Raw genomic sequence first — 56,079 nt, 5'->3', positions numbered from 1 at the left:
GTCGTGACCTTCCAGACCGGCATCGTCGATGAAGCGATGCATATCACCTCGGACGGCTACCTCGGATCGCTGCAGGCGACCCTCGGCGTGCGCGTCGAAGAGTTCGCTCCGCTCGCGCCGCCGGACCTCCGGAGAGAGGGTACGGGCACACCGCCGACGGTCGCACTTGAGGGTGAGCTCGCGGGCACGGGAACGCTGTGGAGCGAGCACGTGCGGGTGTCGGATGCCGACGTGCTCTCGGTGTTCGGCTCCGGCGACCTCGCCGGCGGTGCCGCCATCACGCGGCGGCTGAACGCCTGGTACGTCGCGACGCTGCCCGACCGCACCCTCACGGGCGAGCTGCTCGACGATGTGCTCGCATCCGCCGACGTCGCGACCGATCCCGCTGGCACCGTCGAACGCGTGCAACGCGGCCGGTACCGCTTCGCGATCGATCACGGCTCGCAGACCGTCTCAATTGACGACCGGGCCAATTGACTTGGGTACCCCTGATGCCTCTCTTCGCGCCCGCGAGCAGGCCGCACTAGCTACCCAAGGACCGGTCGGCGGTGACTGTGGTTGAGGTTCACCGCCGACCGCATCCTCTGGCAGCACCACCGACGAGGGGCGAGATATGAAGATCACCGGCTACCGCTGTCTGCGGACGTTCCGTGACTGGGGCCGGCCCGTCGGAGACGTGAACGGGTTCACCGATCCGGGTATCAGCGCGGTCCCGATCGTCGTGCTCGAGACCGACCAGGGCATCGAAGGCATCGGCATGGGGTCTCACCACGACATCGACCGGCTCTTCCCGGCGATCGAGGGGGAAGACCCCCGCGCCGTGACCGCGCTCTACGACCGCATGCTCGCCCGCGTGTTCAAGGCGGGTCACTCGGGTGCGACGTTCGGGGGAATCGGCACACTCGACGCGGCGCTCTGGGATCTGAAGGCCAAGCTCGCCGGCGAACCGTTGTGGCGGCTGCTCGGTGCCCGCGACCGCTTCGTCAGCGGCTACGCCTCCGGTCTCGACATCGCCCTCGACGATGACCAGCTCGCGACCTGGTACCGCACGATGGGTGAACGCGGCTTCACCAGCGGAAAACTCAAGGGCGGCCGCGATCTGGATGCCGACATCCGACGCCTGGGGATCGTCGCCGACGCGCTGAGCGGCAACGGGGTCACTCCGGCGGTGATGCTCGACGCGAACGAATCGTGGAACCTCAAGCAGGCCGTGCGATACGTCACCGCGATCGAGGAGCACCGCGACCTGACCTGGATCGAGGAGCCCCTGCGACGCTGGGACGCTGCCGGTCACGCGCGCCTCAGCACCGCGATCCGTGCAGCCGTGGCTACGGGCGAGAACCTCACCGGTCTCGAGCAGTTCACCCCGCTCTTCGATCGCGGCGCGGTCGACATCGTGCAGGTCGGGTGCGTGTGGGGCGTGACGCACTTCTTGCGGGTTGCCTACGCCGCGCACGCCCGCGACCTCCCGATCAGCCCGGTCGGCCTGACGGCGAACCCGGCGGTCGCGCACGCCGCGGTCGCTGTACCCAATCACCTCTCCTCTGAAGTGCAGGATCTCGGGTCGCCATTCGGCGTGTCGGTCGACCAGCAGTTCATCGACGGCGGGGTCGTCCTCGGCGACCAGCCCGGCAGTGGAATCACGATCGACGAGGATGCCATCGCCGTCAACCAGCGCTCGGACAGTTGGGCCGTGTCCGAGGCGCCGCAGGTGCGGTCGCACCGTGCGGGTCTCCGCCTCGTCGCCGATGCGCCAGCGGGTACGGTCGACCGATGAACTACACCGCACGTCTCATCGACAGCCACGTGCACATCTGGGATCCCACGGTTCTGGAGTACTCCTGGCTGGAGGGTGAGCTGGATCGCCCCTACCTTCCGGCCGAGTACCAGGCCGGAGCGCCGGCTACCACGGGTGTCATATTCGTCGAGGCGGGTCCGGCGAGCAAGACGGGCGAGGTGGCTTGGGCCGAGTCTCTCGGCTGGCCGGAGCTGCTGGGCGTCGTGGCCCACGCGCCGCTCGAGCAGGGCAGTGGGGTCGTGACCGAGCTAGCGGCGCTGCGCGAGGCCGGCCGCACCGTCGGCATCCGCCGGTTGCTGCAGGATGAGCCGCTGTCGTTCTTCGAGCATCCCGGCCTACTTGAGGGCCTGCGCGCCCTCGCGGCGACGGGGCTACCGTTCGATGCGTGCATCCGGCATCCCCAGCTCAGCGCCCTGACCGCGCTGCTGAAGAAGGTTCCCGAGCTGCCCGTCGTGCTCGATCACCTCGCCAAGCCGCCGGTCGCAACCGGCGATGACGGAAGCTGGGAGCGCAACCTGCGCGCGCTGGCCGCCCTGCCGCAGGTCAGCGTGAAACTGTCGGGAATGCCGCCGGAGTTGGGCGACGACCAGGAGTGGGTTTCCGCAACTCGCCCGTGGCTCGAGGTGGCGCTCGATGCGTTCGGCGCGGACCGGGCGATGGTGGGCAGCGACTGGCCGGTTTCGGCGCTGGCGCCCCGCCGGCTGGCCCCGGGCCGATGGCTGTCGATGGTGCTGGATGATCTGGCCGCCAGCCCCGCGGAGCGCGAACAGCTGTCTTGGCGCACGGCGTCGCGCTTCTACGGCGTCTGAACAGACTGGGCGCTCACGCGTGGGCGTTCCCTCCCGACGATGTGCATCGCGCCGCGAATGAGTCGGCATCCCGCACCGGACTCCATCTGCTCGGCCGCCGCACCTTACACCGAGACCGAGTTCCAGCGCGCGTGGGCGCCGGCGCAGAAAGTCGTCTACTCCCGCACGATCGACGAGGTCGGTCCGAACGCGCGCATCGAGCGGGAGTTCGACCCGGCATCCGCGCGGGCGCTGGCCGACGCATCCGGTGCCGACGTCGCGATCGGGGGCGCCGACCTCGGCGGGCAGGCGTTGCGGGCCGGCATCGTGGATGTGCTCACGCTCGTGCTGTTCCCCGTGATCATCGGCGCGGGCAGCGGGTGATCCCCGACGACGTGCGGGTCGATCTCGACCTCATCGAGCGCCGCGACTTCAGCGGGGGCATCGTGCGGCTCAGCTACCGGGTGGCGTGAGCGCGCAAGGTCTGACCATGGCGGCTCCCCCCGCTTCGCCTCTCGCGGCAGCGCAATGCACAAAGTGACTTCTCGTCACTGCGTCGTCTCCAGGTGCCGCTATCGTGCTGCCGTGCGAGTTGGTGTCTACGTTGACGGCTACAACCTCTACTACGGAGGTCGAGCTCATTGTGGTCGCGGCACGGCGGGATGGCGCTGGCTCGACGTGCGTGCCCTGGTTCTTCCTTTCGCCGGATGGAGTGGCGCATCGCTCCAGAGGATCGTCTACTGCACGGCCAGGGTTGACCCCAATGACAGCCCGAGCGCCTCGACCGATCAGTCGATCTACCTGAGCGCCTTGCTGCACGCCGGGTCTGTGGATGCTATCGAAGAGGGCCGCTACGACTCGTGGTCAAAGGAAGCGCCGCTTGTCAGCTCGCCTGCTGGTTCTAAGTCCCCGACGCTCATCGCGTCGACGGGCAACGAGCGTTGGGATTCGTCCCTTCCGCTCAGGCGCGCTTCGGGCGGGGCGATCCTTGCGACGGTGAGGAAGCGCGAGGAGAAGGGTTCCGATGTGAATGTCGCGACCCATCTCCTCCATGACGTGCTCAGCGGCGAGGTTGATGCAGCGATCGTGGTGTCCAACGATTCGGATCTCGCACTACCTCTCAAGTACGCACGCGCGGTTGTCCCGGTGGGGACAGTCAACCCGCAGATGAATTACTTGGCGGGGGCGCTTCGGGGTTCGGCGACTGAGGGTCCTGGTCGGCACTGGTGGAAGCAGTTGTCACCGGCCGACTTCAGGCGCAGTCAGTTGTCAGATCCTGTCGGCAAGTATCGGCGCCCGTCGGGTTGGTAGAACCAAGACCTTGTCTATCCGCGACTAGGCAGTCGGTGACGCTCCTGGCCGACTTGTGGCAGACTAGTCATACCAACCCGTCCCTCCACGTGAGGGCGGGTTTTTTCTTGCCCGAGCGTTCGGCCGGGCCGCGGCATCCCTAGGCGCCTGGGGTCGCACGTAGGTGCGACGATCCGGCCATCGAGCGGCGAGAGGCGGCATGCGGGGCGAGGCGACCGTGCTGCACGCCGACCTCGACGCGTTCTACGCCTCCGTCGAGCAACGTGATGCGCCGAGGCTGCGCGGACGGCCCGTGATCGTTGGCCCGAGCACGAGTGAGGGTGTCCTGGAGTCGACCTCCATCCTCGTGTTCTCCTACTCCCACTGTTCGCTGGATGGACTCATCGCGGATGAGGCGGGCGACTTCTCGTGGGCCTTCCCGCCCGAGGACGTGCATCGCGCCGCCAACGAGGCGACTGCCGGCACTGGCATCCATCTGCTCGGCCGGCGCACCTACGAGGTGATGCGCTACTGGGACGAGCCGCAGGAGGGCGCGTCTGAGGTCGAGGCGGACTTCCAACACGCGTGGGCGCCGGCGCAGAAGGTGGTCTACTCGCGGTCGATCGACGAGGTGGGTCCGAATGCGCGGATCGAGCGGGAGTTCGACCCCGCATCCGCGCGGGCGCTGGCCGCCGCATCCGATTCTGATGTCGCGATCGGCGGTGCCGATCTGGGTGGGCAGGCGCTGCGGGCCGGCATCGTGGATGTGCTCACGCTCGTCACGCCCCGCGGCGTGACTCAGCGTGTCGGAACTTCTGTCGCAGGTCTATCCGACGGCGAGGGCCGAACGATCGGGAAGCCCACGAGCTGGCCGTAGAGACAAGCGGGCCCCCGACGAGTCGGGGGCCGCGCCCGGTAGTCGAAACATCCGGGTGGTTATAGGTCGATCATATCGACACGCCCCCGACGAGACGGTGATGGCTGCGTAGACATGAGTAGACATTTCGCGAGTATGATCACAACATGAAGACCATCACCGTGGGACAGCTTCGGCAGAACCCGACCGTCATGCTCGACGAGGTCGAGGCGGGCGAGGTCTACCGGATCACCCGGCATGATCGCGAGATCGCCCGGGTCGTCCCGCGCGACCCGTCGAGCGTCCTGTTGCCGCGGAAGCGGGCCGGCGGGTCGCATCTGGCCGGAATCGATCGACACGAGCTGCAGTCCGCAGGCTCCATCGACCAGCTACTTGCTGACGAGCGCGATCGGTGACCACGTACTATCTGGATACCTCGGTCGCACTCCGGGCGTTGCTCGGGCACTCGCCTTCATCTGCAGCCTGGATCGATCAGGCGACAGCAGACGGCCGGCACCAACTCGTATCCTCCCGGGTTCTTCGCACCGAACTGACGCGGGTGCTGCGCCGCGAAGGGCTTCCGGTCAGCCGTCGCGATGAACTCCTCGACGTGCTCAGCTTCGTGCCGGTCACCGACGGCGTGCTTGCTGCTGCCGAAGCCATCGGACCGCACGTGAAGACACTCGACGCGATCCACCTCGGGTCAGTGATCGCCGCGGGCCTGGATGCGACCATCGTCACGCACGACGCGGGCATGATCGCCGCTGCGGTCGCCATGGGCTACCCGACCCTCGACCCGGTCACCGAGAGCTGAGCTCCGTCGCTCCGTACCGGGATCGAAGTCGATCCCGGTAGCGGAACCTGGCATTCTCGACTGCATGGCGCGCACGTGGCTGTCGGTAACTGTTCACTTGCTGGGTGGGCGGGGTGACCACTTGTGGCCGCCGCCAGGGCGAGTGTTCGCTGTGGGGCCGTCGCACACGTTTCACGACCTGGCGGAGGCGATCGATACCGCTTTCGCGCGCTGGGACCGTGCTCATCTTTCGATGTTCACGCTGGCCGATGGTCGGGTGGTCACGGATGGTGAGACGGGGGCGGAGATGGCCAGTGGCGCCGGCGGGCCGATCCTGGCTCCGGTCGACATGACTGAAGCGAAGGTCGCCAGGACGGTGGCGCTCGGTGCCGAGTTTCAGTACACCTTCGATCTCGGCGACGAGTGGGTGCACCGGTGCGTCGTGGGTGAGAAGAAGCTCGACCCGATGGACGAGCTGGGGATTGTGCCCCCGGTTCCACTCCCGTACTGGGGGTGGGGTGCGATACCGGATCAGTACGGCCGGCGGTGGGAGGACGACGACTCGACCGGCGCAGTGCCGAAGCGGCCCAGCCGCCCGCATCCGATGCTTCTGCGAACGTGGCCCGACGCGGCCGCGGTTCCGGAGCTCGACCTGCGCGTCGTCCGGGCCGCGACAGTGGCGGGTGATGCCGACGCGTTCCTCGACGCTATCGCGGGACGCGACGTCGATGATGCATTGCAGCAGCTCGGCGCGGGAATCGTGATGGCGCTGGAACGCCGACGGCAGCGGGCGGAGCCCATCGCGTTGTCGATCATCAATCGTCTGACCTCGCGCGGGGCTGCCGGAGACCGGGTGCTCGCCGACGACCTGTTGGGGCGGCTCAGGAGAGAGTCGCCGCCCGCACGGCAGGTTGCCGTGGACCTCGACATGCTCAGTTCGCACCTGGAAGACGAACAGGCAGGCGAGGTCTACGTCGATCTCCAAAACGGGGAGGTGTACCACGAGGATGACACCGACCCGATGACCGTCGGTATGGATGCCGCGATCGATGTGGACGCCGACCCGCAGCGCTGGCTTCGGCTCGAGCGCACTGCGTCACGGGATGCATGGAACGACATGGCGGCGTTCGCTCAACGCCAGCAGGATCACGACCTTCGCCATCGCTTGGCCCGCGCGACCGAGGGCAGGGGTGCGTTCCGGAGATTCCGCGACACCGTGCATGACGAAGGAATCGCGGAGGCGTGGCGGGTGTTCTCAGACGACCGAAGGTGGGGTCGCGCGCGAGAATTGCTTGCCGACGCGGGCGTGCGAGTGACCTGAGCGGCAGAGTTCAGCGCGCAATCACTCTGGGCGTTCCCACCCGACGACGTGAGCATCCGACACCGAGGCCGAGTTCCAACGCGTGGGCGTCAGCCATGGAAGTAGCCGGTGAAGTTATAAGCTAATTCGCATCCGTCTTATAACTACCGACCCATTTCCCAAGGTTTGAGGAGCAGTCGATGCGTGCGGAGTTGTTCACGAGCACCCGGTTCGGATCGCTCACCACTCGTCCGCTGAGCGCGTGGCCGCACAGCTACTTCTTGCCCGAGCCAATGCCGCGCGAACTCGAGCTCAGGCCGGAGACGGTGGCCTCGGTATCTCGCGCCGACCTCGCCCTCGGGCGCCTGTCCGGCCTCGCGCTGCTCGTCGATGACCCCGACCTTCTCCTCGGACCGGCGATGGCTCAGGAGGCACTTTCTAGCTCCCGGATCGAAGGAACTCAGGCATCCCTCAGCGAGGTGCTCTCGGTCGCGAACGAGGACGCGCCGATCCTCGACGACAACCTGAGGGAAGTCAGCAACTACCTGGGTGCGCTGCGGCAGGGCTCCGAGCTGCTTCCATCCCTGCCGTTGACCCAACGCTTCTTATGCGCCCTGCACGCGACCCTTCTTACGGATGTGCGCGGCGAGGAGAAATCCCCGGGCAGCCTCCGCACCTCGCCGGTGTGGATCGGTTCACCGAATGCCCGCCCTGAGACTGCGAAGTTCATTCCCCCGCATCAGGACCACCTCGGCGATCTCCTCGCCGATTGGGAACGCTTCGTCAACCAGCCGTCGAGCATGCCACCGGTGCTCCGGTGTGCCCTTTCGCACTACCAGTTCGAGACGATCCACCCGTTTCTCGATGGCAACGGTCGGATCGGGCGGCTCCTCATCGGATTCCAGCTCATCGCCGATGGCATTCTCACGGCGCCGATCCTGCACATCTCCGGGTACTTCGAACGCCACCGCGATGCCTACTACGACCGGCTTCAGGCGGTGCGGGAACGCGGCGAGATCGAGGAATGGGTTCAGTTCTTCTGCGCTGCGGTCGAAGAGCAGGCGAACCTGAGTGCTTCGCGGATTCGTGCACTGGTCGAGACTCGGGAGCGGTACCGCCGTGAGTCGGCGGGCGATAGGTCAGCGCTCCCCGCGGTGATCGACATCATCTTCCGAAACCCGGTTGTCACGGTGAGCTCGGTGATGCGGGCGCTCTCAGTCAGTCAGCCGACCGCTTCAGCCGCTCTCCGAAAGGCCGAGCGGCGCGGATGGTTGCGTTCGGCCGGGCGGTGGGGACGAGGAGCCAAAGAACGCTGGATCGCCACAGAAGTCTGGGCGGCGGTCACCGGCAACACCGACCTCAATGAAGACCCAGGCGCATCGCGATAGGGCTTCAAGTAGGCAATGGGTGGAGGGCGGGTTTTTCCTGCCCGCGCATTCGGGGCAGGTTGAAGCATTGCCCGGCCGGGCCGCGGCATCCCGGGACTCTCGTGTCGCACGTGCGTGCGACGATCCGGCCATCGAGCGGCGGGAGGCGGCATGCGGGGCGAGGCGACCGTGCTGCACGCCGACCTCGACGCCTTCTACGCCTCGGTCGAGCAGCGGGATGCGCCGAGGCTGCGCGGTCGCCCCGTGATCGTCGGCGGCGGAGTGGTACTCGCCGCGAGCTACGAGGCGAAGGCCCGCGGGGTGCGCACCGCGATGGGCGGCCGGCAGGCGCTCGAGCTGTGTCCGGATGCCGTGGTCGTTCCGCCGCGGATGGATGCCTACTCTCAGGCGAGCAAAGACGTGTTCGCGATCTTCCGCGACACGACCCCGCTCGTGGAGGGCATCTCGATCGACGAGGCGTTCCTCGAGGTCGGCGGGCTGCGGCACATCGTCGGCACGCCCGAGCAGGTCGCCGTGCGGCTGCGGGAACGGGTGCGGGTGGAGGTCGGGCTGCCCATCTCGGTCGGCATCGCGCGCACCAAGTTCCTCGCGAAGGTCGCCAGCGCGGTGAGCAAACCCGACGGGCTGCTCGTGGTCGAGCCCGACAGGGAGCGCGAGTTTCTGCACCCCCTGCCGGTCGAGCGGCTGTGGGGCGTCGGAAGGGTGACCGCCGCGAAGTTGCACCGGCTCGGCATCCGCACTGTCGGTCAACTCGCCGAACTCGAAGAGGCGACGGCCGAGCGGCTGCTGGGAAAGGCATCCGGAGCCCACCTGCACGCGCTGGCCCGCCTGCGCGACCCACGACCGGTCGACACCACGCGGCGTCGCGGCTCGATCGGATCGCAGCGCGCTCTCGGCCGACGCCCGCGTTCCCCCGAAGAGCTTGACCTCATGCTCACCCAGATCATCGACCGCCTCGCACGCCGTCTGCGCGACGGGGATCGCGCGTGCCGCACGGTCGTGCTGCGGCTGCGCTTCGGCGACTTCGCGAAGGCGACCCGGTCGCATACCATCGGCGCCCCGACCGATCGCACCGCCGTGCTGCTCGCCGTCGCCCAGGGTCTGCTCGCTGGCGCCCTGCCCGAGATCGCCGACCGGGGCATCACCCTCATCGGCGTCTCGCTGTCGCAGCTGCGTCGGGCCGGCGACCTGCAGCCGGAGCTGCCGATCGATTGGGGCGAGGGGGTGCGCCTCGACACGGTGCTGGATGCCGTGCGCGAGAAGTTCGGCGCGGCGTCGGTCGCGAGGGCGGCACAGCTCGGTCGCGATCCGGGGTGGTCGACTCCGCTGTTGCCCGAGCATGAGTGACGCTATCCACCAATCCCGTTGGGGATCCTGTACGGTTCGTCGCGCGGGTTAGCATCCGTCCATGCGAGCACGGCGGACCGTTGCGGTGTACGTCGATGGGTTCGCGCTCTACAAGGCTCTGCTGCAGTATCGGCACCCGCAGCACAAGTGGCTCGATCTCATTGCGCTGTGTGCACGGCTGTTTCCTCACCGAGACGTCGTGCAGGTCAAGTACTTCTCTGCGCGACTCAAGCCGCTGACCAAGGATCCGGGAGTCGGCCAGCGCCAACAGATCTATTGGAGAGCACTGCGCACCACCGATGTCGAAATCGTCGAAGGCAACTTTTCCTTCGTGAAGCAGTACTTGCCGATCCACCCAGAGGAGGTCGGAGACAACGGCAAGGTCGTGACCGCGCGGGTCAAGCGACCGGAAGAGAAGGGCTCGGACGTCGCCTTGGCGTCCCACCTCATCCTCGACGCGCTGGATGGTGTGGCTGACTCGTATGCGATCATCACCAACGACTCCGATCTCGCCCCACCAGTCGGCATGCTCTGCGCACGCGGGTACCGGGTGGCCCTTGTGTCAGTCGCCGGCCCGCACTACAACAAGGCGTTCGAGGGAACGGGAATCGAGACGGTCCGACAGATCCGGGAAGGCACATTGCGCGCGTCTCAGTTCGCTCGTCGCTTGATTGACGCCGAAGGACGAACGATCACGAAGCCGCCGAGCTGGCCGTAGAAAGAAGCAGGCCCCCGACGAGTCGGGGGCCGCGCCCGGTAGTCGAAACATCCGGGTGGTTATGCATCGATCGTACCAGCCGCCCCGACCCGAAGGCAGCCCACGACGAGATCAGAGTGCGATAGTTGCACGCATGACCACCTCACCCGCGTCGGTCGCCGTCATCACGGGCGCTGGCAGCCCCACCGGAATCGGGATGGCGGCCGCCCGCCGCCTCGGGGCCGACGGCTGCCGCATCGTCATCACCTCAACAACCGACCGCATCTTCGAGCGGGTCGCCGAGTTGCGCGCTGACGACATCGAGGCCGAGGGGGTTGTGGCCGACCTCACCGACCAGGCCGGTGTCGACGCCGTCGTCGGAGCTGCGCAGGAACGGTTCGGCGACATCACGGTGCTCGTCAACAATGCCGGGATGACCTCGCAGGCCACGCCTGCGGGTCCGGGGTCGATCGACGCGATCACCACCGCCCAGTGGCACGCGGCCATCGAGCGCAACCTCACGACGGCGTTCCTCATGATCCGCGCCGTGGTGCCCGGCATGACCGCCCGCGGGTTTGGGCGCATCGTCACCGTGTCCTCCCTATCGGGCCCGGTGCAGGCGTACCGCGGCGACGTCGCCTATCACGCTGCCAAGGCCGGGCTGCTGGGCCTCACACGCGCCGCGGCGGTCGACACCGCCGCATCCGGCGTCACCGTCAACGCGGTCGCACCGGGCTGGATCGACACCGGGTCGGCCACCGAGCGCGAGCGCGCCATGGGCGCCGCGACGCCGGTTGGACGCCCGGGCACGCCCGACGAGGTCGCGTACGTCGTCGCCATGCTCGCTGCCGACGAGGCGTCGTACATCACCGGTCAGCTCATCGTGGTCGACGGTGCCAACTCGATCAACGAAGAGCGCGCCGTCTGACCTCGGTCACGAGCTGGCGAGCACCGCGGCGAGTTCGGTGAGCAGCCGGTCGGCGTCGGCGTCGTCGAACACCAGGGGCGGGCGGATCTTGAGGGTCGTGTTGTCGGGGCCACTCGCCGCGAGCAGCACGCGCCGGTCGCGGAGCGCGTTGACCACGTCGAGGGTGAACGCCTCGTCGACCAGATCGACGCCGAGGAACAGCCCCGCCCCGCGCACCGCGAGAATGCGCTCGTCACGCAAGCCCCGGATCCCCTCGGCCAGTCGCCCGCCGACGATCCGCGCGTGTTCGATGAGCTGCTCGTCTTCGATCACGTCGAGCGTCGCCGAGGCGGCGGCGATCGAGACGCTGTTGCCGCCGAAGGTATTGAAGTAGCGCATGGTGCGCCCGAACGGCTCCAGCACGTCGGGGCGGGCGACCATCGCGGCGACCGGATGCCCGTTGGCCATGGGCTTGCCCATGGTGACGATGTCGGGCTCGATCCCGTAGCGGGTGAACCCCCACATCCCGTGCCCGAGACGCCCGAAGCCGGGCTGCACCTCGTCGGCGATGAACAGGCCACCCGCGGCGCGCACCACGGCGACCGCCTCGGCGAGTCCCTCGAGATCGGGGTGCCCGCCGTCGCTCGCGAACACGGTGTCGACGATCAGCGCCGCCGGCCGGATGCCCGCCGCGTCCAACTCGCGAAGCGACGCGGCGACCGCCTCGGCGAAGGGCACATCGGTGACGGGACCCCGGGCGGCGCGGGCCCAGGGCGCCATGCCATCCAAGCCCGTTAGCGACGGGGAGATACCGGCGATCTCGGTGGTGATGCCGTGGTACGCGTTCCAGCTGACGATGACGCCCTCGCCGCCGGTCGCCGCCTTCGCGACCCGCAGCGCCAGATCGTTCGCTTCGGAGCCCGTGCAGGTGAACATCACCTCGCCCGGCATCGGCATCGTCGCGAGAAGCCGCTCGGCATAGGCGACGGTCGGCTCCGACAGGTACCGGGTGTGGGTGTTCAGCCGCGCGGCCTGCTCGGCGATCGCCGCCACGACCCGTGGATGCGCGTGCCCGACCGAGGGCACGTTGTTGTACGCGTCGAGGTAGTCGACACCGTCGACGTCGAACAGGTGGGCCCGCTCGCCGCGCACGAACTCGAGCGGTTCGCGGTAGAACAGCCGGTACGACGGACCGAGCGCGGCGGCACGTCGCCGCACCAGGCTCGCGGTTCGCGGGTCGAGGCGGTCGACGGTGCTCTCGTCGAAGTAGGTGGTCGGGCCGACCATCACGCCTCCTTCAGGATCAGGTGCAGTTTGCGGTCGTTCGCGGCGTAGAAGCCGGACGGGTCGGAGTGCGCGTGGCGCTGCAGCGCCTGGTTGATCACGCTGCGCATGATCGTGCGAGCCACCATCAGCATCGGCAGCTGCGCGAGCTCAGGCCCGCTGAGTGGCACCTCGTCGAGGAATCCGGCCGTGAACGCGTCGACCTCGGGCCACGGCCGCGGCCCGTCGGGCACGAGGTAGGCGAGGGCGACGGCCAGCTCGCACACTCGGGGCGAGTAGACCGCGTCACCGAAATCGAGGATGCCCTCGAGGGAACCTGCGCGCACGAGCAGGTTGCCGGGGTGGCTGTCGTTGTGGATCACCTGGTGGGGCAGCGTCGTGAGGGCGGGCAGCGTCTCGGCGATGAAGCGGTCGATGACCTCGAGGTGCAGCGGGGTGGTGGTGTGGGGTCGCAGGTCGGGCAGCTGCGGCAGGTCCCAGGCCAGGTCGCGGTGCGCGCCCGGATGCCGGAAGCTGGCGAGCGCGCGGTTGAGGCGGCCCACCATCCGGCCCGCCGTCTCGAAAAAGCTGACGGGCAGTTCTCGGCCGACGACGATGTCGCCGTCGAGCCAGGTCAGAGCGCGCGCGTGACGACCGGCGACCGTAGCCGACAACGACCCGTCGAGGGTCGCGACGACGCGCTGCACGGGGATGCCGGGGTCGGTCGCCGCGACGTGTGCCAACGCGGCGGATTGCATCTCGATCACGGCGGGGTCGTCACGGGGGTGCGCGACCTTCAGCAGCACGTCGCCCGCGCGGAACGTGTCATCCCGCTCGGTGTCGAGCCGCACCGGATCGGGTGCCTCGATGTCCCAGTGCTGCCGTAGCGCCGCGTGTGCTCCCGCGGAGTCGAGGTGGTCGAACGGCTCTGCGAGTCCGTCGAGGAGCGAGATCATGAGTCGATCCCCTTCAGTCGACCGTGCGCGGGCGGCTGCTGAGCCTCGCCTGCATCCCGCCGAGGATGAACTCGAGGCCGGTCTCGAAGGCTTCATCGAGCAGGGCCTGTGGGCTGTTCCAACTTCCCATCGCTCGCGCCAGCGCACCTTCATCGTCGGGGTCCACCCAGATCTGCTGCGGTGCCCGTTGCTCAAGGGCGTTGCCGATCGCGAAACTGTCGATCACCTCAAGGAGTACGCCGACCTCGGCGTCATCGAAGCCCGCGGAGGCAAGGGTTCGAGCGAGGTCGCGGTAGATCTCCAACACATCGGGCTGCGCGAGGGGCACCCCGATGAGCAGCGGCACGACGTTCGGATGCGCTGAGTAGGCGGCGCGTTGAGCTCGCGCGATCACAGTGACCCGGTCGACCCACGTTCCGCCGTCCTCCATCGGCACCGGATGCTCGGCCACCATCACGCCACGAATGAGCTCGACCAGCGCGTCCTTGCCGTCGACGTGGTTGTACAGCGCGGGCGCCGACACCCCCAGGCGCTTGGCCAGGCGTCGCATGCTGAACGGTTCTCCGCTGTCGATGATCTCGAGGGCGGTCTCGGCAATCAATTCGACCGAGAGGAGAGGAGTAAGGGGTCGTCCCACCGCTACCTCGAACTCTCGTCAGAATGCGCTCGACCGCGGTCACGATCGATTGCCTATTGCACCACGAACCTCGTATCTCCCATACTAAGTGAACACTGTTAGTTTTGGTGATCGACAACGCAGTCCACCCGGAGGTACAGATGTCAGTCAGCGAGAAGAGCGCCGAAGCGCAACCTTCCGAGGCGCAGCCCGGACAACTCAAGAAGGGTGCCCTCGGCACCGGCGGAATCGTCTTCCTCGTGGTCTCCGCCGCCGCGCCCCTCACGGCCATCGCGGGAGTCGCCCCCCTGGCGATCCTCATCGCGGGGCCCGCGGCCCCGACGGCCTACCTGATCGCCGGTGCGGCGCTCGTGGTCTTCGCCATCGGATTCATGGCGATGACCCGCCACGTGCGCCAGACCGGCGGTTTCTACACCTACATCTCCCACGCGCTCGGCAAGACCGTGGGCCTCGGCGCTGGCATCCTGGCGCTCGTCTCGTATAACGCCATGCAGATCGGCATCTACGGCCTCTTCGCGATCACCTCGAGCGCCATGCTCGAGACCTTCTTCGGCATCACGGTGCCGTGGGGTGTGCTGGCCTTCCTCGCCATCGCCGGAGTATGGGCACTCGGCTTCTTCGGCATCGACGTCGGAGCCAAGGTGCTCGGCGTGCTGCTCGTCGCCGAGACGCTCATCCTTCTGATCCTGGGAATCGCGATCGCGATTCAGGGCGGTCCTGAGGGCTTCCAGTTCGGCCTGTTCAACCCGACGTTCGTGTTCACGCCGGAGCTCAGCGTCGTGCTGGGGCTGGCGCTCGGCGCCTTCCTCGGCTTCGAGGCGACGGCGCTCTACCGGTCCGAGGCGCGCAACCCGAACACGTCCATCCCCCGCGCGACCTACATCGCCATCGGGTTCCTGACCGTCTTCTACGCGGTGATCGTCTGGCTGCTCGTGCAGGCGTGGGGCGAAAGCGGTGTGCAGGGCTTCATCGGTGAGAACGGCGTCACCCCGTTCGCGTTCATCACGGCCGAAACCTTCCTCGGGCAGTGGGCGAACCTCGCGATGCTGGCACTCATCGTCACGAGTGTCTACGCCGGGCTCCTTGCGTTCCACAACACGATCAACCGCTACACCTACGCCTTGGCGCGGGACGGCATCCTGCCGGCAGCCCTCGCCAGCACGCGGCGCAACGGTTCACCACACATCGCGGGGCTCGTGCAGACCATCCTGTCGGTGCTGATCGTCGGCGGTTTCGTGATCGCCGGCGCCGACCCGTTCCTCAACCTGCTGATCTGGGTCAACACCCCGGGTGTCGTGGGAATCCTCGTGCTGCAGCTGCTGGCATCCATTGCGGTCATCGTGTTCTTCGTGCGCAACCGCACCCTGGAACGCAGGTGGTACGTGCTGCCGGCGGCCATCTTGGCCACCGTCGCGCTGGCCTGGTTCGCCGTTCTCATCGTGATCAACATCGACGTCCTCACGGGAGCGGGAGCTGCAGCCAACGTGGTCATCCTGTTGGTCGTGCCGGTCGCCTTCCTCGTCGGAGTCGTTCTGGCTGTCATCTACAAGCGGACCCGGCCGGCCACCTACGAGCGCATCGGCGGCGGCGACCGGGATGACTGATTCCCCCGCCGACCTCGTCCTCACCGCCGACCGCATCCACACGATGTCGGCGGTGGTGGGGGCGACCTCGGTGGCGATCTGCGACGGGGTGGTCGTCGCGGTGGGAGGAGAGAGCGAGATGGCCGGGTTCATCGGACCCGGCACTCGCTCTCTCCGGTACCCGGGGGCGACCATCGTTCCGGGCCTCAGCGATGGCCACGCGCATCCGGTCTCGGGGGCGGGCTTCGCGGTCGGCATGGACCTTCGCGGGGTCACGTCGATGCCCGAACTCCGGCGGGAGCTGACCACGGCGCTCGCGAGCCTCAAGCCGGGTGACTGGCTGCGAGGGTGGGGGCTCGACCCCAACGTGTGGGGATCTCAGCGCGTGACGTCTGCGCCCCTCGACGAGGTCGTCGGCACCGTGCCGATGTTCCTTCGCTTCTTCGACGCCCACTCGGCTCTCGCGAACCCGGCGGCGTTGCAGGCGGCCGGCATCTCGGGGCCGCGCACCTTCCCGACCGGATCGCGCGTGGATGCCGACAGCCACGGCATCCCGACGGGGCTCCTGCTGGAGGCCGAGGCCATGCAGCCCGTGTTCGAGGTGCTGCCGCGCGAGCCGATCGAAAACCATGCGAACCGCGTGAAGCAGCTGTTGGCCGACATGGCTGCGAGCGGGCTGACGTCGTCGCAGGTGATGGACTTCCTCGAGGAGCCGTTTGATCTTCTGCGGCTCATCGAAGCCGAGGGTGAACTGCCGCTGCGCCTGCGATTCTCGCCGTGGATCGAGCCCAAGCACAGTCCCGACGACTGGGCGCGCTTTCTCGAGTGGCAGGGAACAGGCGGGCGCCGCTGGAAGGTGCACGGGGTGAAGTTCTTCCTCGATGGAACGATCGACGGCGGCACGGCCTGGCTCGACGCCCCCGACACGCACGGTCAGTCCACCAACTCGGTGTGGAGCAATCCGGCCGACTATGTGGCGGCCATGCGCTTCTTCGCGGAGAACGGGATCGGCACCGCGACCCACGCGATCGGGGATGCCGCCATCCGGTTCGCCCTCACCACCATCGCGCAGCTACAGGTGCCGGGCGGTCCCGTGCATCGCATCGAGCACGCAGAGACTCTTCCCGACGACCTCGTGGATGTCTTCCCTGCATCCGGAGCGGTCGCGAGCATGCAACCCACCCACTGCACCCATTTCGTGCGGGCGGACCTGACCGACAATTGGTCCGAACGGCTCGGGCCCGATCGCGCCCGGCGTGCCTGGCGAACCCGGGCTCTCGCGCAAGCCGGCGTCACTCTTGCGCTCGGATCGGACTGGCCGGTTGCTCCCTTCGAACCGCTCGCCATCATGGCCGATGCCCAACTGCGTCGGGATGTCGCCCAACCTGACGACGACCCGGTTCTGCCGGAGGAGAGTCTGACCGCTCTGCAGGCGCTCGAGGGATACACGATCGGCGCGGCCATTGCGGCGGGGGTCGCGCACACGGAAGGCTCGATTACCGTGGGTAAGGTCGCCGACCTGACGATCCTGGCCGCCGATCCCCTGGCCATCCCACCGGAAGAACTCGCAGGTACCGCAATTCTCGCAACGGTCGTCGGTGGCGAGATCCAGTTCGCGGCGACAGGCTGAAAGCGAAGGCATCGTGAGCACCACCACACTGCTGGTGATCGACCTGCAGAACGACTACTTTCCGGGCGGCGCGTACCCGTTGGTCGGTGCCGACGATGCGGTCGCGGTGGCTCGCGCGGTGCTCGATCGCTTCCGGGCCGACGGGGCGCCGGTGGTGCACATGCAGCACGTCTGGGATGCCCCGGATGCCGCCTTCATGCGACCGGGCACGCCGGGGATCGAGATCCATCCGCTTGTGCAGCCCGCCGGGGGTGAGACGCTCATCCAGAAGGAGCATCCGAACTCGTTCCTCGAAACCGACCTCGCCGCGAAGCTGGCCGAACTGAATGCCGAGCGGCTCGTCGTGATGGGGATGATGACGAGCATGTGTGTTGACGCGTCGGTGCGCGCCGCCCTCGACCTCGGTTTCGAGGCCGTCGTCGTCGCCGACGCGTGTGCGGCCCCCGACCTGAGTTACGGCGAACGTGTCGTGGACGGGTTGTCGGTGCACACCGCCTTCCTCGCCGCGCTGCGGGATGCCGGTGCCGACGTCGTCACTGCGGCCGACCTCGTCGCGCCCTCACCCATGCCGGCGACGATACGCCTCGACGCTGATGCTGCGGGAAGAGATCCCGACGGCCGCGTGTTGCCAGTGACATGACCCATCGGAACGTGCGCATCGGCGTGCAGATCGCCCCGCAGCACGCTCCCTACGAGCAGATCCGAGACACCGCCGCCCAACTGGAAGAGATGGGCGTCGACATCCTGTTCAACTGGGACCACTTCTTTCCGCTCAGCGGCGAGCGCGACGGGTTGCACTTCGAGTCGTGGACGATGCTCGCCGCGCTCGCCGAGCAGACCCGTCGGGTCGAGATCGGCGCCCTGGTCAACTGCAACAGCTACCGCAACGCCCACCTGCAGGCCGACATGGCCCGCACGATCGACCACATCAGCGCGCACGGCACCGGCACCGGTCGGTTCATCTTCGGCACCGGCTCGGGCTGGTTCGAGCGCGACTACGACGAGTACGGCTACGAGTTCGGCACCGTCGGCAGCCGACTGGATGCCCTCGCCCGCGACCTGCCCGTCATCGAGGAGCGCTGGGGCAAGCTCAACCCTGCGCCGACCCGCGACATCCCGATCCTCATCGGCGGTGGCGGCGAGAAGAAGACCCTCCGCATCGTCGCGCAGCACGCCGACATCTGGCACAGCTTCAGCGACGCCCCGACCCTGGAACGCAAGCTCGGCATCCTCGCAGAGCACGGCGCGGCCGTTGGGCGCGACACCGGCGAGATCGAGGTCTCGGTCGAGATCGGCAGGAAGCGACTCGAGGATGCCGACGAGCTGCACGCCCTCGGCGCGCGGCTCTTCACTGTCGCCGTCACCGGCCCGAATCACAATCTCGAGCGCGTCGCGGACTGGCTCGCCTGGCGCGACGCGAAGAACGCCACCGGCTGAGTGCGCGATCGCGCACTTCCCAACCTGTGCGCGATCGGGCACACTGAGGAGTGTGCGCGAACGCGCACGTGCGGGAGGGTCGGCATGCGGGTGAGAACGGTGCTCGAACTCGGCGCGGCCGTGCGTGAGCGACGCGAGCATCTCGGCTGGTCGCAACAGTCGCTCGCGGACGCCGCCGGGGTCACGCGCGAGTGGGTCGTGCGATTCGAGGGCGGCAAGGCAACGGTACGGCTCGACCGGGTGTTCGACGTGCTCACCGTCCTGGGACTCGGAGTCGAACTCGCCACCCGTACCGGCGGTGGCGAGCCATGAGTCCCGCGCCCGCCGCGCTCGACGTGCACCTCGACGGCACCTTCGTCGGCGTGCTCGAACAGACTCCGAGCGGCACCACCACGTTTCGATACGACGACGAGTACCGCACCCGGCCGGATGCCACACCGCTTTCGCTCTCGATGCCTGTCTCGCGCGCGCTCCACGCGCAGCGTGCGGTCGTTCCCTATCTTCAGGGGCTGCTTCCCGACAGCCCCGGTCGCCTCGATGAGCTGTCGCGCGAGTTCCACACCTCAGCCCTGAACCCGTTCCGCCTTCTCGCCCACGTCGGGCGTGACGCAGCGGGTGCCGTGCGAATTCTCCCGTCGGGGGAACCGGCCTCGGATGCCGGCGGGCGTGCCGACATCGACGTGCTCTCCGAGTCCGACGTTGCCGGAATCATCGACGACCTCATCGCGAACGCCGACACCTGGGGAACCCGCGGCTCGTCGGGGCGGTGGAGCCTGCCCGGAGCCCAGCCGAAAGTGGCGCTCTACCGCGACGCCGAAGGCGTCTGGGGCGTGCCCCACGGTGCCACGCCGACGACTCACATCCTGAAGCCTGCAGTGCGCCCCTACCTCGAGCACCACATCAACGAATATGTGACCATGACCGCGGCACGGCGGCTGGGACTCCACGTCGCCGACGCGTCGCTTCTCACCACAACTCGGGGCGATCATGTCTTCGTCGCCGCGCGCTACGACCGGGTTGAGCGTGACGGGCGATGGCGGCGTCTGCATCAGGAGGACTTCTGCCAAGCGCTGTCAGTGGCCCCGGCGCGCAAGTACCAGGCCGATGGCGGGCCGAGTGTCGCCCAGATGGCGCGACTCATCGACACCTTCGAACGTCTCGAGAATCGCCGACTCACCCAGCGGCGCCTGTTCGACGCGCTCGTGTTCAACGTCAGCGCCGCGAACACTGATGCGCACGCCAAGAACTACTCGGTCGTGTTGAACGCCGAGACCGCCGAGCTGGCCCCGCTCTACGACTTGGGTACCCACCTCGCTTACCCCGCTACGCAACCACTCGCGTCGGCGATGAAGGTCGGCGATGAGTACCGCATCGACAAGATCGGCGTGTCCGACTTCCTCGGCGTGGCTCGACGGCTGCGGCTACCCCGTGACGAGGCGGAGTCTCGTGTACAGGAGATCCGCTCTGGGCTGGCGGCGGCGTACGCGGCTGCAGCGGACGGCATCCCGGGAGACTCCGAACGCGCAATCGGCACTCGCATCGCCGAAGCGGTGGCTGATCACGTCCGATCGCACGGTTGGTGACGGCTGAGCTACCTCACGCGGGAGGTTCGGTCTCTTCCTCTTCGCCGCGGGCGGCATCCGCGGGCGCGTTCTGCGCCCGGCTCAGCGCCATGAACGGCACCGCGACGGCGCTGATGACGCCGCCGATGACGAGCGAGAACGCGTAGCCGCTGAGGTCGGCGACGCGGCCGAGGGCGGGTTGGATGCCGATTCCGCCGACGTTGCCCATGAGCGACTCGAACGACAGCACCGTCGCCCGCTGCTTCGACGGGATGAGGTCGTTGAGGTAGGCCCGGCGGATGGGGTCGTCGATCGACGCCGAGATTCCCCACGCGGTGAGCAGCGCGAGGGCGACCCAGAAGTTGGGCACGATGCCGAGCACGAGCAGCAGCACCACCCCGATGGCGCCGGCGAGGATCAGCACCGTCGTGCGCTTCTTGAACAGTCGCCGCACGCGGGGCGCGAGGATGCCGCCGACGATCTGCGACCCGGCGACGATCGCCGCGGCGAGGCCGGCGATCGAGTACGCCTTCGGGTCGCCCCAGAGTTCGAGCAGGTAGGGCTGTAGGGCGTAGAAGACGTAGATGCCGACTCCGGCAGTGAACGGCGCGGCGAGCATGAGGTAGCGCACCGGGGCGTTGCCGAGCCCGTGCTTCACCGAGCCGCGGAACACGGTGCGCACAGCCTTGAGCGGCCCCTCCGAGCGGTCGGGCGTGAACCCGATGTCGCGCATCGCGAGGAACGCGACGACGAACATGAGCACGAGGATGCCGGCGCGCAGCAAGAAGGGAACGCCCAAGTCGGTGAGCTGCGCGACGACACCACCGAGAACGGATCCGGCCAGCATCGCGATACCGCCGACGATCATGCCCTTCGAGAACACCGGCTCCAGTTCCCCCGTGTACTCGCTCGCGCGCAGGGCGTCGACCAGCCACGCTTCGACCGCACCCGAGAAGAAGGTGAACCCCAGTCCGAGCAGCACCGAGACGAGCGCCCACGCCCAGAACGGTGAACTCCACAGCCACATCAGCCAGTAGAGGGCGGTCGCTCCGGCGAGCACGATCGTGCCGAGCAGGTACGACGCCCGGCGCCCGACGGTGTCGGCGACCACCCCGGTGGGGATCTCGAAGATCACCATGCCGAGCGTGAAGAACGCATTCGCCGCGAACGCCTCGAGGTTGCTCAGGCCGGCGTCGAGCAGAAAGAGGGTGTTCACGCCCCAGATGAACGACGCCGCGAGGGTGTTGCCGAGCAGCAGCGTCAGGTAGATGCGCTGGATGCGGCGCGCGGCCGGAATCTGGGCGATGGATGCCGCCATCAGGCGTGCGCCAATCCACCCGACACGTAGAGCGTCTGCCCGGTGACGAAACTCGCATCGTCGCGCACGAAGAAGGCGACCGCCGCGGCGATGTCGTCGGGCTGCCCCATCCGCCGCACCGGAACTTCGGCGGCGAGCGCCGCGATGAACTCGTCGAGCGGCTTCCCGATGCGTTCGGCGGTCTGCCTCACCATCTCGGTGTTGATGTAGCCGGGGGCGATCGCATTGGCGGTGATGCCGAACGGGCCGAGCTCGATCGCGACGGTGCGGGTGAACCCTTCGATGCCGGCCTTCGCGGCGGAGTAGTTCGCCTGCCCCCGGTTGCCGAGCCCCGAGATGCTCGACATCGACACGATGCGGCCCCACTTCGCCTCGGTCATGAACCGCTGGCAGGCCCGCGTCATCAGGAACGCACCGCGCAGGTGCACGTTGATCACGGCATCCCAGGTGTCGGCGGTCATCCGGAACAGCAGATCGTCACGCAGGATGCCGGCGTTGTTGACGAGCACGACGGGCGGGCCGAGGTTTGCCGCGCACTGGTCGACGGCCGCTGACACGCTCGCCTCATCGGCGACGTCGGCGCCGAGGGCGAGCGCCCGGCCCCCGGCGGCGGTGACCTTCTCGACCGTCTCGGCGCAGTGCGCGACGTCGAGGTCGAGCACGCCGATCTGGAATCCGTCGGCGGCCAGTCGTCGGGCGACCGCGGCGCCGATGCCGCGGGCTGCTCCTGTGACGATCGCGGTGCGAGCATCCATGGGGCCACGGTACCCCCGCTCGGCCCCCGCCGTAGGATCGGCGTCATGAAGGTCGCCGTCGTCGGAACCGGAGGGTGGGGCGAGCAGCACGCGCGCATTTTCTCGCGTCGCCCCGACACCGAACTCGTCGGCATCCTGGGGCGCGACGCCGGGCGCACCGCGGCCCGCGCCGCCGCCTACGGCACGACAGGGTTCACGGATCTCGACCGGATGCTCGAGCAGACGACGCCCGATCTGGTCACAGTGTGCCTGCCCAACGAGCAGCACTTCGAGACGACCCTGCGGCTGGTGACAGCAGGCGTGCCGCTGCTCGTCGAAAAGCCGCTCGTCTTCGACCTGGGTGAGGCCGACATCCTGCTCGCCGAGGCGGCGGCGCGCGATCTGTTCTTCGCGATCAACTTCAACCACCGCTACGCCGAGCCGGTCGCCCGGGCGCACGCGGCGATCCGGGCCGGGGTCATCGGCACGCCCGTCTTCGCCACCTGGCGGTTCGGCGGCGAAGCGAATCACGGCACCTCGCGGCACGCCAACCTCATCGAGACGCAGTGCCACGGGTTCGACATGCTCGAGCACCTGGTCGGCCCGATCGCGTCGGTCGCCGCGCAGATGACGGATGCCACCTACGGCGACTTCAGCACCGTCGCCCTCGCGCTCGAGTTTCAGAACCGCGCGGTCGGCACGATGCTCGGCAGTTACGACTCCTCGTACGCCTACCCCGACTCGCAGCTCGTCGAGATCAACGGCACGGAAGGTCGTCTGATGATTCACGACACCGTGCGCGAGCTGAGCATCCAGCGCGTCGGCGACGAAACGGCTCAGGTCTGGCGCGCCGGCTACTTCAACGACGAGGCGCGCGACTTTCACGGCACTTTCGACCGGCACGTGGATGCCGTGCTCGCCGCCCTGCGCGCTGGCGGGCCGCCCCCGGTACACGCCTCAGCCGGACGTCGCGCGCTCGAACTCGCCCACGCCGCGATCAGCTCCCACGAGACCGGTCGCCGCATTTCCGTCGTCAGCGGATGACGGGGTCGCCCGAGTCGAAGGCGTCGAGATCGGCGCGGCGCGGCAGGCTCTCCCAATCGCCAGGGCCGAGGCAGGCGAACGCGCCACAGCGGGTGCCCTGCTGGAGGCGGTCGGCCGGGGCGAGGCCGTCGAGCAGAGCGACGAGGTAGCCGGCGACGAAGGCATCCCCGGCTCCGACGGTGTCGAGGGGGGTGATCTTCTCGGCCGGGATCGAGAATGCTTCGCCGTCGATCGAGGCGACGCAGCCGTCTTCGCCGAGCTTCACGATCGCCTGCGCCGGGCCGAGGTCGGCGATCCCGGCAGCCAACTCTTCTGGCGAACCCGCGCCGACCAGTAGCTCGGCTTCGTCGGCTCCGGCGAAGACGACCGTGGCACGTTCGGCCACGCGCCGGTAGAGGTCACGCGGATCCCGGTCGGCCCACAGCGCTGCCCGGTGGTTGACGTCGAACGAGACCGGAACGCCCGCGGCGGCGGCGGCATCCACCGCGGCGAACACCGCCGCTTCGGCCGACGCCGACAGCGCGAGCGTGATGCCGGTGACGTGCAGCACGCCGGCGGGGGCGATCGCCACGAGGTCGACATCGGCGACGTCGAGGCGACTGCCCGCACTCGCCGCGCGGTAGTACAGCACCCGCGTCGACCCGCTCCTGGGGGTCTCTTTGAGCATCAGCCCGGTGCGCGCCGATGGGTCGACCACGGCATCCACCGTGACTCCCTCCGCGCGCAACTCACGCAGCACCCGGCGGCCGATTCCGTCGTCACCGACGCGACCGATCCACACCGCGGGTCGCCCCAGCCGGGCCACCCCGATCGCGACGTTGCTCTCGGCGCCGCCGATGTGCAGGGCGAAGTCGGAGACGTGCTCGAGGGAACCGATGGATGTCGCGCGCAGCAGCCCCATCGTTTCGCCGAGGGTGACGACCGCGCCGGTCACGCGGCACCCGCCGCCGAGGTGGCTTCTCGGCTCAGCCTCTCGATCGACGCGACATCGCGGGATGCCAGTAGCTGTCGGCTCGCCATCCAGCTTCCGCTGACCGCCGGCACGTTGGGGTGACCCAGGTAGGCGCCGAGGTTGAGCGGCGACACCCCACCGCTCGGCACGAACGCGACGCCGGGGAACGGCCCGGCCAGCGCCGCGACCATGTCGACCCCGCCCAGCAGGTCGGCCGGGAAGAGTTTCACCGCGCGCAACCCGGTGCGCATCACCGTCATCACGTCGGTCGCTGTCGCCGCGCCGGGCAGCACGTCGAGGCCGCGCTCGAGGCACGCCTCGATGACGTCGCGGTCGACCCCAGGGGTGATGACGAAGCGGGCACCGGCGTCAGCCGCACGGGCGACGTCGTCGGGCGTCGTGACGGTGCCGACGCCCACGAGGGTCGTTCCCGCGTCGGCGACCGCGGTGATCGCGACGAGCGCCGCCGGGGTGCGCAGGGTGATCTCGACGCAGCCGATGCCGCCCGCTGCCAGCGCGGCCGCGGCATCCACGGCGAAGCCGGCGTCGTCGATCACGAGCACCGGCACGATCCGATGCCCGGCGAGTGTCGGGGGCAGGGCGATCATCTGCCCAGCCAACCACCGTCGACGGGAAGCACAACCCCCGACACGTAGTCGGATGCCGGCGCGGCGAGAAAGACCGTCGCGCCCGCGAGGTCGGAGCCCGATCCCCATCGCCCGGCCGGAATGCGACCGAGGATCGCGGCGGAGCGGTCGGGATCGGCGCGCAGAGCCTGGGTGTTGTCGGTGGCGATGTAGCCGGGCGCGATGGCGTTGACGGTGACCCCGTGCGGGGCCCACTCGTTCGACAGGGCCCGGGTGAGTCCGGCGATGCCCGACTTCGCGGCGGCGTAGCCGGGCACGTTGATGCCGCCCTGGAAGCTCAGCAGCGAGGCGGTGAAGATCACCTTTCCGCGCCCACGCTCGAGCATCCCGCGGCCGACGGCTTGCGTCAGCACGAATGGGCTCGACAGGTCGATGGCGAGCACCCGGTCCCACCACTCGAGCGGGTGCTCGGCAGCGGGCGCGCGTTCGATCGCGCCGGCATTGTTGACGAGGATGTCGATCTGCCGACCCTCGAGTTTCTGCGTGAGAGCGAGCACGGCGTCGCGGTCGGCGAAGTCGCACGAGACGCCTTCGAATTCGCGGCCGTGCGCGCGTACGGCGACCTCGATCGCGCTGCCCGACGCCTCCTGCTGGGCGCTCACCCCGATGATGTCGGCGCCCGCGGCGGCGAGGGCTTCGGCCATGGCGAACCCGATTCCCCGGCGGCTGCCGGTGACGAGGGCCGTAGTGCCGTGCAGTTCGAACGCGCTCACGAGTGGTCCCGTACGTCGACGAGGATCTTCATCGCCCGACCCGCTTCGAGATCGGCGAACGCCCCGGCGGTACCGCTCAGCGGCACGATCTTCGTGATCAGCAGCTCGGCCGGGATGACGCCCCGCGCCAGCAGGTCGACGGCCGCCTCGAAGTCGGTCGCCTCGTAGACCCGCGCGCCGAGCAGTCGCAGCTCGCGCCAGAACATCCGTTGCAGGTCGATGGGTCGCGGCGTGGGGTGGATGGCGACGACGACGATCGTGCCGCGCACTTTGGCGAGCGCCGTGGCACCCAGCACCGCGGCGGCGGCGCCCGAGACCTCGAAGACGACATCCGCGCCGGCCCCGCCGGTCCACTCCTCGACCCAGGCGACCTGGTCGGCGGCGGCCGGGTCGAGGGTCGTGAAGCCGAGATCGGCGATCTGGCCGCGCCTGCCTGCGTCGAGTTCGATGACGACGACATCGGCGCCGGCATCCCGGGCGACCGTGGCGATGAGCACCCCGATCGGCCCGCCCCCGATCACGACGACCTTGTCACCGGTGGTGACCTCGCCGCGCCGCACGTCGTGCACCGCGACGGCGACCGGCTCCACCAGGGCGGCGTGGTCGAGCCGCAGGCCGGCGGGTAGTCGCACGAGGGTTCGGGCGGGCACGTTCCACAGCTCTTGCAGGGCACCGGGGGAGTCGATGCCGATGAACGTCAGGTTCTGGCAGATGTGCTGATGGCCGGCGAGGCAGGCCGGGCAGGTGCCGTCCCAGTCCAGGGGCATGACGACGACCGGGTCGCCGACCGCCCATCCGGTCACCCCGTCGCCGACGGCGGCGACCTCGCCGCTCGCCTCGTGGCCGAAGATCAACGGGCGGGTGACGCGGCCATCCATTGAGCCGTGCAGGATGTGCAGATCGGTTCCACACAGGCCGTTGTACGCGACCCGCACCTGCACGTGGCCGGCGGGCGGGGTCGCAGCCGTCAGTTCGGCGGTCTCGATGGTGCGGTCTCCCACATAGCGGGCTGTCAACATTGGAGCCTCCTCGCGCCAAACATAATATGTTTCGCTCCGATCGTTCGCCGAGCCGTAAACACTAGATGTTTCGAGCGATCTTACTGTCATCTGAGGTCAGAACTGGCGGAAAGAGGCGGAAACATCTAATGTTTGACCATCGCGTCTCATCCCGGCCGCGGGCGCATGCTGGGAGACCTTCCGGAGGCGTGGCAGAACAGGAGCGCTCACCGCCATGACCACGATCACGTCGGTCACCGTCACCGACATCCGGTTTCCCACCTCACTGAGCATGGATGGGTCGGATGCAATGAATAAGGACGGCGACTACTCCGCCGCCTACGTGCACATCGTCACCGACGACCCCGCGCTCTCGGGCTTCGGATTCACCTTCACGATCGGTCGTGGCAACGATCTCTGCGTCGAAGCCGCCCGGCAGCGGGCACTTCCCCTCATCGGACGCGACGTCGCCGAGGTGATCGGCGACCTCGGTGCCACCTACCGCGACCTGCAGAGCGACTCGCAACTGCGCTGGCTCGGCCCCGACAAGGGCGTCATCCACCTCGCGCTCGCCGCGGTGATGAACGCCGTGTGGGATCTCGCCGCGCGCGCGGCCGGGCTGCCGCTCTGGCGTCTGCTCGCCGGGATGACTCCCGAGCAGCTGGTGGATGCCGCCGACCTGCGCTACCTCTCCGACGCCCTCACCCGCGACGAGGCGATCGCGATCCTGGCCGAGCACGCGCCGACGCGCGAGAAGCGCATCGCCGAGCTCTCCGCGAGCGGATACCCCTGCTACACGACGAGTGCCGGGTGGCTCGGCTACTCCGACGACAAGTTGCGCCGCCTGTGCCAAGAGGCGGTGGATGCCGGCTACCGCCACGTCAAACTGAAGGTCGGCGCCGATCTCGACGAAGACATCCGTCGACTCTCCATCGCCCGCGAGGTCATCGGGCCTGACGCGGCCCTCATGATCGACGCCAACCAGGTGTGGGACGTTCCCCAGGCGATCGAGTGGGTGAAAGCCCTCGCGCAGTTCAATCCGCTGTGGATCGAGGAGCCCACCAGCCCCGACGACATCCTCGGTCACGCCGCCATCCGTCGCGCGGTCGCGCCGATCGGCGTCGCCTCGGGTGAGCACGGCATGAACCGTGTGCTGTTCAAGCAGATGTTCCAGGCCGAAGCCCTGGACTTCTGTCAGCTCGACTCCGCCCGGCTCGGCAGCGTCAACGAGATTCTCGCCGTGTACCTGATGGCCAAGAAGTTCGATGTGCCGGTCTGCCCGCATGCCGGGGGCGTTGGCCTGTGCGAGTTGGTGCAACACCTGTCGGTGTTCGACTACGTCGCCGTCTCGGGAACGCTCGAGAACCGGGTCACCGAGTACGTCGACCACCTGCACGAGCACTTCGTCGATCCGTGCATCGTCGAAGACGGCGCCTACCGGTTGCCGACGGCGCCCGGCTACAGTGCCGAGATGCATCCCGCGTCCATCGAGCGGTTCCGGTTTCCCGACGGCGACTACTGGGCCGGCGCGGGGAGCGACGTGCGAAAGCTCGCAGGCTAGGGCACTACAGCAAGGTCAAGGCTCGAGCCAGTCCTCGCGTGGCGGACACAGCGCATCCAGCTCCGCGAGCAGTCCGTCGGGGAGAGGCGTCTGCGCGAGTCGCACGAGCTCGTCGATCCGGTCGGGCCGAGAACAGCCCACGAGCACGCTGTCGATCTCGGGGCGGGCGGCAGCGAAGGCGAGGGCTGCGGCGGCGAGGGGGACACCGGCGGCCTCCGCGACATCCCACATCCGGTGCACCGCCTGCAGCTGCGCGTCCGAGCCAGACCCGTAGGAGTAGCCGATGCCCGGCCCGGGCCGCCGCGCGAGCACGCCGCCCCCGAATGGTGCGGCGTTGATGACGCCGATTCCGAGTTCGGCCGCTCGCGCGATCACCCGTTCCGCGGACCGGTCGACGAGGGTGTAGCGGTTGTGTGTCAGCACGACATCGAACACCCCCGTTTCGAGGTATCGCGCGGTCGTGGTCAGGTTGCCCGTCGCGATGCCGAGAAAGTCGACAAAACCCTCGTCGCGCAGGCGGCGGAGTTCCTCGACAGCCCCTCCCGGGGCCATCGAATCCTCGAACGAGACATCGAACTCGGGGTCGTGCAGGTGGAGCAACTGGATGCGTGAGACCCCGAGCCGTTCGAGGCTGGTCTCGAACGACCGGCGTACTCGCGCACCATCGTAGGCACGGGTCTCGGGATCGGCATCGACCTTGGTGGCGAGCACGTAGCCGGCGGGAAGTCCCCCGCGGGCCGCGATCGCGGCGCCGATGCGGCGCTCGCTGTCGCCATAGGCGTTCGACGTGTCGAGGAAGCTGAGCGGGCTGTCGAGCGCCCGCCGCGCCGTGGCGACCCCGTCGTCGTAGGTCGTGTCGTGCCCGTAGATGCGGGTCATCCCGCCGCCGCCCCCCAGGGGGCTGGCGCCGACGCCGACACCGGTCACCGAGAGCGACGTGCGCCCGAGCGGTCGCGGTTGCAGTAGGTCCATTGCGGACATCGGGTTCTCCTCCATAAGTTCGTCGACTAGGGCGCCGACGTCGTCAACGAGTCGTCGTCGTGGACGAAGTCCTCGATCGCCAGCAGATGATGGCTCATCAGTAGCCGCGCACGATCGGGCTCGCGCGCGGTGATGGCCGCGAGGATGCTCTCGTGGTCGTGGAACGCGGTGCGCACCTGCTCCTCGTGCTGAACGCCGATCGTTCGTCGGGCGAGGGCGGTGCGGTCGGCGAGCGCGTCGATCAGCGCGGCGAGGGCGCCGTTGTCGGCCGCCTTGGCGATGATGCGGTGGAAGGTCAGGTCGGCGTTCATGACCGCCTCGTGGTCGGTGACCGGTCCCGCGAACACGACGGCGCGCACGCCGTCGAGCGTCGCACGAGCCGCACCGAGGTCGTCGTCGGTGATCCGGAGCGCGGCGCGAGCGGCCGCCTCCGACTCGAGCACCCGCCGCACGGCGTGCAGGTCGTGCCGGTGCTCGGGCCCCTGCAGATCGACCATGAACGCCATCGGCGCCAGCAGCAGCGTCGAGTCGAGCGAGGTCACGTAGGTGCCGTCGCCCTGCCGGGTCTCGAGCACGCCCATGATGCACAGAGCGCGCACCCCTTCCCGGAGCGAGCCGCGCGAGACTCCCAGGACTTCGGCCAGATCCTTCTCGACGGGCAGGCGCGATCCGGCGCTCAGGTCACCCCGCGTGATCATCGCTTTGATGCTCTGCACCACGACGTCGGTCTGAGAGAGGCCGCTCGGCAGGGCGCCGTCGGTGGCGGGGGTATCGGCACGGGTCACGTCGCCATGATAGGCACGTTCCGCCGATAGATCAGATGAAATCTGGCCGACTCGTCGGACGAGTACAGGTCGATAAATCTGACCTTTACCGAGGAAACCCGGCAAGGCGACAGGAAACTGAGGCGCCACGGCGCTAGACATCAGATGATTTTGTGGTTAGAGTCGCCCCATTCAGCAAGGAGGCTGTTTCGAGTGTCTGACCCCCGCCCCACTCTCACACCGACCGAGGATGCTCGGCCGCCGGTCGCCGACACGGCACCGGAGGCTGCACGCGCCCGGTTGGTGGGCGCACTGCTGTGGATGCTGCGCCTGGGCCCCTTCCTGATCCTCGTGATCATGATCGCGGTGCTCGCGGGACTGTCGCCGGTGTTCTTCACCCCGGGCAACCTGGGCAACGTGCTCACGCAGAGCGCCGCGATCGCGATCCTCGCCATGGGACAGTTGCTCGTCATCCTCACCCGCGGCATCGACCTGTCGGTCGGGTCGACGCTCGCCCTCTCGGCAGTCGTGGGGGCGCTGGTCTACGCCGAGACGAACTCCGGCTTCGCCACGATCCTCGCCATGCTGTTCGCCGGTGCGATGGTCGGCGCGGTCAACGGCTTCGGCTACGTGTACGGCCGTCTGCCGCATCCCTTCATCATCACCCTCGCCACCCTGAGCATCGCGCGCGGTCTCGCCCTCGGTCTCGCCGGCGGTCAGCCGGTCTCGGGAATGCCCGAGATCGTCACGACGATGGGCGGCGGCTCGGCGGCCTGGCTGGCATCCTGGTTCCCCAACGCGGCTTTCCTCGTCGCGGGCGTCGCGATCGTCGTCACCCTCATGCTGCGCAACCTGGTGTGGGGCCGCTGGATCTACGCCGTCGGCGGCAGCCCCGAAGGCGCGCGCCGGCTCGGCGTACCCCGCAACGGCGTGATCGTGTCGGTGTACATCATGAGCGGCCTGCTCGCCGGCGTCGCGGCCATCGTCACCGCAGGACGACTGAACGCCGGTTCGCCGACCTTCGGTCAGCTCGCCGAACTCGACGCGATCGCCGCGGTCGTCATCGGCGGCGCCAGCTTCCTCGGCGGCCGGGGCAACGTCGGCAACGCGCTCATCGGTGCCCTCATGATCGGCGTCATCCGCAACGGCATGAACCTGCTGAACGTCGAAGCCTTCCTACAGCTCATCGTGATCGGCGTCGTCATCGTGCTCGCCGTCGAATCCGATGTCATCCGCACTCGCCTCGAGGCGCGGTTCCGAGTGCTCAAGGCGGCCGCGGCATGACCCCGACCCTCGCCATCACGAACGCGACGAAGCGCTTCGGCGCCGTGCTCGCCCTCGACGACGTGTCGCTGCAGGTGAACGCCGGCGAGATCCTCGCCCTGCTCGGCGACAACGGGGCCGGCAAGTCGACCCTCATCAAGTGCATCAGCGGCGTGCACCGGCTCGACACCGGCAGCATCGAGCTGAACGGCGAGCCGCTCACCATGACGAGTCCGGCGACCGCCCGCGCCGCCGGCATCGAGACGGTCTATCAGGACCTCGCCCTCTTCGACAACTTCGACACGACGGCCAACTTCTTCGTCGGCCGCGAAGAGGCGGTGCCGACCTGGTTGCCCCGCGGGCTGCGCTGGATGCGGCAGAAGCAGATGGTGGCGCACTCGTCGGAACTGGTCGGGCGGCTGAAGATCAACCTTCCGCACCGCTCGGCGCAAGTCGGCATGATGTCGGGTGGTCAGCGGCAGGCGATCGCCGTGGCACGGACAGCGGCCTTCGCGTCGCGCGTCGTCATCCTCGACGAGCCGACGGCCGCGCTCGGCCTTCGGGAGTCGCGCCAGGTGCTCGACCTCATCCTCAGACTCCGTGACGAAGGGTGCGCGGTGATCGTCATCTCGCACGCCATGGATCACGTGATGGAACTCGCCGACCGCGCGGTCGTCATGCGCCGGGGCCGCGTGGTCGGTGAAGAAGTGCCCACCCCAGCGAATCGATCTCGTCTGGTCTCGCTCATCGTCGGAGGAGACGACTAGCGACGCCCGACCCCAGAACCCCGGCAACCACCTCAACCAAGAAAAGGAATGCGATGAAGAAGATGCGTTATTTGCGCGTTGCCGCAGCTGTCGCTGCAGCAGCCGTTGCGCTGTCGCTGACAGCGTGTAACACGCCCGCCACCGAAGGTGAAGACGATGTGATCCTCATCGGGTTCGCCACCAAGTTCCCGGTCGACTTCTTCGACATCATGGCCGATGCCGCGAAGGCGTGGGACGAAGCCGAACCCGGCGCGGAGGTCATCTTCGCCCAGGGCGAGAGCGGAACCGACGACGAGGGCATGATCGCCGCGATCCAGTCGTTCGTCACTCAGGGTGTCGACGCGATCGCGATCACGCCGACGAGCCCCGCGCTCGCCGACGAGCTGCAGAAGGCCGTCGACGCCGGGATCGAGGTCATCCTCATCGACAACGACATTCCGGACTGGGACGGCAAGACCGCGGTGGTCACGACCGACAACTACGTCGGTGGTCAGCTCGCCGGCACCTGGCTTTCCGAGAACCTGCCGGAGGGCGCCACCATCGCCATCCTCCAAGGCGTCTTGGGCAACCCGTCGCTCGACGCCCGCGTCGATGGCATGCTCGACACGCTCGGTGACGCTGCCGAGGTCGTGGCCACGGTTCCGACCGACTGCGACCAGACCAAGGGTCTCGACGCCGGTCAGGACATCATCACGGCCAACCCGGGCCTGACGGCCATCTACGCGGCCTGCGGACCCCCGCTGCTCGGCGCGCTGGAGGCGGTCAAGTCGGCCGGTCTCTCGGGTCTGATCACCGTCGGATTCGACGCGTCGCCCGACGAGGTCGCTGCGATTCTCGCGGGTGACCAGACGGCATCCGTCGCGCAGTTCCCGGCAAAGATGGGTGAACTCGGCGTGAAGGCGGCGTTCGACGCCGCAAGCGGAGTGGACATCCCCGACCTCATCGACACCGGTACCGAAATGGTGACGATCGAGAACGCGGCCGACTTCCAGTAACACCGGCCGGTATCCCCCGACACGCGCCGTCGTGTCGGTCGAGTCTCCCCCACCTCGACCGACACGGCGGCCGTACGGGCGTACTGACGAATTTCTGAAGGTATCGAGTGAACAAGCCCCGCATTATCGACAGCCACGTGCACTTCTGGGACCGCGAAGGCCTCAGCAACCCATGGCTCGACGAAGCCGACGCGCTGCTTCAGCCCTCCCACCTGCCGCGCGATCTCGGGGCGACGGGATGGGCCGCCGACGCGATCGTCGCCGTGCAGGCCGACTGCCTGCCCGAGCAGGGTCTCGCCGAGGCGCGCTGGTTCTCGGGGCTGGCCACCGACAGCGCCCGCGTCGAAGCCATCGTGGCGTTCGCCCCCCTCGAGGTGCCCGTCGCGTTGCCCCCGCACCTCGCGGCGCTCGCGGACCTGCCGCTCGTGGCAGGTGTGCGTCGCCTGCTTCAGGACGAGCCGCCGGAGGTCGCGACCTCCCCCGACTTCGTACGGGGCGTGCAGGCGCTCGCCGCCCACGACTTCACGATGGATCTGTGCATCCGCCAGCTGCACTTTCCGGCGGTGATCGATCTGGTCGAGCGGTGCCCCGAGGTGCAGTTCGTACTCGACCACCTCGGCAAGCCCACGATCGCGGCCGACGCCTTCTCGTCGTGGGCGGCTGACATGACGCGCCTCGCGGCCCTGCCGAACGTCGTCGTGAAGCTGTCGGGCCTGCTCACCGAGGCCGCACCAGGCCTGCGCACGGGCGTCGCGCTCGCCCCCTGGTTGAACCACGCCCTCGAGGCGTTCGGCCCGACCCGCTGCATGTTCGGCAGCGACTGGCCCGTGCTCAACCTCGGAGGTGGGTTCGAGCGGTGGCTCGACATCGTGACCGAGGTGCTCGCCGCCCTCAGCGCCGAGGATGCCGCCGCCGTGTGGAGCGGAACCGCCGAGAGCGTCTACCTGGCGCGCACTCGCAAGGACGCGGTGTGATCCTCGGACAGCTCGGAGACCCGACCGCTCAGATCCCGGTGGTGCAGGTCGTGGGGCGCAGTTTCGATCTGCGACCCATCACCCCTGCGATCGATCGCGCCTTCTTCGCCGCCGACGGCATCCGTGCCGTCTCGGAGGCACTCGCCCGCGGGACACTGACCGAACTGGCCGGCGCGGCCGGGATGCGGGTGGCCGCGCCGGTGCAGCCGGGGAAGATCGTCTGCATCGGGCTGAACTACCGCGGGCACGTCGAAGAGACGGGCGCCGAGATCCCCGCCGAACCGGTGCTGTTCCTCAAAGACCCCTCGACGGTGGTCGGCCCGTTCGACGACGTGCTCATCCCGCGTGGTTCGGTGAAGACCGACTGGGAGGTCGAACTCGGCGTCGTGCTGGCGGGTGAGGCACGCTATCTCGCATCCCCTACCGAGGCTGAAGCCCTCATTGCCGGTTACGTCGTGTCGCACGATGTCTCGGAGCGCGAGTTCCAGCTCGAGCGCGGCGGCCAGTGGGACAAAGGCAAGAGCTGCGAGACCTTCAACCCGCTCGGGCCGCACCTGGTGACCGCTGACGAGGTGGAAGATCCCCGCGCCCTCGAGCTGCGGCTCTGGGTCAACGGCCGGCAGATGCAGAGCGGCAACACCTCCGACATGATCTTCGATGTGCCCTACCTCATCTGGTACCTGAGCCAGTTCATGGTGCTGCACCCCGGCGACCTCATCAACACCGGCACCCCGTCGGGCGTCGCACTCGGGCGTGCCGATCAGCCCTACCTGCGAGCGGGGGATGTCGTAGAGCTCGAGATCGACGGACTCGGCCGGGCACGCCAGACGCTGGTGGCCGCATGACACGGGACCTCGACGGTCTCGTCGCCGTCGTCACCGGGGGAGCGGCGGGTATCGGCGCGGAGACCGCCCGCACCCTCGCCGCCCAGGGTGCGACGGTGTGCGTGTTCGACCTGTCGGTGGATGAGCTGCCCGACGGGCTGCACGGGTACGCCGTCGACGTGCGCGATCGGGCCTCCATCGCGGCTGCCGTCGAGGCGCTGACCGCGGAGTTCGGCGGCCTCGACATCCTCGTCAACAACGCGGGGATCGCCGCCGTCGGCACGGTCGAAGAAAACGACGACGCCGACTGGGCGCGCGTGCTCGACGTCAACGTCACCGGCATGGCTCGGGTGACCGCCGCCGTGCTGCCGTGGCTGCGGCGGTCCGACCACGCCGCGGTCGTCAACGTTTGCTCGATCGCCGCCCTCAACGGCCTGCCGCGTCGGGCGCTGTATTCGGCATCCAAGGGCGCCGTGCTGTCGCTCACGTTCGCCATGGCGACCGATCACGTCGGCGAGGGCATCCGGGTGAACGCGGTGAGCCCCGGCACCGTCGCGACCGAATTCGTCGACCGCCTGCTGCAGACCTTCGACGACCCCGTGGCCGAACGTGCGGCGATGGATGCGCGCCAGGCGATCGGGCGCATGGTCACCCCGCGCGAGGTGGCGGATGCGATCGTGTTCCTGGCGAGCCCGCGGTCGAGCGCGACGACGGGCACCGCACTCGAGGTCGACGGCGGGGTGACGCATCTTCGGGTGCGCAACTGATCCTTCCCGTACCGCTACGTGAGTGCCCATCCGCGGTCGACGTAGAGCTGCGTGCCGGAGACTCCTCGATTGCGCAGGAGGAACAGGACGGCGTCGACGACGTCGGCCATAGTCGCGAGCTCGCCGCCCGGCCCGCCCAGAACGGGCTGTCGCCGATGATGCCCGGGTGCAATCCTTTCGAAGCGGGCAAGAAGCACGGACGCGGCCTTCCGCAAGTGGCTGCCAGCGAGCGACGTGGATGCTCGCGTCTCGCTCGGCGGCAGCTTCTACGTCGCCGACCGTACGGGCCTGGCGTTGAGCACCGCCCACCGTGGCTCACCTATCTGCCCGGGCCGCGACTGCTCGCACTTGTCCGCACGGGGTGTGCATCTGACCGGCCAGGTATAACCTTGCTTATGGCAAGGAGGATCGGATGCCGCCCGCAGATCCAGCACTGCTCCAGCTGGCCGAAGCCGACCGCGAACGTGATCGCGCCGCGGAACAACTGCAGCGAGCGGTCGTCCGCGCGGTAGAACAGGGTCACAGCCAGAGCGAAATCGCCGAGGTTCTCGGCGTCACCCAACCGGCCGTCTCGCAGATGCTTCGCACCGCCCGGGCTCGAGCGCGACTCGCTCGCGGGCCGATCGGGCGGCGTCTGATCGCGCATCGCCGAGACGTGCGCGACATCGCGCGTGGAGCCGGCGCCACGAACCTGCGCGTGTTCGGGTCGGTCGCCCTCGGCGAAGACGACGACAGCAGCGACGTCGACCTCTTGGTGCGGATGCCATCTGCAGGTCTCTTCGAGATCACCGGATTGGGGCTCGAGCTCTCCGACCTCTTGGGCGTTCCGGTAGACGTCGTTCCCGAGCACCTGGTCAAGGCCGATGTGCTGCCGGAACTCGTCGCCCGGTCGGTGCCGCTATGAAACGCACAGACCGGGACTGGATCGCGGATGCAGCGAGCCACCTCGAGATCGTCGCGGCTCATTTGCAGGCGACCGCCGACAGCCAACTCGTCCTTGACGCAGCTGCGCTGCGCCTTTCGGCCGCGATCGACAGCGTCGCCCATGTCAGCGAGCCCCTGCGCGCGTCCGTGATTCCCGATCCGCTCTGGCGCAGGATCAAGGGGACGCGAAACCGGATCGCCCACGAGTACGGTTTCGTCGACCGCGACGTGCTGCGCACGATCCTTGAGAAGGACGTCGCAGCCTTCGCCGCACAAGTCGCCCAGCTGCGCACCGCCGCCGAAGACCTGGAGGGCACGCCATGACTCTGCTCGACCGCATCCGGGAATCGGTGATCGGCGACGACCAGGTGATGCCCGGGCCGTTCGGATCCCGCCGCGTGACGTACGCCGACTACACAGCGAGCGGCCGGTCGCTGACCTTCATCGAGGATTTCATCCGCGACGAGGTGCAGCCGCGCTACGCGAACACCCACACCGAATCTTCCGGCACCGGGTTGCAGACGACGCGCCTGCGGGAGGATGCCCGCGCCGCCATCCGCCGCAGCGTGCACGGCACCGACGACACCGTGGTGATCTTCACCGGCAGCGGGTCGACGGCCGCGATCGACAAGCTGGTCGGCATCCTGGGGTTGCGCATCCCGGCCGACCTCGACCGCACTTACGGGCTGAGCGCCATCATCCCGCCCGCCGAGAAGCCGGTCGTCTTCATCGGCCCGTTCGAGCACCACAGCAACGAGCTGCCGTGGCGCGAGTCGATCGCCGACGTGGTGACGATCCCCGAGGATGCCGACGGGCACGTCGACATCGACGCGCTGACTGCGGCCCTGGAGCAGTACGCAGAGCGCCCGCTCAAGATCGGCTCGTTCAGCGCCGCGAGCAACGTGACCGGCATCATCACCGACACCTCACTCGTCACCCGCATCCTGCACGATCACGGAGCCCTCGCCCTCTGGGACTTCGCGGCCGCCGCCCCGTACGTCGACATCGACGTCGCCGCGGGCGACTTCGACGCGGTGTTCCTCTCGCCGCACAAGTTCATCGGCGGGCCGGGAACCCCCGGCGTGCTGATCGCGCACCGCCGCATCCTCACCAACTCCGTTCCGGATGTCGTGGGCGGCGGCACCGTCGCCTACGTGAACCAGCTCGAGCACCGCTACCTCGCCGACCCCGCGCATCGCGAGGAGGGCGGAACGCCGGCGATCATCGAGTCGATCCGCGCGGGCCTGGTGTTCGGGCTCAAGGATGCCGTCGGTGTCGACACGATCCGCGCCGTCGAAGACGACTTCTTGGCGCGCGCGATGGCGTCGTGGAAGCAGCACCCGAACATCCAGGTGCTCGGCAATCCCGAGGCGGAGCGGCTGTCGATCATCTCGTTCGTCGTGAAGCGCCCCGGCGGCAAGTACCTGCACCACAACGCGGTCGTCGCGATCCTCAACGACCTGTTCGGCATCCAGTCGAGGGGCGGATGCTCGTGCGCCGGGCCGTACGGACACCGGCTGCTCGGCATCGACATCGAGACCTCGCACGAGTACGAACGCGAGATCGCCCGCGGCTGCGAGGGAATCAAGCCCGGCTGGGTGCGCGTCAACTTCAACTACTTCATCAGCGAGACGGTGTTCCGCTACATCGTGCAGGCGGTCGAACTGGTCGCCGACTTCGGGTGGAAGCTCGTGCCGCAATACCGGTTCTCACTCGAGACTGGCCTGTGGCGACACGAGAACGGCCCGGTCGAGCCCCCGCTGCGGCTCAGCGATGTGGGCTATGACGCCGACGGGCGGATGACGTTCCCGCGGCACGACGACACCGCGCCCGAGTCGGTGCTCGCCGACTACCTCGAGCATGCGCGGGCGCTGTTCGCGTCACTGCCGGATGCCGACACGGTTCCGCAGGCGACGGATGCCGACCTCGGCGACGATCTCGAACGGCTGCGCTGGTTCGACCTGCCGTCGGCTTCCCTCACCTAGCGCTCAGTGCAGCCACTTCTGGGTGCGCACGAACGGCAGCGACTTCCACCAGGTGCCCAAGCCCCAGGTGTCTCCGGCAGCCGTCGCGGCGACGACGATGAGGGCGAGCGCGTAGATGATGTGGTAGTCGACGGCCGGGTTGGTCGACGACCCATCCGCCGCGAAGGGCCATTCGGCGAGGTACATCGCCACCATGAGGATCGTGCCGGTGACCGCACTGATGCGCAGACCGATGCCGAGCACCACGACGCCGTCGATCCCGAGCATCTCGAGCATGAAGAGCACGTCGCTCGCGGGGCTGGCGATGCTCGCGAAGGAGGGCTTGAGCGGTCTGGTCACGGAGTCTCTGTTGCGGAGGCCCTGACTCGGGGTGCCGCGGTCGGCCCCGGCGCGCTCCGCCGGGTCGAGAATCCGAGCCCGAGCGTCTGTCGATAAGGGCCCACAACAAGGTGAAGCGGCTGGGCGGACGAAGGATGGCAAGAGCAGATCGGCCGGCGGGCCGGACGAGTCCGGTCGGAGTGGCGAATGCGGTCGCACCTTGGGCGGGTACGGGTGCGCTGACGGTGGCGGTCATGTCGAACTCTTCTGGTTCGGACCACCGATGGGTGACCGCGGTCACGCCTGCAGCAGGAGGGTGCGCGCGAGATGGCCGAACGTCCCGTCGCGATACTTTCTTGAGATGTGGCTGAAGCACCCGGCCGGCGGACCGCTCATCCGGCGTGGCCTCGTCCCTCGAATTTGGGCCGCCCACTAGCCTACTGGACATGTGTTGTGTAACATCATACCAATCCGTGGAGAATTTCCCGAGCCACTGACTACCGACGCATCCCTTCAGAGAAGAATGGATTGGCACACATGAAGCACACCCGTATCGCAGCCGGCCTGCTGGCCGGAAGCGTCGCGTTCACCCTCGCAGCATGCTCCCCCTCCAACGGAGGCGGCGACGAAGTCACCAGCCTGACGATCTGGGACTACTTCACCCACCTCGACAGCGAATCGCACCTCGCGCGGCTCTACGAAGCGTGTGAAGAAGAAACCGGCATCTCGATCGAGCGCACCGCCGACGCCGCCCTCGCCGACAGCCTGTTGCAGGCAGCCAGCGGCGGCAGCACCCCCGACCTCGTCATCCTCGACAACCCCAACGTCGCCGAGTTCGCCGAAACGGGGCTCCTCGTCTCGAACGCCGACTCGGGTCTCGACGTCGGCGAACAGCGGGAGAACATCCTCGCCGCCGCCCAGTCGGGTGGCGAGGAGTACGGCGGCTCGATCGGGTCGAACACGCTGGCGCTGTTCTACAACACCGAGATGCTCGCCGCCGCGGGTGTCGAGCCGCCCACCAACTGGGACGAGTTCAAGGCTGCCGTCGCCGCCACCACCGTCGGTGACGTGTACGGCATCGCGTTCTCGGCGATCGCCGGTGAAGAGGCGTCGTTCCAGTTCGAGCCGTTCCTGTGGGGGGCCGGTGGTTCGCTCGAGGATCTCTCCTCGCCGGAGGCGGTCGAAGCGCTCACGCTGTGGACCGACTGGGTCGCCAATGGGCAGGCCTCGCAGTCGAACCTGAGCGCCAACCAGCAGGACATCCGTGACCAGTTCGCGAGCGGCAACGCGGCGATGATGATCAACGGCACCTGGCAGCTCAACGCGCTGAACGAGTCGGGCATCCCGTACGCGGTCGTGCCGATTCCGGCGATCGACGGCGGCCCCGCCCCGAGCCCGCTCGGTGGCGAGTTCATCCAGATCGTCGCGGGTGACGAAGCCCGGGTCGCGGCGAGCACCGAGTTCGCGCAGTGCCTCATCGAGCCCAGCAATCTGGGCGAGTGGATCGCTGCTCAGAGCTACGTATCGCCGTACCCGGCCGAGTCCGACAAGCAGGCAGCCGAGAACGAGGCGCTGGTTCCGTGGGTCGACGCCATCGCGGTGGCCGAAGGCCGCACGGCAGACCTGGGCTCCGCCTACCCGACCGTGTCGCGCGCTCTGTCGACCGCAATTCAGGAAGCCCTCTCCGGCGTGAAGTCGCCCAGTGAGGCACTTGAGGCTGCCCAGGCCTCGGTCGAATAACATGCGCCGATGACGCATGTAGTCCCCCAACGCCCGACGCCGGGTGAGGCTCACATGAGTCCCACCCGGCGCCGGGCGGTGGCACCCGCGACGACGGTCGCAGGGCTGGCGTTCCTGCTCCCGGTCGTGATCTTCATCGCGATCTTCCTGATCGTGCCGCTGGTTCGCGCGGCCATCCTGTCGACCCAGGACTGGACGACCCGTTCGTTCGTCACCGGCGAAGCGCCGTTCATCGGCTTCGGCAACTACCTCGAGATCTTCGCCGACCCGGATTTCGCCGCCGTCGCCTGGCAGACGGTCGTGTTCACCGTGGTTTCCCTCGCGGTGCAGTACGTGGTCGGGTTGGCGCTCGCCGTCTTCTTCACCCGACGGTTCCCGCTCTCGATCGTGTTGCGATCGCTCGTGCTCGTGCCGTGGTTGTTGCCGGTGGTCGTCTCGGCGACGACCTGGCGGTGGATGTTCCACCAGGACTACGGCATCATCAACGCCGGCCTGTTCGCCGGCACCGACATCGGCTGGATCTCGACCCCCCAGCTCGCCCTGGTGGCCGTCATCATCGCCAACATCTGGCTCGGCATCCCGTTCAACATGGTGATGCTCTACGGCGGGCTTCAGAACATCCCCGACACCGTCTACGAAGCGGCGGCGATCGACGGCGCGACTTCGTGGCGGTCGTTCATCTCGATCACCATGCCGTTGCTGTGGCCGGTCACCGCGGTCACCCTGCTGCTCGGGCTGGTCTACACCCTCAAGGCCTTCGACATCATCTGGATCATCACGCGGGGCGGCCCCGTCAACAGCTCGCACACCCTCGCGACGTGGTCGTACCAGTGGGCGTTCGAAGGTGATCGCGCCCTCGGAATGGGCTCGGCTGTCGCCCAGATCCTCGTCGTCGTCGCGCTGATCTTCGGCCTCATCTACCTGCGCGTCGTGCGACGGGAGGCGAACTCGTGAGAGACAGCCGGCTGCGGCGGGCGATGAACACGGTGTTCGGCGTCACGATCCTGGCGATCATGCTCTTTCCGCTTTACTGGATGGTGAACGTCTCGCTCACCCCGAGCAACGAGCTGTTGAGCCCCTGGCCGGCGCTATTTCCCGCGAACCCGACGCTCGCCGGCTACACGTCCGCGCTGTCGAGCCAGGTGCCCAGCCTCATGACGAGCATCGCCATCGGCCTGGGCACCGCCGTGTTGGCGCTGCTGATCTCGATCCCAGCCGCCTACGCGATGGGCAAGTTGCGGGTGCGCGGCGGCGGAGTGGTGATGTTCACCCTGCTCATCGCGCAACTGCTGCCGGCGGTGGTGCTCACGATGGCGCTCTTCGCGCTCTACGCGCGCATCGGCCTCATCAATACCTACCCGGGCCTGATCCTGGCGAACGCGACCGCGGCCGTGCCACTGTCGGTGATCGTGCTGCGTGCGTTCATCTCGCGCATCCCCGACGAGTTGCTCGAAGCGGCCCGCATCGACGGCGCCGGCCCACTGCGGGTGCTGGTCGCGATCGTCATCCCGCTCAGCCGGAACGCGATCGTCACGAGCGCGCTGTTCTCGTTCCTGTTCGCCTGGGGCGACTTCATCTTCGCCCGATCGCTGACCACGGGAAACGAGCTGGTGCCCTTCACCTTGTCGCTGTTCCGATTCATCGGCGCGCAGTCGACGAACTGGAACGGCGTGATGGCGACCGCGGTGATCGCCTCGGTGCCGGCGCTCATCCTGCTCGTCTTCGCGCAGCGTTACATCGCCAGCGGCCTGACCGGCGGGGCACTGAAGGACTGATCCGACGGACGCCCGGGCTGCTGTTCTGGCTGCGTCAAATCAGCGACCCCGACGCCGGCTCGACGATCTGACGCGCTGACACCGCGAAGCCACTGGCGTCAACCCCTGCGCGACGGACGGCGGGCCGACCTACCGTGGAGGCATGTCTGACATTCGCCAACCTCCGAACCAGCAAGAAAGCCACAACCCCGAGACGGAGCAGGACACCGCCTCGGGCGGCCCTGCCGAGCCGCTGCACGACGGCTCCGACGAGCAGTAGCCATGGGCGATGAACTCGTCGACGACGTCGTTCGGGCTGAACGCAAAGCGGTCGTGCTCTTCGCGGCCGCAGTGGTCGCCGCGGCCGTCGTGGTCGCCGGCATCACCATCGCCGGCTGGGGCGGCGGCACCTTGGACAACCGCATCGAGCCGCTGTTCTGGGCGGGCGCCATCCTCGGCGGCCTCGCGCTGGCGCTCCTGGGCCTCGCGACCCTACCGCGCCGCTCCGCAGCGATCATCACCGCGCTCAGCCGCGCCGGCATCCTGCTCTTCCTCATCGCGCCCACCCTGTGCATCGTCGCGATCTTCGTCGACTACTGGATCTGAATGTGAACCGACGCGTACGAGAAACGAAGGAGAACACCGATGACCGAGTACACCGTCAACGCCACTCTCACCGTGAGCGGCGACGCGACCGACAAGGCAACGATCCAGGCCGCAGTGGATGCGGGTTTGAAGGAACTGCCGAGCGTCGCTGCGCGGTACGGCTTCACGGTCTCTGACGTACGGGCGACGATCGACGAGGGGTAGCGTCGAAGGGTGCGCACGCTCAGCTACAACCTCGAGAAGCACAAGGCCGCGGGAGAGCTGGTCGCCCTCACCAAGGCGTTCGACCTCGACATCCTCTGCCTTCAAGAGGCGCTGACCACCGCGCTGCCCGCTGAGCTCGGCCCGCTGCATCTCGCCGACTCGACGCACCGCAACCGGCTGGGGCTCGCGATCTACCACCGCCGCGATCGGTTCGAGTCGCTCGAGACGAAGGCGTTCGCGCTGAAGAAGGGGTGGCACGACCGCATCGCCTCTCCCGCGCACGAGCGGTTGCTCGCGGTGCGGCTGCGGGATGTCGAGCACGACCGCGAACTGCTCGTGGCGTCGTTCCACGCCTCACCGCTCACGGCGCTCAACTCGCTGCGCCGACACCAGATCGCCTCGGCGCACGAGCTGCTTCGCGTGTTGGGTCCCGGGCTGCCGACACTGATGGTGGGTGACTACAACTACCCGCTCGGCAAGGCGCGACTCGGAACGAGGATGCTGAAGGGCGGCTACGACCTCACCCTCAGCGACGCGCGTACCTACACCCGGTACAAGGTCGTGCGCGGGCACTTCGACTTCGCGACGAGCGCCGGCATGACGATCCACGGCATCGAGACGCTGCCGCGCGGGGCGTCCGATCATCTGCCGATTGTCGTGACCTCGTCGTATCGCGAAGCCGAGGCCGGCGACGCCGCCGCCTGAAGTCAGCCCCGCCCGTCGGCGCACGGGACGCACATCGTGCACCGCGGCGAGGCGCGTCTCGGCATCCGTGAGCCGTTCCCGCACCGCCCGCCGACGTGCGTCGATCCATCGGCGGGCGAGGGCGGGATCGGTCACGAAGCGGCAGCGCTGCCAGAAGGCCTGACGTTCGCGCGCGCCGATGTGGTGGCGGCATCCACGGCTTCGGTGACCTTTTCGCCCATCGGCACGTTCTTCTCGACCGCGTCGGTGGCTTGCTTCGCGGCTCGCTGCACGCGGGGATCGAGCCAGATCTCGCTCGCCCGGCGACGCAGCACCTCGTAGTCTTTGCGCCCGCGGCTCGTTCCGACGAGGTAGCCGACGCCGAGCCCGGCGACGAAGAGCAATTTGCCGTACATGGAATCCTCCTTGGGGTAGGCCTCGACGTTACGCCGCACCGCCGATGGGGCCTGAGGGCTTGACGAGCGCGGCACGGTTTGCATCGTCGGCGGACGGGGCGACGATGGTGGGGTGGATGCCCTCGAGTCCCCGTGTCGCGTGTGCGGGTCGCGCTCGGGCGTGCGCACCCCGACCGGGTGGGTGTGCGCGGTGTGCGGCTGGCGGGTCGGGGAGTACATCGACCCCGGGCTGCCGTTGCCGCGCGTCGACGTCGTCTACTACCTGCGGTTCGGCGAGCGCGTGAAGATCGGCACGACGTTCAACCCGCGCCAGCGGTTCGGCGCGCTGTTGCACGAAGAGGTGCTCGCGTTCGAGCTCGGGGATCGCACGGTCGAGCGTTCCCGTCACGCGGAGTTCGCCGACGACCGGCTCGGCACCTCCGAGTGGTTCGCGCTCACCCCACCGCTGCGCACGCACATCGAGGCGCTCGCCGGTGGCCGCGACCCGTGGCACGTACACGCACGCTGGCTGGCGGATGCCCTCCGCGGGCTCAGTTGAGCGCGGGGGTGTCCTCGGGGATGACGCCGGTGCCGTAGAGGTCGGTGGCGAGATCGCGGAGCGCCCGCAGCGCCACGCGCTGGGTGAAAGGCCCGTAAGAGATGCGCGCCACCCCGAGGGCTTCGTACTCGGCGGCAGGCAGCGCCCCCGGAGACCCGATCACCGAGACCCTGCCTCGACCGATACCGGCGACCAGCTGTTCCACGACCTCCCCCGGATGGCCCCCTGGCACGAACACGAGAGCCGCGCCGTTGTCGAGGAACGCCTTGCCGCGGGCGATGGCCTCGGCGATCTTCTGTTCCAGCGGGATGTCGCCGCTGCGCGGCGTGAGGGCATCCGTTCGGGCGTTGAGCTGGAAGGCGACCCCCTCCTTCTCGGCGGCGGCCGTGATCGCGGCGACGCGGGCGACCGACTCGTCGAAGGGTCGCATCCGGTCTTCGACGTTCGCCCCGACGATGCCGAAACCGATCGCGCGGCGGATGGTCTCGGCCGGGTCGTCGTACCCGTCGTCGAGGTCGGCTGACACGGGCAAGTCGACCGCTTCGGCAATGATGCGCGCTCCATCGAGCGCCACGTCGAGCGGCATCCCGCCGTCTTTGTATCCGCGGCTCGCGGCGATCGAATGTCCCGCCGTCGCGAGTGCCTTCGTGCCGGGCAGGTCGGCGACGACCTTCGCGCTGATGGCATCCCAGACGTTGACGACCCGCAGGATCTCGGGGGCTTCGTGCAGCGCCCCCAGCGCCAGGGCCTTCTCGTTCGTGCTCATCCTTCGAGGCTAGCTCGGCGCCCCGATCCCTCGGTGGTCGAGTAGCGCCCGAAGGGCGCGTGTCGAGACCTGCGGCGATGGTCTCGACACGCCGCTGCGCGGCTACTCGACCGACGAATAGGGTCAGGTTCGCAGAACCGACCCGCCGGCGCGCTTGCGCGAGACCGCGTCGACGGTCGCCGCGAGGATCAGCACGCCACCGGTGACGGCGTAGTTCACGCCGGCCGGCAAGTTGAGCAGGCCGAGGCCGTTGGTGATGACGGCGATCACGAGCGCGCCGACGGCGGCGTGGATGAGGCGGCCGCGTCCGCCGAACAGGCTCACCCCGCCGACGACAGCTGCTGCCACACCCGAGAGCACGAGATCGCGACCGGTGGTGGCATCCACCGATCCCACTTTCGAGATCGAGAAGATGCCGGCGACGACGGCGAGGGTCGAGCACACCATGAATGCGGTCCAACGGATGAACACGATCTTGATGCCCGCGCGTCGTGCGGCTTCGGCGTTGCCGCCGATCGCGTAGATGTAGCGGCCGTACTTGGTGCGGTCGAGTACGAAGGTGCCCGCCCAGAGAATCGCGAGCACGAGCGGCACGACGATCGGCACGCCCACGACGATGTTGCCGCCGATCGTCTCGCCGTTGAGCACCGTGCCGGCCTGACCGCGGTTGCGGTTGAGCAGGAAGACCGCGAGGCCACCGAGCACGAGGATGGCGCCGAGCTTGGCGAAGACCAGCGCGACGGTGCGATTCGGCACCCCCGCGCGGGCCCGCCGGGCGCGATCCCAGAAGGACGTCGCGGCAGAGATCGCGATCACGATCGCGAGCAGTGCCCAGCCTGCCCAACCCGGCAGGTTCTTGTTCTGGATCGCCAGGATCTCAGGAACCTGCACGCGGTACAGGCCGCCCGATCCGATGACGATGAGCTGCACGCCCTGCAAGCCGAGGAAGAGACCCAGGGTGACCACGAACGAGGGGATGCCGACTTTCGCGACGAAGAACCCGATGAACGTGCCGATCACGAGGCCGACGGCGAACGCGACGACGAGTGCCACGATCCAGTTGATGCCCTGCACGTTGATCAGCACGATGAAGATGCCCGCCGAGACGCCGGCGGTCACCCCGGCGGACAGGTCGATCTCACCGAGCAGGATGACGAAGACCAGCGCCATGCCCAGCATGACGAGCGTCGCGGCCTGGGTCATGAGGTTGGCGAAGTTGCGTTCAGTGAGGAAGAACGGGCTGAGGATCGAGAACATGATGCTCAGGACGATGAAGCCGCCGACTGCGGGCAAGGCGCCCATGTCGCCGCCGCGCACGCGCTGCAACCAAGCCTTCACCTGGTCGCCGAGCGAGCCCTCCTGGCCGCTGCCGATGAGGTCGGTTGCCGCCGGCAGGTGACCGGTCGCCGTGCCGTCGTGCTGGTGGCTCATGCCGGGGCTCCCTCGAAGGTCTTCGTTCCCGTGATGTAGCCGACGACGTCGTCACGCGACGTCCTCCCGGTCTCGAGCTCCGCGACCATCTGACCCAGGTAGAGCACGCTGATGTAGTCGGCGACCTCGAAGACGTCGGCGAGGTTGTGGCTGATGATGATGACGGCAACGCCCTGCTCGGCGAGTCGCTTCACCAGGTTGAGCACCTGCTCGGTCTGGGCGACGCCGAGGGCGGCGGTTGGTTCGTCGAGGATGACGACGCGCGCCTTCTTGAGCACGGCGCGGGCGATCGCGACCGTCTGCCGCTGGCCGCCGGAGAGCGACGAGACCTTCTGCCGCACCGACTTGACGGTGCGCACCGAGAGCGAGCGCAGGGTGTCGGAGGCTTCCTTCTCCATGAGGCCTTCGTCGAAGGTGCCCCATTTGGTCTCTTCCCGACCGAGGAACATGTTCTGAACGATGTCGAGGTTGTCGCTCAGCGCCAGGTCTTGGTACACGACCTCGATGCCGAGGGCGGCGGCCTGACGCGGCGTGTGCAGCACCACTTCTTCGCCGTCGAACCGCACGCTGCCCGCGTCGTAGGGCTGTACACCGGCGAGCCCCTTGATGAGGGTCGACTTGCCGGCACCGTTGTCTCCGACGAGGGCGGTGACCTTGCCCGGGTAGGCCTTGAGGTCGACTCCCTTGAGCACGCTCACGGGCCCGAAGCTCTTGATGACTCCGGTCAACTCGATGATCGGCACATCCATGCCTGTTGTTCCTTTCGAACGTCTGTGTTCGCGCCTGACGCGACCGTACACCTGCCGGGATGTAGCCGGGGCCCCGGGTTCGGCCGTGTGGCCTAGCCCGGAGCCCCGGTACTTCACTGAGTCCAGCTAGATCAGCTGATCCCGTATTCTTCACACTTCGCGGCGACGTCGCCCGTGCACAGTTCCGCCACCGCGGCGTCACCGGCGTCGACGACGTCCTTCACCTGGTCTGGTCCGACGAGAACCGGGTCGACCGCGATGTACGGCGTTCCGTCTTCGAGCTCCTGGTCGGCTTCCGGGGTCTCGCCCTTGAGCAGTGCGACCGCGGTCTCGACGGCGGCGTCGGCCTCGAGCTTCACCGGCTTGTAGACCGTGGCGGTCTGCTTGCCGAGAAGCACGTTCTGCAGGCCGGCGATCGACGCATCCTGACCCGAGACCGGAACGGTGAGGCCGTTCTTGTCGAGGATCGTGATGACGCCCGCCGCGTTGGTGTCGTTGGCAGCCCAGACCGCGTCGACCTGGCCACCGAGCGAGGTCAGCGCCTGCTCGAAGTTGGTCGCCGACACGTCGCCATCCCAGATTCCGGGCGGCTCGGCGGCGGCGGTGATGCCCGCTTCCTCCATGACGCTCACGGCACCGGCGCGGAACATCGCGGCATTGCCGTCGGCCGGGTCACCGCCCATGTAGACGACGACCGCCGTGGCGGGATCCTTGCCGGCCGCCTCGAGGCCGTCGACGATCGACTGCCCTTCGAGCGCGCCGACCTGGAAGTTGTCGAACGACACGTAGTAGTCGGCACCGGCGATCGGACGATCGTAGGCGATGACCGGGATACCTTCAGCGGACGCCTTCTCGGCGACGCCGGCACCGGCCCCCTGATGGTCGACGAGCAGCATGACGCCGCAGCCCTGCGTGAGCTGCTGGTCGGCGATGGTCGCGTACTTGTTGGTGTCGCCCTGCGCGTTCTGGATGTCGACCTCGAAGCCGGCGGCCTCCAGGCCTTCCTGCAGGTACTTGCGGTCGAGCGTCTCCCAGCGGGGGGATGACGCGGCGTCGGGCAGGATGACGCAGGCGCGCGTTGCCGTCGCGTCGCCACCGCCGTTCCCGCTCGCACAGCCAGCCAGAGCGATGGCCGAAAGGCTTGCCATCGCAACGACGGAGATCAATGAAGCACGCTTCACGGTTCTCCCCTTCTTCATCGAAAGTGAGGTGACCCCTCGTGGTACCTCGTCGTCGTCGGCGAGGTGATCCCAGTTTGTCGTGAGAGCGAACTTATTCGGTAACGGTTGAGTAACTTTCTGCTTCGAGCCGATAGCGCCAGAACGGGATCGCCGACAACAGGCAGGATGCCGCAGGCACGAGGGTGATCGCGATCCACACCGTGTGTTGCATCTCGGGGGTCACGACGACCCCTTCCTCGTACCCGGCGAGCACGACGAAGATGCCGAAAAGCAGCACCGAGAGGGCGCTCATCACCTTCGTCACGAAGGTCAGCGTCGCGAACGAGATGCCGTCGTTGCGGACGCCGGTGGTCTCTTCGGCGCGGTCGACGGCATCCGCGATCATCGTGGTCTGCGACACGAGAAACACGCCGAGCAGCAGGCCGGTGAGGAAGATGAACGACGTCATCACCAGGAGGTTCTCGAAACCCACGACGTACATTGCGATGTAGACGGCAGCGCCGGCGAAGCTGCTGAACAGGATGAGGGTGCGCCCGGAAAAGCGCCGCATCAGCAGCGGGGTGGTCAGCGAGGCGATCACCATGCCGCCGATGATTCCGGCGCCAACGATCGTGAAGACGGTCTCGTCGTTGTACGCGATGACGACGAAGACCGCGCCACCGGCCTGCACCACGTAGCGGCCGGCACCGAGCACCGAACCCGCGAGCACCGACAGCAGCGGCTTGTTGTCGAACAGCGCCGCGAACAGTTGCCGGAAGCTCAGCGGGTCGGTGGTGATGACCTTCTCGCGGGGCACGAAGAACGCGAGCAGGAAGAGGCCCATGCCGATCACCACGACGATGGTGACCGCGAGCGACCATCCCGACCCGGTGGTCTCGGGCGCGAAGCTGAGCGCCTTGGCCAGATAGGGCATCCCGAGCGTGGTGAGCCCGAGCGCGATCGCCCCGAGCGCGCGCACGTTGCCGATGACCCGCGCGCGCTGCTTCTTCTCAGGGAAGGCCGACCCGATGAGCCCCCAGAGCGGCACGTCGCACGCCGCATAGACGAGACCCCAGATGAGGTAACCGATCGCGAAGTACCAGAGTTGCACCGGTTCCTCGGCGTCGGGCACGGCAAACAGCAGGGCCGAGAAGATCGCCACGGGACCTGCGGAGAACAGGATGAACGGCCGCAGCTTCCCCCAACGGGTGCGGGTCATGTCGATGAGGCTGCCGACCACCGGGTCGGCGATCGCGTCGATGATGCGCGCCACCGTGAGTACGACCGTGACGACCGCGATGCCGGCGGTGCTGATCTTCGCGTACTGCACCAGGTACAACAGCAGGAAGGTGGTGACGGTGGCATAGACGAGGTTCTGCCCGAACGCCGCCGTCACGATCGCGACGCTCTGCGCGCGGCGGCTCGGGTCGGGGCGAACTGTGCGGGGCGTCGTTGCCGGCGGGAAAGTCATCAGGTCTCCAGATGGATCGTCAGGATCTCGAAGGGGCCGAGTTCGAGGCGGTCGAGGTCGGCGGGATGCTGGGGCCGCTCGAGCAGGTCGGTGACCGTGGCACGCGTCGCGGGGCTCGAAAGGCGCAGCGCCGTCACGGTCGCACGACCGAGGCTCTCGTACATCCGCACCACCACCCCCTCGCCGCTCTCGGCCGGCTTGATCGTCTCGATGATGACACCCGGGTCGCTCACGGAGGCGAAGGAGGGCAGTGACACCCCGGGCTCGATCCGCAGCGGGTTGTTGAGCCGGTAGCCGTCGCGGATGACCGCCGTCAGGTCGCCCGGAGCGAACGCGCGGAACGCGTAGGTGACGGTGTGGATGCCGCGGTCGGCGGTCTTGTCGGGGAACGTCGGGGAGCGCAGCAGGGCGAGCGAGAGCAGCCCTGACTTCGCGCGGTGCCCATACTTCGAGTCGTTCAGAACGGCGAAACCGCCGTCGGGGGTTTCGGTTGCGATCCACTTGTGGGCGCAGACCTCGAACTGCGCGGCCTCGACGGGCCCGTTCTCGGTCGTCGGTCGCACGATGTGCCCGAACTGGATCTCGCTCTTGGACGTGTCGCCGTAGTGCGTCGGGCGAAAGTCGGCGCGCAGCATCCGGTGCCGCTCTCGCCAGTCGACGCGCGTCTCGAACCGCACCAGCTCGCTGCCCGCCTCGACGATGATCCGCTGCACGAGGCGCGATCGGCCGAACCGGTAGACCTGGGTGCGCACCGCGGTCGGGCCGTCGACCTCACTCGACACCGTCGCCGGGCGCAGCGTGCGAGGCGTGCGTTTCAGGTAGCCCTGCCCGATGTCCCAGGCATCCCACGGCCACTGTCGCGGGTCGCGGTGCAGCACCAGGCGGCCCAGCCCGTCGCGCGCGTGCTCCGTCCCGTCGGCATCGACGCACGACGCGATCTCGCCGGTCGGGCCGAACCGCAGGGTCAGGATGCCATTGCCGAGCGTGTCGTCGCTCGCCTGGAGCTCGGGGTGGTCGGGCACGGGTTCGAGCGCCGTCGCGGCGTAGGGGTCGACCCGTGCGCGGAACCAGGAGTCGCCGACCCGCACGTGTTCGTCGCGCGGGATGCCGGTGAGGTTGAGGGCGGCCGGCTCGTGGCCGACACGGCGCAGTTCGGCGAGGCGGGCGGCGGCGTAGGCATCCAGTTCGTCGCCGACGCGGGTAAGAGTCTCCACCGACTCGCGCGTGACCCGCTCGATCGACGACCCGGGCAGGATGTCGTGGAAGTGCTGCAGCAGCACGTCGCGCCAGTGTGGTTCCAGATCGTCGCGCGTCGGCCGGCCGGTGAGCGCAGCGAGGGCCTCGGCGTCATGCAGCTTCCGCTCGGCGATGCGGTTGTACTTCTTGATATCGGCGTTCGTCGTGTAGGTGCCCTGGTGGGCTTCGAGGTACAGCTCGCCGTCGTACCGATGCGTGACGTCGAGGGTCTCGAGCTTGCGGAAGAAGTCGCTCGCCCGCGAGTACTCGAGTTGGGGCAGCCCGCGCAGGTCGCGTTCCCGGCTCGTCACCTCGAGGTGGATCTCGCCCGGCCCGCCGCCGCCGTCGCCGGAGCCGTAGACGAGCAGCGCCGCGCCGAGCTCCTTCTCCGGGTATCGCTTCAGACCGAGCAGCAGGCCGTCGGCGGCTCCGCGCGAGTTGTAGTCGCCCTCGGGCGGCATGTGAACGAGCACCGTCGAGCCGTCGATCCCGGCCCAGTGGAAGGTGCGGTACGGGTGGTCGTTGAACTTGTTCCAGGCGAGTTTGATGGTCTGGAACCAGTCCATGCCGCTCTTCTTCAGAATCTGCGGCAGCGCCCCGGTGTAGCCGAAGGTGTCGGGCAGCCAGCACAGTCGCAGGTCGTCGTCGGAGAGGCCGAACTCCTGTTGGAGGAACCGGCGACCGACGAGTGCCTGCCGTACGAGCGATTCGCCTCCCGGCAGGTTGGTGTCGGTCTCCACCCAGAACGAGCCCTGCAATTCGAGGCGTCCGCCGGCGACGGCATCCTTCACGCGCCGGTAGAGGTCGGGATGCCGCTCCTTCATCCATTGCAGCTGTTGCGGCTGCGAGGTGCCGTAGATGTAGCCGGGCCGGTCGTCGATCGTGGCAAGTGCGCGCGAGTAGGTGCGCGCCGCCTTGCGCTGTGTCTCGCGGATCGGCCACAGCCAGGCCATGTCGAGGTGTCCGTGCCCGACGGCGCTGTAGACGAAGTCGTCGGTCGAGGGGTGGGCGAGGGGGACGGCGAGCACGGCGCGGGCCGCGCGGCTGTCGCCAGCCTCGAAGTCCGACCAGGCGGCGTCGAGCGCGCGCCGCAGTTCCCGCGCGAGCGCGGCATCCTCGGTCGCGTGGGCGAGCACCGTCAGCGTCAGATAGTCGTAGTAGAGGGCGAAGGCCTCGTTGTCGCGAGTCGCCAGATGAGCGCCGTGGAACCGCCCCCGCCCCACGGGGAAGATGAGCCAGCCGTTGTAGGCGACGTCGGCGTACAGGTCGACGCGGCCCCCGCTGAGATCGACCCGTCGCACCGGCCGGTATCTGCCCCCGCTGTGCGGCAGGTCGCCCTGTTGGAACACGGTGGTGACGGCGTCGAGGATCTCGCCGGCGGGTGAGAAGACGAGGCCCTCGCCGCGGATGCCGAGCATCACGATCGGATTCCGCACACCCGGGGGCACGTCACCCGTGAGATGCAGCCACGCGCTGTCGAGCACGCCGCCCCAACTCCCGCCCGCGTGGATCGGTCGGAACCTACCGTGCGGGATCTCGCCGAACGGGATGGGTTCGACACTCGACACCACCTCGGCACGCAACGGCGCGATTTTGCGATAGATGCGGCGCCGGATGCGCAGGAGGCGGCGGTACTCCCGCGGTTGTTGCGCGGCGAGGCCCACCAGCCACTCCGCGAAAGGACGCACGCCTCAAGGATGACGTACGCGCCTGTGTAGACGAGCAGGCGCTTCAGAACGGAGTCGAGATGGCACCGGACGCCCGCGCCCCGTAGCGTCGGAACATGCCCCTCGATGAGCACGAGCACGAACACCTCTACACGGGTCCCATCAGTCTTCCCGGGCATGACCCCGACCCGCTGATCGACTCGGAACCGCCCGAGATCAGCTACGACGAGCAGCGCTATCCGGCGCGGCCGCGGCCGCTGCGTCCGCGCGATCAATTCCGCGCCGGGGGCCTACGCCGGATCACCACCGACCCGCGGCTCGCCAACGGCACCAACCCGTCGTACGTCGACTGGCTCGAGCGCCAGTCGATGCTGAAGGATGCCGACGTGCTCGCCCGTCAGCTCTCGGGGCAGCCGGCGATGTGGCGCAATCCCTACGCCCGACCCGACGCCCGGCGCGCGATCGCGACGAGCGACGTGTGGTTCACCGCCTACCCGATCTCGCTGATCACGCGACCGGGCGAGTCGTTCCTCGCCGCCCTCGGCGACGAGCAACTGTGGAGCGTGTTCGAGCGCATCGGCATCACCGCGGTGCACACCGGCCCGGTCAAGCGCGCGGGAGGCATCTCCGGCTGGGAGGAGACCCCCAGCATCGACGGGCACTTCGACCGCATCAGCACCGAGATCGACCCCGCCTTCGGCACCGACGAGGAGTTCCGGCGCCTCTGCGACGTCGCTGACCCCCACGGCGGCAGCATCATCGACGACATCGTTCCGGGCCACACCGGTATGGGTGCCGACTTCCGGCTCGCCGAGATGGGCTACAAGGACTACCCCGGCATCTACCACATGGTCGAGATCCCGCACGAAGACTGGGGGCTGCTGCCCGAGGTGCCCGAGGGCCGGGATGCGGTCAACCTCGACCCCGCGACCGAACAGGTGCTCGCCGAGCGCGGGTACATCATCGGGGCCCTCCAGCGGGTCATCTTCTACACCCCCGGTGTCAAGGAGACGAACTGGAGTGTCACCGCCCCGGCGGTCGGCACCGACGGCATCAGCCGACGCTGGGTCTACCTGCACTACTTCAAGCAGGGCCAGCCCTCGATCAACTGGCTCGACCCGACGTTCGCCGGCATGCGGCTCGTGATCGGCGACGCCCTGCACTCGCTGGGCGAACTCGGCACGAGCGCCCTGCGCCTCGACGCCAACGGGTTCCTGGGCGTCGAAAAGAGCGCCGAGGGTCTGCCGGCCTGGTCGGAAGGGCATCCGCTGTCGCACGCGGCGAACCACATCATCGCCGGGATGGTGCGCAAGGTCGGCGGTTTCACCTTCCAAGAGCTCAACCTCACGATCGAGGACATCCGCGACACCGGCGCCGTCGGTGCCGACCTCTCGTACGACTTCATCGGCCGGCCCGGCTACCAGCACGCGCTCGCGACCGGGCAGACCGAGTTCCTGCGGCTCGCGCTCACCACTTCGCTCGAACTCGGGGTCGCCCCCGTCGGGCTGGTGCACGGCCTGCAGAACCACGACGAACTCACCTACGAGCTCGTGCACTGGGCGAGCCACCGCGACGACAAGTACCGGTTCCGGCTTCGGGAGGTGCCCGGCGCGCAGCTCGCCGAGGAGATCCGCGCCGACCTGGCCGACCAGATCACGGGGTCGGTCGACTACAACCGCATCTTCACCCAGAACGGCATCGCCTGCACGAGCGCGTCACTCATCGCGGCAACGAGAGGGTTCGTGACGCTCGACGAGATCACCGACGCCGACGTGCCGGGCATCCGGGACGCCCACCTGCTGATGTGCGCGTACAACGCGTGGCAGCCGGGGGTCTTCGCGCTGTCGGGGTGGGATCTCACCGGAATGCTCACCGTGCCGGCCGACGAGGTGGCCGATCTGGTCGCGACGGGCGACACCCGGTGGATCGCGCGCGGCGCCCACGACCTGCTTGGTGTCGACCCCGCCGCGACTCGGTCGGCGGCCGGTATGCCCCGGGGGCGGTCGCTCTACGGGCCGCTGCCGGCGCAGCTCGACGACCCCGACTCGTTCGCTTCCCGTCTGGCGCGCATCATCGAGGTGCGGCGTGAGCTTGGGGTGGCGACAGCATCCCAGGTCGACATCCCCGATGTGGCCGATCCGGCGATGCTCGTCATGGTGCACCGGCTCGACGACGGCGACCCGACGATCGAGGCGCCCATCCAGGTGACGGTGCTCAACTTCTCGCCGGAACCGGTCGAGGGCACCGTGCATTCGGCGCACCTCGTGCCGCTGGCCGACGTCGTGTCGGCCGAGACGGGGGCGACGATCGGCCAGGTTGACGATCTGCTGAGCTTCGAGGTCAGCCTGCCGCCCTACGGCGCGCTGTTCCTGACGCTCGAGGGCGGGGTCAGCGCGGAGTCGGTCAGGTAAGGGCGGCGTCGATTCCGGCGAGCGGGATGGGCAGCCAGTCGGGGCGGTTACGCGCTTCGTAGACGGTCTCGTAGACGGCCTTATCGAGCACCAGAGCGCGCAGCAGGATGTCGTCGAGCGGCGGCGATCCGGGCTCGGCCGCGTAGGCGGTGAGGAAGGCGGTTCGGGCCTCGGCGGCCCACGCGGTGCCGTCGGGGCCGCCGCCGACGATGCCGGCGTAGTCGAACGAGCGCAGCATCCCGGCGACGTCGCGCAGCGGCAGGTCGGGGTTGCTGCGCTCGTTCATGGGGCGTAGCGGCTCGCCTTCGAAGTCGACGATGCGCCAGCCCCCGCCGGGCACGGCGAGCACCTGCCCGAGGTGCAGGTCGCCGTGCACGCGCTGCAGTCGCGGCCAGGCGCTCTTCGCGGCGGCGCGGTAGATCGCGTCGATGGCAGCTCGGCGCTCGGCGACGGGCGCGACCTCCGCGGAGGCGATGGTCAGGCGG

56 protein-coding genes and 2 pseudogenes (1 of these 58 only partly in view) are annotated in these 56,079 nt (G+C 68.4%); 38 read left to right on the top strand and 20 right to left on the bottom strand.

Annotated features, from left to right (window positions below):
* The 13 genes and pseudogenes from WBL06_RS05725 to WBL06_RS05665 all read left to right on the top strand — a co-directional run.
* Positions 1-477: the final stretch of a beta-galactosidase gene (locus tag WBL06_RS05725; protein ID WP_424455014.1), read on the top strand. Its footprint begins 1,413 nt before the window's first position; only the last 477 of its 1,890 coding nucleotides appear in the window; its start codon lies beyond the left edge, outside the window; its stop codon occupies positions 475-477.
* Between the two features lie 136 nt (positions 478-613).
* Positions 614-1,777 carry a mandelate racemase/muconate lactonizing enzyme family protein gene (locus WBL06_RS05720; protein WP_424455013.1) on the top strand — a complete coding sequence of 388 codons (1,164 nt, stop codon included), beginning with the start codon at positions 614-616 and terminating at the stop codon, positions 1,775-1,777.
* Positions 1,774-2,607, top strand: a complete 834-nt coding sequence (locus tag WBL06_RS05715; RefSeq protein ID WP_424455012.1) for an amidohydrolase family protein — start codon at positions 1,774-1,776, stop codon at positions 2,605-2,607. The genes WBL06_RS05720 and WBL06_RS05715 overlap by 4 nt, the downstream gene beginning before the upstream one ends.
* Positions 2,608-2,664: 57 nt before the next feature.
* A complete protein-coding gene (locus WBL06_RS05710) occupies positions 2,665-2,970 on the top strand; it encodes a dihydrofolate reductase family protein (RefSeq protein ID WP_424455011.1) in 306 nt (101 codons plus the stop codon).
* A gap of 201 nt (positions 2,971-3,171) precedes the next feature.
* Positions 3,172-3,897 (top strand): NYN domain-containing protein, encoded by a 726-nt coding sequence (locus WBL06_RS05705; protein ID WP_424455010.1) that lies wholly within the window; start codon positions 3,172-3,174, stop codon positions 3,895-3,897.
* Positions 3,898-4,096: 199 nt separating this feature from the next.
* Positions 4,097-4,237: pseudogene (locus tag WBL06_RS05700) on the top strand (DNA polymerase IV); the annotation flags it as partial.
* A 662-nt stretch (positions 4,238-4,899) separates the two neighbouring features.
* A complete protein-coding gene (locus WBL06_RS05695) occupies positions 4,900-5,148 on the top strand; it encodes a type II toxin-antitoxin system Phd/YefM family antitoxin (RefSeq protein WP_424455009.1) in 249 nt (82 codons plus the stop codon).
* Positions 5,145-5,546: a type II toxin-antitoxin system VapC family toxin gene (locus WBL06_RS05690; RefSeq protein ID WP_424455008.1), complete on the top strand. Its 402-nt coding sequence runs from the start codon at positions 5,145-5,147 to the stop codon at positions 5,544-5,546. Before WBL06_RS05695 ends, WBL06_RS05690 begins: the two co-directional genes overlap by 4 nt.
* 64 nt (positions 5,547-5,610) lie before the next feature.
* Positions 5,611-6,846 (top strand): hypothetical protein, encoded by a 1,236-nt coding sequence (locus WBL06_RS05685; RefSeq protein WP_424455007.1) that lies wholly within the window; start codon positions 5,611-5,613, stop codon positions 6,844-6,846.
* Positions 6,847-7,025: 179 nt separating this feature from the next.
* A complete protein-coding gene (locus tag WBL06_RS05680) occupies positions 7,026-8,213 on the top strand; it encodes a Fic family protein (protein ID WP_424455006.1) in 1,188 nt (395 codons plus the stop codon).
* A 150-nt stretch (positions 8,214-8,363) separates the two neighbouring features.
* On the top strand, positions 8,364-9,560 hold the full coding sequence (gene dinB, locus WBL06_RS05675; protein WP_424455005.1) for a DNA polymerase IV: 1,197 nt from the start codon (positions 8,364-8,366) through the stop codon (positions 9,558-9,560).
* 61 nt (positions 9,561-9,621) lie between these two features.
* Entirely contained in the window at positions 9,622-10,278 is a 657-nt protein-coding gene (locus WBL06_RS05670; RefSeq protein ID WP_424455004.1) for an NYN domain-containing protein, read from the top strand.
* Positions 10,279-10,411: 133 nt separating this feature from the next.
* Positions 10,412-11,185 carry an SDR family NAD(P)-dependent oxidoreductase gene (locus WBL06_RS05665; RefSeq protein WP_424455003.1) on the top strand — a complete coding sequence of 258 codons (774 nt, stop codon included), beginning with the start codon at positions 10,412-10,414 and terminating at the stop codon, positions 11,183-11,185.
* A gap of 6 nt (positions 11,186-11,191) precedes the next feature.
* Here the strand turns inward: WBL06_RS05665 and WBL06_RS05660 are convergent, their stop codons facing one another.
* The 3 genes from WBL06_RS05660 to WBL06_RS05650 are packed head-to-tail and all read right to left on the bottom strand — an operon-like array spanning position 11,192 to position 14,020.
* A complete protein-coding gene (locus WBL06_RS05660) occupies positions 11,192-12,451 on the bottom strand; it encodes an aspartate aminotransferase family protein (RefSeq protein WP_424455002.1) in 1,260 nt (419 codons plus the stop codon).
* Entirely contained in the window at positions 12,451-13,383 is a 933-nt protein-coding gene (locus WBL06_RS05655) for a phosphotransferase (RefSeq protein ID WP_424455001.1), read from the bottom strand. The genes WBL06_RS05660 and WBL06_RS05655 overlap by 1 nt, the downstream gene beginning before the upstream one ends.
* A 13-nt stretch (positions 13,384-13,396) precedes the next feature.
* A complete protein-coding gene (locus tag WBL06_RS05650) occupies positions 13,397-14,020 on the bottom strand; it encodes a TetR/AcrR family transcriptional regulator (protein ID WP_424455000.1) in 624 nt (207 codons plus the stop codon).
* 140 nt (positions 14,021-14,160) lie between these two features.
* Between WBL06_RS05650 and WBL06_RS05645 the strand changes: the two genes are divergently transcribed.
* The 6 genes from WBL06_RS05645 (at position 14,161) to WBL06_RS05620 (ending at position 20,253) form a co-directional block, all read left to right on the top strand.
* The gene (locus WBL06_RS05645; RefSeq protein ID WP_424454999.1) at positions 14,161-15,624 is read left to right on the top strand and encodes an APC family permease; all 1,464 of its coding nucleotides are present in this window, start codon (positions 14,161-14,163) and stop codon (positions 15,622-15,624) included.
* A complete protein-coding gene (locus WBL06_RS05640; RefSeq protein ID WP_424454998.1) occupies positions 15,617-17,233 on the top strand; it encodes an amidohydrolase in 1,617 nt (538 codons plus the stop codon). The genes WBL06_RS05645 and WBL06_RS05640 overlap by 8 nt, the downstream gene beginning before the upstream one ends.
* Positions 17,234-17,246: 13 nt before the next feature.
* Positions 17,247-17,873 (top strand): isochorismatase family protein, encoded by a 627-nt coding sequence (locus WBL06_RS05635; RefSeq protein ID WP_424454997.1) that lies wholly within the window; start codon positions 17,247-17,249, stop codon positions 17,871-17,873.
* The gene (locus WBL06_RS05630) at positions 17,870-18,670 is read left to right on the top strand and encodes an LLM class F420-dependent oxidoreductase (protein WP_424454996.1); all 801 of its coding nucleotides are present in this window, start codon (positions 17,870-17,872) and stop codon (positions 18,668-18,670) included. Before WBL06_RS05635 ends, WBL06_RS05630 begins: the two co-directional genes overlap by 4 nt.
* A gap of 84 nt (positions 18,671-18,754) precedes the next feature.
* Complete coding sequence (locus WBL06_RS05625) at positions 18,755-18,982, top strand: type II toxin-antitoxin system Y4mF family antitoxin (protein WP_424454995.1); 228 nt, start codon at positions 18,755-18,757, stop codon at positions 18,980-18,982.
* The gene (locus WBL06_RS05620) at positions 18,979-20,253 is read left to right on the top strand and encodes a HipA domain-containing protein (protein WP_424454994.1); all 1,275 of its coding nucleotides are present in this window, start codon (positions 18,979-18,981) and stop codon (positions 20,251-20,253) included. Before WBL06_RS05625 ends, WBL06_RS05620 begins: the two co-directional genes overlap by 4 nt.
* A gap of 13 nt (positions 20,254-20,266) precedes the next feature.
* Here the strand turns inward: WBL06_RS05620 and WBL06_RS05615 are convergent, their stop codons facing one another.
* Both WBL06_RS05615 and fabG read right to left on the bottom strand, forming a co-directional pair.
* A complete protein-coding gene (locus WBL06_RS05615) occupies positions 20,267-21,550 on the bottom strand; it encodes an MFS transporter (RefSeq protein ID WP_424454993.1) in 1,284 nt (427 codons plus the stop codon).
* Positions 21,550-22,305 (bottom strand): 3-oxoacyl-ACP reductase FabG, encoded by a 756-nt coding sequence (fabG, locus tag WBL06_RS05610; RefSeq protein ID WP_424454992.1) that lies wholly within the window; start codon positions 22,303-22,305, stop codon positions 21,550-21,552. The genes WBL06_RS05615 and fabG overlap by 1 nt, the downstream gene beginning before the upstream one ends.
* 45 nt (positions 22,306-22,350) lie before the next feature.
* Here fabG and WBL06_RS05605 point away from each other — a divergent pair, with 45 nt between their 5' ends.
* Complete coding sequence (locus WBL06_RS05605; RefSeq protein ID WP_424454991.1) at positions 22,351-23,328, top strand: Gfo/Idh/MocA family protein; 978 nt, start codon at positions 22,351-22,353, stop codon at positions 23,326-23,328.
* Here WBL06_RS05605 and WBL06_RS05600 read toward each other — a convergent pair.
* From WBL06_RS05600 to WBL06_RS05585, 4 genes are read right to left on the bottom strand one after another with little or no spacing between them, the layout of a single operon-like run.
* On the bottom strand, positions 23,318-24,262 hold the full coding sequence (locus WBL06_RS05600; protein ID WP_424454990.1) for a sugar kinase: 945 nt from the start codon (positions 24,260-24,262) through the stop codon (positions 23,318-23,320). The two genes, WBL06_RS05605 and WBL06_RS05600, sit on opposite strands and share 11 nt — an antisense overlap.
* Entirely contained in the window at positions 24,259-24,888 is a 630-nt protein-coding gene (locus WBL06_RS05595) for a bifunctional 4-hydroxy-2-oxoglutarate aldolase/2-dehydro-3-deoxy-phosphogluconate aldolase (protein WP_424454989.1), read from the bottom strand. Before WBL06_RS05595 ends, WBL06_RS05600 begins: the two co-directional genes overlap by 4 nt.
* Positions 24,885-25,640 carry an SDR family oxidoreductase gene (locus WBL06_RS05590; RefSeq protein ID WP_424454988.1) on the bottom strand — a complete coding sequence of 252 codons (756 nt, stop codon included), beginning with the start codon at positions 25,638-25,640 and terminating at the stop codon, positions 24,885-24,887. Before WBL06_RS05590 ends, WBL06_RS05595 begins: the two co-directional genes overlap by 4 nt.
* Positions 25,637-26,659: a zinc-dependent alcohol dehydrogenase gene (locus WBL06_RS05585; RefSeq protein WP_424454987.1), complete on the bottom strand. Its 1,023-nt coding sequence runs from the start codon at positions 26,657-26,659 to the stop codon at positions 25,637-25,639. Before WBL06_RS05585 ends, WBL06_RS05590 begins: the two co-directional genes overlap by 4 nt.
* A 214-nt stretch (positions 26,660-26,873) precedes the next feature.
* On the opposite strand from WBL06_RS05585, the gene WBL06_RS05580 reads away from it, so the two are divergent.
* A complete protein-coding gene (locus WBL06_RS05580) occupies positions 26,874-28,199 on the top strand; it encodes an L-fuconate dehydratase (RefSeq protein ID WP_424454986.1) in 1,326 nt (441 codons plus the stop codon).
* 15 nt (positions 28,200-28,214) lie between these two features.
* Here the strand turns inward: WBL06_RS05580 and WBL06_RS05575 are convergent, their stop codons facing one another.
* Both WBL06_RS05575 and WBL06_RS05570 read right to left on the bottom strand, forming a co-directional pair.
* The gene (locus WBL06_RS05575; RefSeq protein ID WP_424454985.1) at positions 28,215-29,180 is read right to left on the bottom strand and encodes an aldo/keto reductase; all 966 of its coding nucleotides are present in this window, start codon (positions 29,178-29,180) and stop codon (positions 28,215-28,217) included.
* Between the two features lie 26 nt (positions 29,181-29,206).
* Positions 29,207-29,965: a FadR/GntR family transcriptional regulator gene (locus WBL06_RS05570; protein WP_424454984.1), complete on the bottom strand. Its 759-nt coding sequence runs from the start codon at positions 29,963-29,965 to the stop codon at positions 29,207-29,209.
* Positions 29,966-30,157: 192 nt separating this feature from the next.
* On the opposite strand from WBL06_RS05570, the gene WBL06_RS05565 reads away from it, so the two are divergent.
* The 9 genes from WBL06_RS05565 to WBL06_RS05525 all read left to right on the top strand — a co-directional run bounded on the left by WBL06_RS05565 (position 30,158) and on the right by WBL06_RS05525 (position 38,443).
* Positions 30,158-31,228 carry an ABC transporter permease gene (locus WBL06_RS05565; RefSeq protein ID WP_424454983.1) on the top strand — a complete coding sequence of 357 codons (1,071 nt, stop codon included), beginning with the start codon at positions 30,158-30,160 and terminating at the stop codon, positions 31,226-31,228.
* A complete protein-coding gene (locus tag WBL06_RS05560; protein ID WP_424454982.1) occupies positions 31,225-31,974 on the top strand; it encodes an ATP-binding cassette domain-containing protein in 750 nt (249 codons plus the stop codon). Before WBL06_RS05565 ends, WBL06_RS05560 begins: the two co-directional genes overlap by 4 nt.
* Before the next feature lie 53 nt (positions 31,975-32,027).
* Positions 32,028-32,969, top strand: coding sequence for a sugar ABC transporter substrate-binding protein (locus tag WBL06_RS05555; RefSeq protein WP_424454981.1), 942 nt, complete (start codon positions 32,028-32,030; stop codon positions 32,967-32,969).
* Positions 32,970-33,076: 107 nt separating this feature from the next.
* Positions 33,077-33,943 carry an amidohydrolase family protein gene (locus WBL06_RS05550; protein ID WP_424454980.1) on the top strand — a complete coding sequence of 289 codons (867 nt, stop codon included), beginning with the start codon at positions 33,077-33,079 and terminating at the stop codon, positions 33,941-33,943.
* Entirely contained in the window at positions 33,940-34,788 is an 849-nt protein-coding gene (locus WBL06_RS05545; RefSeq protein ID WP_424454979.1) for a fumarylacetoacetate hydrolase family protein, read from the top strand. The genes WBL06_RS05550 and WBL06_RS05545 overlap by 4 nt, the downstream gene beginning before the upstream one ends.
* Entirely contained in the window at positions 34,785-35,534 is a 750-nt protein-coding gene (locus WBL06_RS05540; protein ID WP_424454978.1) for an SDR family NAD(P)-dependent oxidoreductase, read from the top strand. Before WBL06_RS05545 ends, WBL06_RS05540 begins: the two co-directional genes overlap by 4 nt.
* Positions 35,535-35,946: 412 nt before the next feature.
* Positions 35,947-36,438 (top strand): nucleotidyltransferase domain-containing protein, encoded by a 492-nt coding sequence (locus tag WBL06_RS05535; protein ID WP_424454977.1) that lies wholly within the window; start codon positions 35,947-35,949, stop codon positions 36,436-36,438.
* Positions 36,435-36,782, top strand: a complete 348-nt coding sequence (locus WBL06_RS05530; RefSeq protein ID WP_424454976.1) for a HepT-like ribonuclease domain-containing protein — start codon at positions 36,435-36,437, stop codon at positions 36,780-36,782. Before WBL06_RS05535 ends, WBL06_RS05530 begins: the two co-directional genes overlap by 4 nt.
* The gene (locus tag WBL06_RS05525) at positions 36,779-38,443 is read left to right on the top strand and encodes an aminotransferase class V-fold PLP-dependent enzyme (RefSeq protein WP_424454975.1); all 1,665 of its coding nucleotides are present in this window, start codon (positions 36,779-36,781) and stop codon (positions 38,441-38,443) included. The genes WBL06_RS05530 and WBL06_RS05525 overlap by 4 nt, the downstream gene beginning before the upstream one ends.
* 3 nt (positions 38,444-38,446) lie before the next feature.
* Here the strand turns inward: WBL06_RS05525 and WBL06_RS05520 are convergent, their stop codons facing one another.
* Positions 38,447-38,782 (bottom strand): hypothetical protein, encoded by a 336-nt coding sequence (locus WBL06_RS05520; protein ID WP_424454974.1) that lies wholly within the window; start codon positions 38,780-38,782, stop codon positions 38,447-38,449.
* 516 nt (positions 38,783-39,298) lie between these two features.
* Between WBL06_RS05520 and WBL06_RS05515 the strand changes: the two genes are divergently transcribed.
* The 6 genes from WBL06_RS05515 to WBL06_RS05490 all read left to right on the top strand — a co-directional run bounded on the left by WBL06_RS05515 (position 39,299) and on the right by WBL06_RS05490 (position 43,770).
* Entirely contained in the window at positions 39,299-40,501 is a 1,203-nt protein-coding gene (locus WBL06_RS05515; protein WP_424454973.1) for a sugar ABC transporter substrate-binding protein, read from the top strand.
* Positions 40,502-40,510: 9 nt separating this feature from the next.
* Complete coding sequence (locus WBL06_RS05510) at positions 40,511-41,455, top strand: carbohydrate ABC transporter permease (RefSeq protein ID WP_424454972.1); 945 nt, start codon at positions 40,511-40,513, stop codon at positions 41,453-41,455.
* Positions 41,452-42,276 (top strand): carbohydrate ABC transporter permease, encoded by an 825-nt coding sequence (locus WBL06_RS05505; protein WP_424454971.1) that lies wholly within the window; start codon positions 41,452-41,454, stop codon positions 42,274-42,276. The genes WBL06_RS05510 and WBL06_RS05505 overlap by 4 nt, the downstream gene beginning before the upstream one ends.
* Before the next feature lie 261 nt (positions 42,277-42,537).
* Positions 42,538-42,861, top strand: coding sequence for a hypothetical protein (locus WBL06_RS05500; protein ID WP_424454970.1), 324 nt, complete (start codon positions 42,538-42,540; stop codon positions 42,859-42,861).
* 39 nt (positions 42,862-42,900) lie between these two features.
* Positions 42,901-43,065, top strand: coding sequence for a hypothetical protein (locus WBL06_RS05495; RefSeq protein WP_424454969.1), 165 nt, complete (start codon positions 42,901-42,903; stop codon positions 43,063-43,065).
* A gap of 9 nt (positions 43,066-43,074) precedes the next feature.
* Positions 43,075-43,770 (top strand): endonuclease/exonuclease/phosphatase family protein, encoded by a 696-nt coding sequence (locus WBL06_RS05490; RefSeq protein WP_424454968.1) that lies wholly within the window; start codon positions 43,075-43,077, stop codon positions 43,768-43,770.
* Positions 43,771-43,901: 131 nt separating this feature from the next.
* On the opposite strand, the gene WBL06_RS05485 is transcribed toward WBL06_RS05490, so the two are convergent.
* Positions 43,902-44,165: a hypothetical protein gene (locus WBL06_RS05485; RefSeq protein ID WP_424454967.1), complete on the bottom strand. Its 264-nt coding sequence runs from the start codon at positions 44,163-44,165 to the stop codon at positions 43,902-43,904.
* A 112-nt stretch (positions 44,166-44,277) separates the two neighbouring features.
* On the opposite strand from WBL06_RS05485, the gene WBL06_RS05480 reads away from it, so the two are divergent.
* Positions 44,278-44,703, top strand: coding sequence for a GIY-YIG nuclease family protein (locus WBL06_RS05480; RefSeq protein ID WP_424454966.1), 426 nt, complete (start codon positions 44,278-44,280; stop codon positions 44,701-44,703).
* On the opposite strand, the gene WBL06_RS05475 is transcribed toward WBL06_RS05480, so the two are convergent.
* The 6 genes from WBL06_RS05475 to WBL06_RS05450 all read right to left on the bottom strand — a co-directional run bounded on the left by WBL06_RS05475 (position 44,696) and on the right by WBL06_RS05450 (position 53,204).
* Complete coding sequence (locus tag WBL06_RS05475) at positions 44,696-45,469, bottom strand: isocitrate lyase/PEP mutase family protein (protein WP_424454965.1); 774 nt, start codon at positions 45,467-45,469, stop codon at positions 44,696-44,698. The two genes, WBL06_RS05480 and WBL06_RS05475, sit on opposite strands and share 8 nt — an antisense overlap.
* A gap of 123 nt (positions 45,470-45,592) precedes the next feature.
* Positions 45,593-46,900, bottom strand: coding sequence for a sugar ABC transporter permease (locus WBL06_RS05470; protein ID WP_424454964.1), 1,308 nt, complete (start codon positions 46,898-46,900; stop codon positions 45,593-45,595).
* Positions 46,897-47,649, bottom strand: a complete 753-nt coding sequence (locus tag WBL06_RS05465; protein ID WP_424454963.1) for an ATP-binding cassette domain-containing protein — start codon at positions 47,647-47,649, stop codon at positions 46,897-46,899. Before WBL06_RS05465 ends, WBL06_RS05470 begins: the two co-directional genes overlap by 4 nt.
* Positions 47,650-47,780: 131 nt before the next feature.
* Positions 47,781-48,830: a sugar ABC transporter substrate-binding protein gene (locus WBL06_RS05460; protein WP_424454962.1), complete on the bottom strand. Its 1,050-nt coding sequence runs from the start codon at positions 48,828-48,830 to the stop codon at positions 47,781-47,783.
* A gap of 91 nt (positions 48,831-48,921) precedes the next feature.
* Entirely contained in the window at positions 48,922-50,280 is a 1,359-nt protein-coding gene (locus WBL06_RS05455) for an MFS transporter (protein WP_424454961.1), read from the bottom strand.
* Positions 50,280-53,204: an alpha-mannosidase gene (locus WBL06_RS05450; protein WP_424454960.1), complete on the bottom strand. Its 2,925-nt coding sequence runs from the start codon at positions 53,202-53,204 to the stop codon at positions 50,280-50,282. The genes WBL06_RS05455 and WBL06_RS05450 overlap by 1 nt, the downstream gene beginning before the upstream one ends.
* A gap of 95 nt (positions 53,205-53,299) precedes the next feature.
* Between WBL06_RS05450 and treS the strand changes: the two genes are divergently transcribed.
* Positions 53,300-55,594, top strand: a complete 2,295-nt coding sequence (gene treS / locus WBL06_RS05445; protein WP_424454959.1) for a maltose alpha-D-glucosyltransferase — start codon at positions 53,300-53,302, stop codon at positions 55,592-55,594.
* Here the strand turns inward: treS and WBL06_RS05440 are convergent.
* A pseudogene (locus WBL06_RS05440) lies at positions 55,587-56,079 on the bottom strand (hypothetical protein); the annotation flags it as partial. The gene treS and the pseudogene WBL06_RS05440 overlap by 8 nt on opposite strands.

The organism is Pseudolysinimonas sp., assembly GCF_049651805.1.
Lineage (GTDB): Bacteria > Actinomycetota > Actinomycetes > Actinomycetales > Microbacteriaceae > Pseudolysinimonas_A.
The sequence above is the reverse complement of the archived record's forward strand: the minus strand, read 5'-3'. Positions and strand labels throughout refer to the sequence as shown.

Coding starts and splice junctions, on each gene's coding strand:
- WBL06_RS05720 (WP_424455013.1), top strand. CDS start 614: ATGAAGATCACCGGCTACCGCTGTCTGCGGACGTTCCGTGACTGGGGC.
- WBL06_RS05715 (WP_424455012.1), top strand. CDS start 1,774: ATGAACTACACCGCACGTCTCATCGACAGCCACGTGCACATCTGGGAT.
- WBL06_RS05710 (WP_424455011.1), top strand. CDS start 2,665: ATGAGTCGGCATCCCGCACCGGACTCCATCTGCTCGGCCGCCGCACCT.
- WBL06_RS05695 (WP_424455009.1), top strand. CDS start 4,900: ATGAAGACCATCACCGTGGGACAGCTTCGGCAGAACCCGACCGTCATG.
- WBL06_RS05685 (WP_424455007.1), top strand. CDS start 5,611: ATGGCGCGCACGTGGCTGTCGGTAACTGTTCACTTGCTGGGTGGGCGG.
- WBL06_RS05680 (WP_424455006.1), top strand. CDS start 7,026: ATGCGTGCGGAGTTGTTCACGAGCACCCGGTTCGGATCGCTCACCACT.
- dinB (WP_424455005.1), top strand. CDS start 8,364: ATGCGGGGCGAGGCGACCGTGCTGCACGCCGACCTCGACGCCTTCTAC.
- WBL06_RS05670 (WP_424455004.1), top strand. CDS start 9,622: ATGCGAGCACGGCGGACCGTTGCGGTGTACGTCGATGGGTTCGCGCTC.
- WBL06_RS05665 (WP_424455003.1), top strand. CDS start 10,412: ATGACCACCTCACCCGCGTCGGTCGCCGTCATCACGGGCGCTGGCAGC.
- WBL06_RS05660 (WP_424455002.1), bottom strand. CDS start 12,451: ATGGTCGGCCCGACCACCTACTTCGACGAGAGCACCGTCGACCGCCTC.
- WBL06_RS05655 (WP_424455001.1), bottom strand. CDS start 13,383: ATGATCTCGCTCCTCGACGGACTCGCAGAGCCGTTCGACCACCTCGAC.
- WBL06_RS05645 (WP_424454999.1), top strand. CDS start 14,161: ATGTCAGTCAGCGAGAAGAGCGCCGAAGCGCAACCTTCCGAGGCGCAG.
- WBL06_RS05640 (WP_424454998.1), top strand. CDS start 15,617: ATGACTGATTCCCCCGCCGACCTCGTCCTCACCGCCGACCGCATCCAC.
- WBL06_RS05630 (WP_424454996.1), top strand. CDS start 17,870: ATGACCCATCGGAACGTGCGCATCGGCGTGCAGATCGCCCCGCAGCAC.
- WBL06_RS05625 (WP_424454995.1), top strand. CDS start 18,755: ATGCGGGTGAGAACGGTGCTCGAACTCGGCGCGGCCGTGCGTGAGCGA.
- WBL06_RS05620 (WP_424454994.1), top strand. CDS start 18,979: ATGAGTCCCGCGCCCGCCGCGCTCGACGTGCACCTCGACGGCACCTTC.
- WBL06_RS05615 (WP_424454993.1), bottom strand. CDS start 21,550: ATGGCGGCATCCATCGCCCAGATTCCGGCCGCGCGCCGCATCCAGCGC.
- fabG (WP_424454992.1), bottom strand. CDS start 22,305: ATGGATGCTCGCACCGCGATCGTCACAGGAGCAGCCCGCGGCATCGGC.
- WBL06_RS05605 (WP_424454991.1), top strand. CDS start 22,351: ATGAAGGTCGCCGTCGTCGGAACCGGAGGGTGGGGCGAGCAGCACGCG.
- WBL06_RS05595 (WP_424454989.1), bottom strand. CDS start 24,888: ATGATCGCCCTGCCCCCGACACTCGCCGGGCATCGGATCGTGCCGGTG.
- WBL06_RS05585 (WP_424454987.1), bottom strand. CDS start 26,659: ATGTTGACAGCCCGCTATGTGGGAGACCGCACCATCGAGACCGCCGAA.
- WBL06_RS05580 (WP_424454986.1), top strand. CDS start 26,874: ATGACCACGATCACGTCGGTCACCGTCACCGACATCCGGTTTCCCACC.
- WBL06_RS05575 (WP_424454985.1), bottom strand. CDS start 29,180: ATGTCCGCAATGGACCTACTGCAACCGCGACCGCTCGGGCGCACGTCG.
- WBL06_RS05560 (WP_424454982.1), top strand. CDS start 31,225: ATGACCCCGACCCTCGCCATCACGAACGCGACGAAGCGCTTCGGCGCC.
- WBL06_RS05555 (WP_424454981.1), top strand. CDS start 32,028: ATGAAGAAGATGCGTTATTTGCGCGTTGCCGCAGCTGTCGCTGCAGCA.
- WBL06_RS05540 (WP_424454978.1), top strand. CDS start 34,785: ATGACACGGGACCTCGACGGTCTCGTCGCCGTCGTCACCGGGGGAGCG.
- WBL06_RS05535 (WP_424454977.1), top strand. CDS start 35,947: ATGCCGCCCGCAGATCCAGCACTGCTCCAGCTGGCCGAAGCCGACCGC.
- WBL06_RS05530 (WP_424454976.1), top strand. CDS start 36,435: ATGAAACGCACAGACCGGGACTGGATCGCGGATGCAGCGAGCCACCTC.
- WBL06_RS05525 (WP_424454975.1), top strand. CDS start 36,779: ATGACTCTGCTCGACCGCATCCGGGAATCGGTGATCGGCGACGACCAG.
- WBL06_RS05515 (WP_424454973.1), top strand. CDS start 39,299: ATGAAGCACACCCGTATCGCAGCCGGCCTGCTGGCCGGAAGCGTCGCG.
- WBL06_RS05510 (WP_424454972.1), top strand. CDS start 40,511: ATGACGCATGTAGTCCCCCAACGCCCGACGCCGGGTGAGGCTCACATG.
- WBL06_RS05500 (WP_424454970.1), top strand. CDS start 42,538: ATGGGCGATGAACTCGTCGACGACGTCGTTCGGGCTGAACGCAAAGCG.
- WBL06_RS05495 (WP_424454969.1), top strand. CDS start 42,901: ATGACCGAGTACACCGTCAACGCCACTCTCACCGTGAGCGGCGACGCG.
- WBL06_RS05485 (WP_424454967.1), bottom strand. CDS start 44,165: ATGTACGGCAAATTGCTCTTCGTCGCCGGGCTCGGCGTCGGCTACCTC.
- WBL06_RS05475 (WP_424454965.1), bottom strand. CDS start 45,469: ATGAGCACGAACGAGAAGGCCCTGGCGCTGGGGGCGCTGCACGAAGCC.
- WBL06_RS05470 (WP_424454964.1), bottom strand. CDS start 46,900: ATGAGCCACCAGCACGACGGCACGGCGACCGGTCACCTGCCGGCGGCA.
- WBL06_RS05465 (WP_424454963.1), bottom strand. CDS start 47,649: ATGGATGTGCCGATCATCGAGTTGACCGGAGTCATCAAGAGCTTCGGG.
- WBL06_RS05455 (WP_424454961.1), bottom strand. CDS start 50,280: ATGACTTTCCCGCCGGCAACGACGCCCCGCACAGTTCGCCCCGACCCG.
- treS (WP_424454959.1), top strand. CDS start 53,300: ATGCCCCTCGATGAGCACGAGCACGAACACCTCTACACGGGTCCCATC.